This is a genomic window from uncultured Flavobacterium sp. (assembly GCF_963925185.1).
Classification (GTDB): Bacteria; Bacteroidota; Bacteroidia; order Flavobacteriales; family Flavobacteriaceae; genus Flavobacterium.
Genome location: NZ_CAWURC010000006.1, coordinates 1 through 57,671 on the forward strand (window position 1 = coordinate 1; position 57,671 = coordinate 57,671).

The following is a 57,671-nucleotide window of genomic DNA, read 5'->3' on the forward strand; positions in this document are numbered from 1 at the left end:
ATAAAAGTGAACGAAAAATTATAAGTTTTGTAAATAACCATAACCTTCCAATATCTTCTTTAAAACGAGAACGTTTGTGGAAGAAAATCGAGAATGACTTTGAAGTAATCCATCAAGATGTTTATGAACAACAAACCATAAAACATTTCAATTTTTTGGCCTGGATTGAAAGTAAAATCACTAGAAATCATTTATCAAAAATTTTGATAAACTATGATAAACTATTATAAAAAGAGAGCAAGTTTAAAATACCTTGTAGTTTTTTGGATGATACTTTTGATTTTTAATAGCCGCAATTAATTAAATTCATAAAAAGCTCCTGCATTTTTTACTCCGTAATCTTTAAAAACTGCAAGGTCTAACTGTAAATCGCCAACAAAAATTGTACTGATATACATTCAAATGTAAAAGAAATTTACGGCATTTTTTCAACAAAACTTTCTAAAAATTCTAATACTTGATTCGAGAATAAGTCTATAGGGTTCACAAGTAGTACCCATGACCTTAAATTCATTTTTAAGGTCATTTTTTTGACTTATATCGAACCTATAACCATCATAAAATCAATTGATTGATTCGATTTTAAATCTATATCGCCCATAAAAAAAACTCCTCATTTATTTGAAGAGTTTTTTTTATGTCAATTTAGTTTCGATATTATTTTTTAATGATATCATCCAAAACTGCTTTTTCAGGATAATTGATCACTTTGAGTATGATTTCTTGGTTTTTCAAAGTTTTCCCTTCGATAACATATATTTTACCAGCTCCAACGTTTATATTACTATTGTCAAAATCTACATCTCCAAATTGCAGGGTATTTTTTATGTCGGAGGTATCTATCCATTTTTCATTCAAAATTTGTGAGGCTTTATCGGAATAATGAAAAGGTTTATTTCTTAAATCGTTCAAAACCCTGGCGTTTGGAAAATAATTACAACGGGTGTCTTTTCCGCTAAAAACAGCAGCAACAAAGAACGAACCCATTATTAATCCTATTAGGTAATAGGCAAAACGGTGTGCAAATTTCATATATTAAATTTTTTGCAAAGGTAAAATAAAGTTTATTTAAAACACGATTAAATTAATATCGTTATTAGGCAGGTCAAACCAGTCTCCAATGGCTCTATTGGTAAGGATTCCGTGGTATACATACACACCATTTCTTAGTCCATTATCCCGACGAATGGCACTTTCAATTCCTCCATCTTCGGCTATTTGTAATAAAAAAGGGGTTATTATATTACTTAATGACAGGGATGCCGTTTTTGAATATCTTGAAGGAATATTTGGAACACAATAATGCAAAACACCGTTCTTAACAAATGTTGGCTTTTCGTGTGTTGTAAGTTCTGAAGTTTCAAAACAGCCACCAGTATCAATGCTTACATCAACAATTACGGCTGCTTTTTTCATGTGTTCGACCATAGTTTCTGTAACAATAACAGGACAGCGTTCTTTGCCACGCATGGCACCAATGGCTACATCGCATCTTCTTAATGCCTTCAATAAAGATTTGGGTTGAATAGTTGACGTAAAAATTCGTTGGTTCAAATTGTTTTGTAATCGACGTAATTTTCTAATTGAATTATCGAAAACTTTTACGTTAGCCCCTAAACCAATAGCGGTTTTTGCGGCAAATTCGCCAACAGTTCCAGCTCCAAGAATTACGACTTCAGTAGGCGGTACTCCGGTTATGTTACCCAATAATAGTCCCTTTCCATACTCGTTTGTGGTCATTAATTCCGCAGCAATCAATATTGAAGCAATTCCTGCTATTTCGCTCAAAGCTTTTACAGCGGGATAAGAGCCATCTTCATCTTTTATATATTCGAAAGCTAATGCGGTAATTTTCTTTTTGGATAAAGCCGAGAAATAGGCTTTTTTTCTAGTTTTTAATTGAATAGCCGATATAACAATGGCTTCGGGATTAATCATTTCGATCTCTAACAAACTAGGTGGTTCCACTTTTAAAATCATAGGACAACTAAAAACTTTTTTGGTATCCTTGGTAATTTCGGCACCAGCATTAGTATATTCTTTATCTGAATAGTTAGAATTTTCTCCTGCCCCGGCCTCTATCATTACACGATTCCCCTGATAAATCAACGAATTTACGGCGTCGGGAGTGAGGCAAATTCGGCGCTCTTGGCAACTATTTTCTTTTGGGATACCTATGAAAAGTTCGCTTTTATACCTAGCTATTTCAAGTTTTTCTTCTTGAGGTAATAGTTGTTGTTTTGTGAATGGAGTTATTGCCATTGGTTCGATAAAATTAGTGGTACAATTTACTGAATAAAATTAGAATTTTTTATACAAAGAATAATTAATTTAGTTTTCACTTGCATTTAAATGCTGAGAAATTTAACTAAATAATTCGTTCCATTTTAATGTCTGCTCTTTCGTAAACGCCATCTTCTAGAGGAACTTCTACAAAGTCAAATTTCTTATACAAATAAATAGCAGGCAGCAATCTTCTGTTCGAGTACAAAAGAAGTTTTTTTATTCCTTTTTGTTTGGCAATTTCTATACAATGTAACATAAGTTTGTTGCCTATTCCTAGGCCTTGCACGTTGTTAGTTACTGCCATTTTGCTTAGTTCAAAAGTGGTTTCATCTATTTTTAATAAGGATACAGTACCTACAATTTTAGTATTGTATTTAGCAAAGAATATCATTCCACCTTTGTTGATGATTTCGCCTTGTGGATCTGAAAGTATCCTATCGTCTTTAGCTTCGACTTTGAAATATTTTTTCAACCATTCAAGATTCAGATTTTTAATTTCTTCCTTCAAATCTGTCGAAAAGGGGATGATTATTACCGTTTTATCTATATTCATAAGGCTTTAAATTAATTTTAAAGAGCGTTTGCCATCAGGTAATATAGCAATTGAAATTTCTGAATGCAATTCAGGAATGAGGTTTTTAATTTTTTCGGCCCATTCTATAAAACACCAATTGTCAGAATATAAATATTCATCGGCTCCCATATCAAGAGCTTCCAGTTCATTTTTTATTCTATAATAATCAAAATGATAAACTATTTGATTATTAGTGGTTTGATACTCATTAACTAAAGAATAAGTAGGACTACTTGTTGTCTCTTTTACCCCAAGTTGTTTCGCCAAAGCTTTTATCAAAGTAGTTTTTCCAACACCCATTTCTCCGTGAAAAAGGATGACTTTATTTGGGTTTTGTTCCAAAATTTTCTTGGCAACAGTATTAATTTCGTCTAGTGAAAAAGTAATTTCCATACTTTGTATTTTGTTTTTCTAAACGCATAGAAACATAGTTTTTTATTAATTAAAATAAAGACGTTTCACTTTTTCATAGTTACTCATAGCTTTGCGCAACCAAGAATTGGTCTATCCCATTCTTTTTCCTATGATTCTATGCGTTTAATTTTTTTTAATATTATTAATTTATGCTAATTAGTTTTTTTAAAACCGACAACCAACAACCAACAACTATTTCGGATTAAATATCAAAAACGGAATAATCATTTCTTCCAATGAAATTCCGCCGTGTTGATAGGTATTTTTATAATAACTCACATAATGATTGTAGTTATTTACGTATGCCAAAAATAAATCGTTTTTTGCAAAAATATATGAACTGCTCATATTAATTGTTGGTAACCCCACATTTTTAGGATCTTTCACAGCGTAAACATCTTTATTTTCATAAGATAAACTTCGTCCTGTTTTATAACGTAAATTAAGGCTCGTGTTTTTATCACCAATAACTTTAGAAGGATTTTTTACGTTTATGGTTCCGTGATCTGTTGTCAAAATTAATTTGAAACCCAATTTTTGTGCCTGTTGGATGATTTCTAAAAGCGGTGAATTTTTAAACCAACTCAAAGTCAACGATCGATAAGCCTTATCATCAGAAGCCAATTCTTTCACCACATCCATTTCTGTTTTGGCGTGTGAAAGCATATCTACAAAATTATAAACAACTGTAACTAAATCATTATTTTTCAGTGTTTTAAAATTATCAACTAGTCTTTTTCCGGCAGCCAAATTGGTGATTTTAAAATAATCCTGTTTGATATTCAGTCCCAATCGTTTTAATTGAGCAGTCAAAAACTCGGCTTCATATAAGTTTTTTCCACCTTCTTCAGGATCATTTTTCCAGTATTGTGGAAACTGCTTTTCCATTTCAAGTGGTGTCAAACCAGAGAAAATTGCGTTTCTTGCATATTGCGTAGCCGTCGGGAGAATGGCGTAATACGGTACTTCTTTTTCTAATTTATAATGATTGTTCACCACATTTTCAAAAACTTTCCATTGGTCGTAACGCAAATTATCAATGACCACAAATAAAATCGGTTTGTCTTTTTTAGTGATTTCAGGAACTACTAATTCTCTAAAAAGCGTGTGCGATTGAATCGGTTTATCCGCTTTTGGCGTGAACCAATCTTCATAATTGCGCTCTATAAATTTTCCGAATTGCGAATTTGCCTCCGCTTTTTGAGATTCTAAGATCTGAATCATCCCGTGATCGCTTATATCCTCTAATTCTAATTCCCAAAAGATTAGTTTTTTATACAGTTCAATCCAATCTTCATAGGAGTTGACTATTGCCATTTCCATCGAAATTTTTCGAAATTCTTTCTGGTAATCCAAAGTCGTTTTTTGCGAAATCAATCTCGAATGATCTAAATTTTTCTTTAAACTTAATAAAATCTGGTTTGGATTAACTGGTTTTATCAAATAATCGGCTATTTTTGAGCCAATTGCTTCTTCCATAATATATTCTTCCTCACTTTTGGTAATCATAATCATTGGGATAGAAGATTTTTTTTCCTTCATTTCTGACAAGGTTTCTAATCCACTCATTCCGGGCATATTTTCATCTAGAAAAACGACATCAAAATTATTTTCTTCAAAAATGTCTATTGCATCACGCCCGTTATTACAAGTGGTAACGCTATAGTTTTTCTTTTCCAGAAATAAAATATGAGGTTTTAAATAGTCAATTTCGTCATCGACCCAAAGTATTTTTATCTTATCCATAATGTTGTAAAAAGTATTCAAAAGTAATAAATCAATACGGCAATTTACTTTTAATATAAACGGAAGATGCTAATATTATTATAATTTAATTATTTTTTTTAATTTTCTTATATTTGTTCCTCAAAACAAATCAACATAGTGAGCGAAATCAACAAGCTAAAAATATTTAATGATCCCATTTACGGTTTTATTATTATCCCAAACGCCTTAATTTACGATTTAATACAGCATCCTTATTTTCAGAGATTGCGACGTATTTCCCAAATGGGATTGTCGTATTTAGTTTATCCAGGTGCGAATCACACTCGTTTTCATCACGCTCTGGGCTGTATGCACATTATGCAAAAAGCAGTCGAAACATTACGTTTTAAAGGGGTTTCTATTTCTAAAGAGGAAGAAAACGCTTTGTATATTGCCATTTTGTTACACGATATTGGTCACGGTCCGTTCTCACACGCTATGGAAAAAAGCATTGTAGAAGATGTGCATCACGAAGCCATTTCGTTGTTGTTTATGAACCAATTGAATATGGAATTTAATGGGCAATTGAGTTTGGCAATTCAGATTTTCAAAGGTGATTATCACCGGAAATTTATGATGCAATTGATTTCGAGCCAACTTGATATGGATCGAATGGATTACCTGAAACGCGACAGTTTTTATTCGGGTGTGGCAGAAGGAAATGTTAATTCGGAACGGTTAATTCAAATGATGAACGTCGTAGATGATATCTTAGTTATTGAAGAAAAAGGAATCTATTCGGTTGAGAAATTCTTGATGTCGAGACGATTGATGTATTGGCAGGCTTATTTGCACAAAACAAGTTTGGTCGCTGAATTAATTCTAACAAAAGTCTTGAAACGAGCCAAAGAACTGACACAAAAAGGATTTATTTTACCTTGTAGTGAGCCATTAATGTTCTTTATGCAAAACAAAATTACCTTTGAAAATTTCGACGGAGAAAACCTAGATTTATTTTCTCAATTAGATGATTTTGATATCATTAGTGCCTTAAAATCTTGGCAAAAGCAGGACGATTTTATACTTTCATCCTTAAGTAAAATGATAATTAACAGGGATTTATTAAAAATAAAAATTAGTGAAGAAAAAGTTCCAACGGCAGAATTACAAGTCCTCAAAGAGCTTTTTGCTTTGGAAAGCAATATAACTTTAGCGGAAACTGATTATTTCATTTTTAAGGGAAAAATTAAAAATCAAGCCTATAGCAAAGAAGCAGAACCCATACGAATTTTGAAAAAAGACCGTTCCATTGAAGACGTTGTTGAAGCATCTGATCAGTTAAATTTAAGATCTTTGTCAAAATTGGTGACAAAATATTATATGTGTTTCCCAAAACAACTTGTATAAAAACATCATTTAAACTCTATTTTTTATATTTTTGTCGGGATGAAATTTACAGCAGAGCAAATAGCGGGAATTTTGGAAGGCGAAGTTTTTGGTAATCCTAAAGCCGAAGTACATAAATTGTCCAAGATTGAAGAAGGTTCTGAGGGATCACTTACATTTTTGGCAAACCCCAAATACTTGCCTTATATTTACACTACTCAGGCTACTATAACTATTGTGAATAATACTTTTATACCCGATAGTGATTTAACTACTACCCTAATAAAAGTGAAGGATGCCTATTTGTCTTTCTCTAAATTACTTGAATTTTACGATCAGGCTAAAGGAAATAAAATTGGAATTGAACAACCTTCATTTGTTCATGAAAATGTAAATTATGGCTCCAATTTATATTTGGGAAGTTTTAGTTATATTTCAGAAAATGTGGTTTTAGGCAACAATGTTAAGATTTATCCAAATTCTTTTATTGGAGATAATGTTGTCATTGGAAATAATGTTTCAATTTTTGCTGGAACAAAAATCCATTCAGAAACGGTAATTGGAGATAATTGCAACATATATTCTGGTGCTGTTATTGGAGCTGATGGTTTTGGTTTTGCACCAAATCTTGATGGAACATTCTCCAAAATCCCTCAAATAGGGAATGTTATTATTGAAGATAACGTAGATATTGGGGCGAATACCACGATTGATAAAGCCACTATGGGTTCCACTATTATAAGGAAAGGAGTAAAGCTTGATAATCAAATCCAGATAGGTCATAATGTAGAGATTGGGGAGAATACCGTAATTGCTGCCCAAACAGGAATTGCAGGTTCCACAAAAATTGGTAAAAACGGAATGATTGGAGGTCAAGTAGGAATTGCGGGGCATTTATCGATAGGGAATAATGTTAGGATTCAGGCACAATCAGGAGTGGGTAGAGACATTAAAGACAATGAAATTTTACAAGGAAGCCCAACATTTGGATACAATGATTTTAGTAAATCGTATGTTCATTTCAAAAATTTACCAAGAATTGTTCTTGAATTGGAAGAATTAAAAAAACAAATTTTAAATCAAAAAAATCAAAAAAATGGTTAAACAGAAAACCATCAAAACGGAAATTTCACTCACAGGAGTTGGATTACACACAGGTAAAATTGTAAAAATAACTTTCAAACCTGCTCCAATAAATAACGGTTATACCTTTGTTCGAAAAGATCTAGAAGGACAACCGGTTATTGAAGCTGATGCAAATTACGTAGTAAACACACAAAGAGGTACCAATTTAGAAAAATTAGGAGTCAAAATTCAAACACCAGAGCACGTTTTGGCAGCCATGGTTGGTTGTGATTTAGACAATATAATTATCGAATTAGATGCTTCGGAACTTCCAATAATGGATGGTTCTTCAAAATATTTTGTAAAAGCAATCGAAGAAGCCGGAATTAAAGAACAGGAAGCTGAAAGAAAGGTTTATGTTGTAAAGGAAGTTATTTCGTATATGGATGACGAAACTGGTAGCGAAATATTAGTCATGCCTTGTGATGATTATCAAGTGACTACGATGGTAGATTTTGGGACGAAAGTACTGGGTACTCAAAACGCTACTTTAAAAAATATTTCCGATTTTAAAACTGAAATTGCCGATTCGAGAACCTTTAGTTTTTTGCATGAACTCGAATCACTTTTAGACGAAGGTTTAATTAAAGGAGGCGATTTGAATAATGCGATTGTTTATGTTGACAAGGAAATTTCCGAGAAAACTATGAATAATCTGAAAGTTGCTTTTGGTAAAGAAAAAATATCTGTTAAACCAAACGGTATTTTAGACAACTTAACATTGCATTACCCAAACGAGGCTGCAAGGCATAAACTTCTTGATGTAGTAGGAGATTTAGCTTTAATTGGAATTAGGATTCAAGGGAAAGTAATTGCGAATAAACCAGGCCATTTTGTAAACACTCAGTTTGCTAAAAAACTGGCGAAAATCATAAAAATTGAACAACGAAATCATGTTCCCGTTTATGATTTGAACCAAGAACCCTTAATGGATATTCATAAAATAATGGCAGTACTTCCGCACAGACCCCCTTTTTTATTTATTGATAGGATTTTAGAAATGTCTGAAAGTTATATTGTGGGAATGAAAAATGTTACTATGAATGAAAGTTTTTTTGTAGGTCATTTTCCAGGAGCTCCTGTAATGCCAGGTGTTATTATTGTTGAAGCAATGGCGCAAACTGGCGGAATATTAGTATTGAGCACTGTTCCTGATCCAGAAAATTATCTGACTTATTTCATGAAAATTGACAATGTAAAATTCAAACATAAAGTACTTCCAGGGGATACTCTGACTTTTAAATGTGAATTAATCACTCCTATTAGAAGAGGAATATGCCACATGCAAGCAAATGCTTACGCCAATGGCAAACTCGTAGCTGAAGCTGAATTGATGGCTCAAATAGCACGAAAACAATAAATTTTTTGTTGAGATTAGGTTAATCGTCTATTCGATTAATCGAATAAACATTTAAACGATTAAACAAAAGAATATGAATCAACCTTTAGCATATGTTCATCCGGGTGCAAAAATCGCTAAAAATGTGGTTATTGAACCTTTTACTACTATTCATAATAATGTTATTATCGGTGATGGAACATGGATAGGTTCAAATGTAACCATAATGGAAGGTGCAAGAATCGGAAAAAATTGTAATATTTTCCCTGGTGCAGTTATCTCGGCAATTCCTCAAGATTTAAAATTTGGGGGCGAAGATTCATTGGCAATAATTGGAGACAACTGTACTATTAGAGAATGTGTAACCATCAACCGAGGAACAATTGCTTCTGGACAAACAACACTTGGAAAAAATTGTTTGGTTATGGCAACAGCTCATATTGCTCATGATTGCCACATTGGAGATAATGCTATTATAGTTAATGGAGTAGCTCTTGCAGGCCACGTTACCGTTGGTAAATATGCAATTATTGGGGGTTTGGCAGCAATACATCAATTTATACATGTTGGGGATCATGCAATGGTTTCCGGTGGTTCATTGGTTCGAAAAGATGTGCCTCCGTTTACAAAAGCCGCAAAAGAACCCTTGTCATATGTTGGGATTAATTCTGTTGGGTTAAGAAGACGAGGATTTACCACAGAAAAAATAAGAGAAATTCAAGAAATATATAGAATTCTTTACCAAAAAAATTATAATGTCTCCCAAGCTATAGGAATTATCGAAGCAGAAATGGAAGCAACTCCAGAACGCGACGAGATTCTAGATTTTATCAGAAATTCATCAAGAGGAGTCATGAAGGGGTATACTGGAAATTATTAATTTCAACACATTTTTAAAAATAAACTTTAAATAAAATTAGAATGGCATCAACATCAGATATTAAAAACGGATTGTGCATAAAATATAACAATGACATTTATAAAATCATTGAATTTCTTCACGTTAAACCTGGAAAAGGCCCTGCTTTTGTTCGTACAAAATTAAGAAGTTTGACCAATGGAAAAGTATTAGACAATACCTTTTCGGCAGGACATAAAATTGAAGAAGTGAGAGTTGAAAATCACAAATTCCAATACTTATATCCAGAAGGCGATGATTTTCATTTTATGAACGTGGAAACTTTTGAACAAATTTCCTTAAATAAAAACATTTTAGATTCACCAGATTTATTAAAAGAAGGCGAAAGCGTAATGGTGAGCATCAACACAGAAACTGATTTACCTCTTTCGGTTGATATGCCAGCATCAGTAGTTCTTGAAGTCACTTATGCGGAGCCTGGAATTAAAGGAAATACCGCTACTAACGCTACAAAATCTGCTACAGTCGAAACTGGTGCAACAGTAAATGTACCTTTGTTTATTAACGAAGGGGACAAAATAAAGATTGATACCGCTTCTGGAAATTATATGGAAAGAGTTAAGGAATAAGACCCTAGTCCCAAGGGGATATATATTATGAAATTCAACAAAAATCATACATTACAAGAAATTGCAACCATTATCAACTGTGAATTTGTTGGTAATCCCAATTTTTTGGTTTCTGGAATGAACGAAATCCACGTTGTAGAATCTGGTGATATTGTTTTTGTAGATCATCCAAAATATTATGACAAAGCATTAAATTCGACGGCAACTACTATTTTAATTAATAAAAATGTGGATTGTCCAGAAGGAAAAGCATTGTTGATTTCTGATGATCCGTTTCGTGATTTTAATAAATTGACAAATCATTTTAAACCGTTTCAATTTTCTAATGTAGCAATTTCGGCTTCTGCCAAAGTAGGAGATGGAACACTAATTCAACCCAATTCCTTCATTGGAAATCACGTTGTAATTGGAAAAAATTGCTTAATTCATTCTAATGTTTCTATTTATGACCATACTATAATTGGTGATAATGTAATCATTCATGCTGGAACAATTCTTGGAGGAGATGCTTTTTACTATAAAAAACGAGAAGAAGGCTACGACCAATTGATTTCTGGAGGAAGAGTTGTTATTGAAAATAATGTTGGAATAGGAGCACTTTGTACTATTGATAAAGGAGTTACAGGCGACACGACCATTGGAGAAGGAACAAAAATTGACAATCAAGTTCATGTAGGGCACGACACAGTTATTGGAAAAAAATGCTTGATTGCTTCCCAAACAGGAATTGCAGGATGTGTAATAATTAAGGATGAAGTAACGATTTGGGGACAAGTGGGAACCACAAGCGGAATAACAATAGGAGAGAAGGCAGTAATTTTGGGACAAACCGGAGTTACAAAATCGGTTGAAGGTGGCAAAACTTATTTTGGCACACCAATCGAAGAATCTAGGGAAAAATTGAAGCAACTAGCTAACATCAAAAAATTACCAGAAATACTCCACAAATTAAAAGAGCTATGATGAAACCAAAAGATATTGTTCTCGAATTATATAAATCGGATGTTCTCCTAGATACGAATTCTGTTCGCGAGATAATTCATCCCGAAGTTCTCATTGATTGGAATAGTAGCAAAGGTTTTATTCAAATGAATTATGATGATCTTTTATCACTTACAAATGAATTAGCCAAAGCTTATATTCGCTCTAAAATTAGGATTAGTCATATTATTCAGGAAGGTAATCTGGTTTCTTTACGTTATTCCCATTTTGTAAAAACGATTGAAAATCCTCGTGAAGAAATGCTAATAGGTAATTTTTTCGTGATCTGGGAAGTAAAAAATGGGAAATTATTCAGAGGCTATCAAATGAGTAATTTTTCTTAATTATATTTTTCGAATATCACCTACAAAACCTTACTTTTGCAACATAATTAAAAAAACTACAAAAATAAATATAATATGAGTGTCTTAGTTAATAAAGATTCCAAAATAATTGTTCAAGGATTTACAGGAAGTGAAGGAACGTTTCACGCTTCTCAAATGATTGAATACGGGACAAATGTTGTAGGTGGAGTTACTCCTGGAAAAGGGGGAACTACTCATTTAGACCGCCCAGTTTTCAACACCGTTAAAGATGCCGTAGATCAAGTAGGGGCTGATACTACTATTATATTTGTTCCACCAGCTTTTGCTGCCGATGCAATTATGGAAGCTGCTGATGCAGGTATAAAAGTGATTATCGCGATTACTGAGGGAATCCCAGTGGCTGATATGATCAAGGCCAATAATTACATAAAAAGCAGAGATTGTAGATTAGTAGGTCCTAACTGCCCTGGTGTAATTACTCCAGGTGAAGCAAAAGTAGGTATTATGCCAGGTTTTGTATTCAAAAAAGGAACCGTTGGGATCGTTTCTAAATCAGGAACTTTAACCTATGAAGCTGCTGACCAAGTGGTAAAACAAGGTTTAGGAATTACAACAGCTATTGGTATTGGTGGCGATCCAATTATTGGGACTACTACAAAAGAAGCTATCGAATTATTTATGAATGATCCAGAAACGGAATGTATCGTTATGATTGGTGAAATTGGCGGTCAACTAGAAGCTGATGCAGCAAAATGGATTAAAGCCGATGGGAACCGTAAACCAGTAATTGGATTTATTGCTGGCGAAACTGCTCCAAAAGGAAGAACAATGGGTCACGCAGGTGCCATTGTTGGTGGTGATGATGATACCGCCGAAGCCAAAAAACGCATTATGAGAGAGTGTGGAATCCACGTTGTAGATTCTCCTGCCGAAATTGGAAAAAAAGTAAAAGAAGTTTTAGGATAATATAGAACACAAGATAAAATATAATACCTCACGGTTTTCGTGGGGTATTTTATTTAAATAATTATAGAAAGTAAAATGTATAAAGAATTAAAAAAGTTCAAAGTCAAAAATCAGTTTAGTTATACAACTGATGATAGTTTAGAAGTAGTTTGTAACGCAACCGAAACCGGAAGCGGAATTTTCCTCGTCTATGCTGTGGATGGAGAAGAAAAAGAATTGATTATGGTAGGTTCTACCGGAACGATTCAAAATGACGGTACACTAAAAAGCAAAAATGGTGGCTTACATGACAAAATTGTAAACGGACATCAATTTGCCAAAACAGGAAGGAAATATTCTTGGCCAGCCCAAATGAAACTAGAAAATATTTCAAGATTGGAAGTGTATTGGTATGAAACCTTCAACGAGAAAAATAAAGTAATTCCAACGTTCTTAGAAGGACAAATTTTACAAAATTGCTTCGATGAGAATGGAAAATTGCCAAGATGGAATGTGGCATTTTAAGACAGCTCATTCTAAATAAAATTTTAAGCTCCACAATCTGTGGAGCTTTTTTTTGTTTAAAAAGGACTAGACCACTTTAGATCAACATAAACATTAGTTCCTGATAATGTGTTTATAAATGCAATTAGAGCATTTACTTCGGGAGCAGTTAGATTCAATTGTTGTCCAAAACCATTTGGAGTTAGTCTTGCATCAAGATTTGTATTTCCAGGTGCAAGATTAATTTTGCCATAATGTCCAATTACAGTTTGAAGCGTTGTAAGGTTTCCGGTGTGCATCATTGGTCCATTTGTTGTCCCATCCTTCTTTACTAAATTTCTTAGAGATGGAGCTCTTGTATTTGTAATATCAATTCCTGGCCCATTCAAAACCCCTATGATTCCGTTGTTTTTTGTGTTGGGGTCAATATCAAATTCGGGAGCGGCGTGACAAGCTGCGCAACCAACCCCGCCAGCAGTTCTATTTCCGGTAGCATCAAAAACGGGAGGTGTAAGAAATAGATTTTTACCTTGATTTTCTTGGGCTGTAAAATTAGCAAAGGATTGATTTTCATTTGTAACCAAAGCTCTTCCTGCATCGTATTTTGAATCGAATGATTGAATGCTTCTTACAAATTGAGCCAAAGCTAATTGTATTTTATTTTCAGTGATTCCCTCAGAACCAAAAGCATATTTGAATAGTTCTTTGTAATAGCTGGTATTTTGCAGTTTGGTAATTAAGGCTAAAATGTTTTGATCACCACTTGTTCCGCTAAAACCCATTTCGATATGATTTTGAATGGGTTGTGTGGTTTGAAATTCTAAAGTGGCGGCTCTTTCGTCCCAAAAGAATTTGTTTTCTATCGAAAATCTTGAATTTGCCAAACGCATAGAATGTCTTGTAGTTTTCCCATTTACACCATCACTTGCAATTTCAGTATCTCCAAAAGCATTGGCTTGAATATGACAAGAAGAACAAGAAATGGTATTGTTCGAAGATAAATTAGTATCATAAAATAAAACTCTACCTAGTGTAGCTGCTTTATCCGTAATTGGATTTCCAGTCGTATTGTCTTTAGTGATATAGGCTGGTTTTATTTGGTTTGCATAATTGCTTGGATTATTCAAATCTATTTTTCCTGCAAATTTTGACGTTACATTTGGATATAAATCCTTTGCAGTGGAATCATTGTTATTACTGCAAGAGGACATAATTAAAAATAAAAACAGTAAAAAAATGGAAGACATGTTTTTCATATAAAAATTACATTTTAAAAAATAGTGTTTTTTTATTATTTGTTATTTGTGAAAAGATAACGAATAGTAAGATTAATTATTTCATATTAGGTTTAATTGAATATGGAATCTTTTTTCAAACCCGTAATTATTGTTATATTTGGCGAGTGTTAACTAGCCCAGATTACTTCACTTAACTTTTATTTAAATAGGAGTTCAGTGAATTTGATTTGCAGTGGAAATTCCACACTTTTTAGCGTGGGTTGAAACGGATAGCAGTATTAGCTACAAATAAAAATCAAATTAATTATAGAATATGAAATTACTCGAAGGAAAAGTGGCCATTATCACTGGCGCAAGTCGCGGAATTGGAAGAGGAATAGCAGAGGTTTTTGCTAAAAACGGTGCAAATGTTGCGTTCACCTATAGCTCATCTGTTGAATCTGCTTTGGCATTGGAAAACGAATTGAACGAAATGGGCATAAAAGCCAGGGGATACCAATCGAATGCCGCCGATTTTAACGAAGCACAAGCCTTAGTTGACGCTGTTTTAGCTGAATTTGGAACTGTTGATATTTTGATAAACAACGCCGGAATTACCAAGGATAATCTATTAATGAGAATGTCTGAAGAAGATTTTGACAAAGTTATTGATGTTAACTTGAAATCAGTTTTTAATATGACCAAGGCGATTCAAAGAACTTTCTTGAAACAACGCGCGGGTTCTATTATCAATATGAGCAGCGTGGTAGGAGTGAAGGGGAATGCGGGTCAAACTAATTACGCAGCTTCGAAAGCAGGAGTTATTGGTTTCACAAAATCAGTTGCATTGGAATTGGGTTCTCGAAATATTCGTTGCAACGCAATTGCACCTGGATTTATTGAAACCGAAATGACAGCAAAATTAAGCGATGAAGTGGTTCAAGAATGGAGAGACGGAATCCCGTTGAAACGTGGCGGAACTACCGAAGATGTTGCTAATGCCTGTCTTTTCCTGGCTTCGGATATGAGTGCTTATGTAACCGGACAAGTGTTAAATGTTTGCGGAGGTATGCTTACCTAAGAAAGTTGCAGTTTTTAGTTTGCAGTCAGCAGCTGAATACTTAACTCCGATTAATGAACACTAAATTAATATGACAACAAACACGATTCTATTTCTTCTACTTTCTCTAGTTATAGCAAGTGGTTTGTCATTTTTTCAATATTATTACAAGGCCAAAACCAAGTCGAAAGTGAATTTGGTTTTGGGTTTTTTACGTTTTATATCCATTTTTGGGATTTTGTTGTTGTTGATAAATCCAATAATTTCCAGAAGTACTTTCGAAGTCGTGAAAACACCTTTGCCGATAATTGTCGATAATTCGAGTTCCATTGTTGATTTGAAAGTCAATGAAATGGTTTTGGAATTATATAAAAAACTGTCTCAAAATAAAGAGCTTCAAGAGAAGTTTGATGTGCAATCTTTTCGATTTGACAGTGAGTTTCAATCCTCTTCAAGCTTTGATTTCAAGGGAAGTCAGACCAACATCGACGAAGCTGCCAAAAACCTGAAAAGCATTTACAAAAACATGGTTTTCCCCGCTGTTTTTATTACTGACGGTAATCAAACTTCGGGCAATGATTACGTATATTCTTTTGATGCAAATAACACCGTTTTTCCTTTGGTGGTAGGGGATACAACTACATTTTTGGATTTAAAGATCAATCAATTGAACGTCAATAAATATGCATTCCTCAAAAATAAATTTCCAGTCGAAGTATTTTTACAGTATTCAGGAAACAAAAATGTGACTGCTGATTTTAGTATTTCGCAAGGAAATTCGGTTTTGAGTAAGCAAAGCGTTTCTTTTTCTCCATCTAAAAAATCATTGATAATAAATGTGTTGCTTCCAGTTGATAAAGTCGGATTACAAGTCTTTAAAGCAACAATTTTTTCCAAAGAAAAAGAAAAAAACACCTATAATAACATCAAGAATTTTGCGGTTGAAATTATGGATCAAAAGACGAATGTGGGGATTATTTCGGCAATAAATCATCCTGATATTGGAGCATTGAAGCGCGCCATTGAGTCTAATGTACAACGAAAAGTAACTATATTTAAGCCAAACAAAATCAAATCATTACAAGATTTTAATATTCTATTGTTATACCAACCAACGGCTGAATTTAAATCAGTTTTTGAAAACAAAAAATTGATAGGAATTAATACATTGATAATCACGGGAACGAACACTGATTTCAATTTTTTAAACCAACAACAAACGAATTTGGTTTTTAAAATGAGTGGTCAAAAAGAAGATTATTTAGCCGAATTTAATTCGCAGTTTAATCTTTTTGCGATTGATAATTTGGGTTTCGAAAATTTTCCACCCTTGCAAAATGCTTTTGGAATGGTAACGATAAATGGTAACGTTTCAACTTTGCTCTCGTCGAAAATCAGAAACATTGAAACCAATTCGCCCTTGTTGGCTTTCACCGAAAATCAAGGCAAACGTTCTGCTTTTCTTTTGGGCGAAAATAGTTGGAAATGGAGATTACAAAGCCATATAGACAATCAATCGTTCGAAAAATTTGATGTTTTACTTGATAAAATTATCCAATATTTGGCTTCCAATAATTCTAAAAAATCATTGGTGGTCAACCACGAAAATTTTTATAATTCAGGAGAATCGATAGAGATATCGGCTCAATATTTCAATAAAAATTACGAATTCGACGAAAAATCGCGTTTGACAATTTCGGTGACCAATGCTAAAACAAAAAAAGTCAAAAACTACGATTTGCTAAAGAGAAATAATTATTTTAAAGTGAATCTTGACGGACTTTTGGCAGGAACTTATAATTTTTCTGTTAAGGAATTGAATTCTAATACTGCTTATAACAGTCATTTTGGAATTTTAGATTTTGATATTGAAAAGCAATTTTTAAGTCCGGATGTTGTAAAATTAAACCAATTGGCATCACAAACCCAAGGAAAGGTTTATTATCCCAACCAGGTAGATGGGTTGATAAAATCCCTTTTGGAAAATGACAATTACAAAGCCGTCCAGAAAGCAATTATCACCAAAACTCCTTTGATAGACTGGGTTTGGTTACTAGTTATCATTGCAATTTCTCTTTCTTCAGAATGGTTTATCAGGAAATATAATGGAATGTTATAATACCTCCATTTGAAATATAAAATATTTAAATAATAACAATAAAATAATGGGTAATACCTCTTTTACTATTTTTTTAAAAAAAAACAGCACTTTTCAAAAAGTTGTATTTGTATTATTGTTGCTTGTATGTGCTTTTAATTCTATTTCACCCCCTACAGCTTTGTTATTGGGATTAGTGGTTGCAAATCTTTCAGGACACCCCTTTTTACCATTTAATCATATTGCTATTCGGTATCTACTTCAAATATCGGTGGTTGGATTGGGTTTTGGTATGAATGTTAATAATGCTTTGTCCATTGGTTCTACTAGTTTTTTTTTAACAATTATTTCCATAGTTACGACCATATTTTTGGGGATTTTATTAGATAAGTAGTTAGCAATAGAAAGAAAAACATCCCACCTTATTGCCTGTGGTACGGCAATTTGCGGAGGTAGCGCGATTGCAGCAATTGCCCCTATTATCAAATCTGACGAAAATCAAACTTCGGTAGCCTTAGGAGTAATTCTCATATTAAACTCAATAGCGCTATTTTTATTTCCGGCAATTGGGCATTGGCTCCATTTAACGCAGCAAGAGTTTGGTTTATGGTGTGCCATAGCCATTCACGACACGAGCTCGGTAGTGGGAGCGGCTAATAAATATGGAACAGAAGCATTACAAATTGCCACAACTGTAAAATTAGCAAGAGCATTATGGATAATACCTGTAGCGCTGATAACAACCTTTGTATTTAAAACCAAATCGAGTAAAATCAAAATTCCTTATTTTATTGGATTATTTATTTTAGCGATGCTTTTGAATACCTATATTCCACAAGTCTCGATGATTTCTACAAGCATTGTATTTTTTGCCAAAGTAGGACTTACTGTTACTTTATTTTTAATAGGTTCAGGACTTAATTTCAACACTTTACAATCAGTTGGTCTTAAGCCTTTATTTCATGGATTTTTGCTTTGGATTTTTATTGGAGTAGCATCGTTAACCGCCATTATATTTTTTAATTAACTGTTTTGAAGATCAATGCCGAAGTGCTTTTCTTTTAATAACGTGGAATTTAAGCCACAAATAATCATACCATTGCGCAATCAAAAGGAAAAAAGCCGCAACAAAAAGTGTTTTTATTTTGAGATAATGGTACATAAAACCCCCTGAAAAACAACCTATAAAAAAGAAGGTTATTATAGATAATCGCAAATAAATACGGGTTTTCAGTTTTTTTTGTTTCTTCGGGTTTTTTGTGAAAACATTCCTGTGGGAACCTATTATTGCAACTATTGTGATGATTGGGGAATAACTTCGCACATCGCAAGTATCAAATTACTCTTAAAATTAGCTAAAATATTCACTGTTTATCTAATGTATTGTTACTATATTCAAACGGCCTCCAACTATTTTGCTCCTTACGAAAAACATCTTTCAACAGAACAATATTATACGCCTGATTATGATTTTTCGGCTTTTAGTGCCAATCAATATGGGTTTGGATTTAATCATTATCAAAGGACTGACGGCTTGAGTGCCAATATTGGAACCTTGGGAGTTATTTTACTTCCGATTAAATAAATTTCTAAAAAACAAAACCTACATTTTATTATAAAAAAGCAGCGACTTAATTCCGTTGCAGTTTTTTTTTTGAAATATTTTCTGTTTTATATGGATTATCTTAATTTATTATTAGATTTACCCATTAGATAATAAATATCTAAATATAATTTAAAGTTTGATCATTATGAATATTAAGAATCGTTTGATATTAATGAGTTTTCTTCAATTTTTTGTTTGGGGAGCTTGGTTAATTACTATTGCAAATTTCTGGTTTGGAACTAAAAGCTGGGACGGAACACAATTTGGCTTAGTTTTCGGTACAATGGGAGTTGCCTCTTTATTTATGCCAACTTTATCGGGAATCATTGCCGACAGATGGATAAATGCTGAAAAACTATATGGAATTCTACATATTTTATATGCCGTTGTCTTGTTTTGTTTGCCGCAAGTTGCAACTCCAACAAATTTTATTTATGTAATGCTATTGGCAATGTGTTTTTATATGCCAACAATTGCTTTGAGTAATTCTATTTCGTTTACAGCGCTAAAATTAAATAATAAAAATATTATTAAAGATTATCCACCCATTCGAGTATGGGGCACTGTAGGTTTTATTGTTGCTATGTGGATTACAAATTTAACAGGCAATAAAGCTACTGCTTATCAATTTTATATTGCTGGAATAGCGGCACTAATTTTGGGTATTTATGCTTTTACCTTACCAAAATGTAAGCCGCAACAATTAACAAAAGAAAATGCCTCGTTAGTAGAAACGCTAGGTTTAGAATCCTTCAAACTCTTTGCTAATTATAAAATGGCGTTATTCTTTATTTTCTCTATGTTTTTAGGAGGTGCTTTGCAACTTACGAATGCATATGGTGATGTTTTTTTAGATGAATTTAAAAACGTTCCAGAATATGCAAATTCATTTGTTGTAAAATATTCTACAATTATAATGTCTATTTCTCAAATTTCTGAAACCCTTTTTATCTTGGCTATTCCTTTTTTCTTGAAACGATTTGGAATCAAGCAAGTGATGTTGATTTCAATGTTTGCATGGGTTTTACGCTTTGGTTTGTTTGCTTTTGGTAATCCAACTGATGGTTTATGGATGATAATCATGTCGTGTATTGTTTACGGAATGGCATTTGATTTCTTTAATATTTCAGGTTCTTTATTTGTAGAAACTAATACAGATTCTAAAAATCGTTCTTCGGCACAAGGCTTATTTATGATGATGACAAATGGAGTAGGAGCTATATTAGGAAGTTTTACTTCTGGTTGGGCAATAGATAAATTCTTTACTCACGAAGGTGTTAGAGATTGGCATAATATATGGCTTTCTTTTGCAGCTTATGCTTTTGTAATAGCGATTGCTTTTGCTCTAATGTTTAAACACAAACACAATCCTAATGATGTTGAAAATATAGGTCATTAGAAAATCTTTTTATATTTCAAACCCGACAGTTTTTTTAAAATTGTCGGGTTTTTTTGTGGCTTATATTAGCGGGGCTGGAGTTAGGAGACTTTGCACAGTGGGTTTTTACTTGTAATTAGGGACGCGGATTATAAATCTGAGTTATCGGGATAATTTGTAAAAATTATCTTTGCTAAAGTATCGAACTTTTGCAAAGGTATTTCAAAAACTTAAAACATTCTAACTAGCCCTGATTGCAGAGGAAATCTCACGCTTTTGGGCTTAGATTGCAACGAAAAACGGGACCAAAACTTATTAAAACACAAAAATGTTCTGCTCCTAAAAATCAATTGATTATCTGTTTGAAAATATTTTGCAGATAAATAAAAAAGAATTACTTTTGCACACCTTTTGGTGAATAAGAGTTTCCTTTAGGTATTAAATAATTATACAAACAACTTCTGTTGTTTTCTATCACGTTATGAAACTCGAGAAAATGCAGAATACAAATTTTTAATCAGCATGTCTGAACAATTAAAATCACAAGAAGAGTTTTTAGCAAATTTTAACTGGCACAATTTCGAAGAAGGTATTGATGCTGTTGATGAAAAAAACTTATTAGAATTCGAAGAACTAGTTTCAAAAACTTTCATCGCTACAGATCAAGAAGAAGTAGTTGAGGGTACTGTTGTTAGAATTACAGATAGAGACGTTATCGTTGATATCAACGCAAAATCGGAAGGTGTTATTTCTTTAAACGAATTCCGTTACAATCCAGCATTAAAAGTAGGCGACAAAGTAGAAGTATTAATTGATATCCGTGAGGATAAAACAGGTCAATTAGTATTGTCTCACCGTAAAGCACGTACTATTAAATCTTGGGATAGAGTTATTTCGGCTAACGAAACAGGAGAAATCGTTAATGGTTTTGTAAAATGCAGAACTAAAGGTGGTATGATCGTTGACGTTTTCGGAATTGAAGCTTTCCTTCCAGGATCTCAAATTGATGTTAAACCAATTAGAGATTACGATGTATATGTAAATAAAATGATGGAATTCAAGGTTGTGAAAATTAACCACGAATTCAAAAACGTTGTTGTATCTCACAAAGCGCTTATTGAAGCGGATATTGAAGTACAGAAAAAAGAAATCATTGGAAAATTACAAAAAGGACAAGTATTAGAAGGTGTTGTTAAAAACATTACTTCTTATGGTGTCTTTATTGATCTTGGTGGTGTTGATGGATTAATCCACATTACTGACCTTTCTTGGTCTAGAATTAATCACCCATCTGAAGTTCTTGAATTAGACCAAGTTCTTAACGTGGTAATCCTTGATTTTGATGACGAGAAAACAAGAATTCAATTAGGATTGAAACAATTGAACGCTCACCCTTGGGATGCTTTAAAAGCCGACTTGAAAATTGGTGATACTGTAAAAGGTAAAGTAGTTGTAATCGCTGATTACGGTGCTTTTATCGAAGTTGCTGAAGGTGTTGAAGGTTTGATCCACGTTTCTGAAATGTCTTGGTCAACACATTTACGTTCTGCTCAAGATTTCGTGAAAGTTGGCGATATTGTTGAGGCTCAAGTCTTAACATTGGACAGAGATGACCGCAAAATGTCAATGGGTATCAAACAATTGACACAAGATCCTTGGACTGATATCACAGCTAAATATCCTGTAGGTTCTAAACATTCAGGTATCGTTAGAAACTTTACAAACTTTGGAATTTTCGTAGAATTGGAAGAAGGTATTGACGGATTGATTTATATCTCAGACCTTTCTTGGACTAAGAAAATCAAACACCCATCTGAATTTGTAAATGTTGGTGAAAAACTGGATGTAGTTGTATTAGAATTAGATGTTGAAGGACGTAAATTATCTTTAGGTCATAAACAAACTACTGCTAATCCTTGGGATCAATACGAAGCTTCTTTCGCTGTGGGAACTATCCACACAGGTGAAATAGCCGAGATTGTTGATAAAGGAGCTACTGTAGAATTTGGCGAAGACATCGTAGCTTTCATTCCTACACGTCATCTTGAAAAAGAAGACGGAAAGAAATTGAAAAAAGGCGAATCTGCTGATTTCAAAGTAATCGAATTCAACAAAGAATTCAAAAGAGTAGTTGCCTCTCACACTGCTATCTTCCGTGAAGAAGAAGAAAAAGCGCTTAAAGCGGTTGCTGAAGCAGCTTCTACAAGTGCACCAGCTGCAACTTTAGGAGATGCCAATGATATTCTTGCTGGTTTGAAAGCCAAAATGGAAAAAAACGAGAAAAAGAAATAATCTAATTTCTTGATTTTGAATATAGAAAGCTCCACAGAAATGTGGAGTTTTTTTTGTTCATTGTGAGCTAACAGAAGTTGAGTATGACAATCGAAATTTATTTCAACTCAATTCTGCATTTATAGCTATTAAAAAAAAGATTGATTCGTCTTTTCTCTTCGAAATGATATATTAAAAAAAGTCCCAATTCTATGATCAATAATTAGGACTTTACATTTAAAAAATAATAATTAAGTACGGATTAAATGCCTTTTAAGTTTTGTATGGTTTAATAAGTTACCTCAAAATTGCACCCAATTCCGTTTCAAAATTCTTTTGCAATTTGCCCATAATTTTGTCGATTTGAACATCGGTCAAGGTTTTAGTATTGTCCTGAATGGTGAAACTCACGGCGTATGATTTCTTGCCTTCCGGAAGATTCTTGCCTTGGTAAACATCAAATAAATTAATGTCTTTTAAGAGCGATTTTTCCGTTTGTCTAGCGATATTATAGATTGCGTCGAAAGAAACGCTGTCATCCAATAACAAGGACAAATCTCTGCGAACTTCTGGGTATTTAGGGATTTCGGTGAATTTGATTTTATTGTAAAGTAGTTTCAAAATCAAAGCCCAATTAAAATCGGCGAACATAACTTCTTGCTTAATGTCAAAATGTTTCAAAATGGATTTTTTAACTACACCATATTCTACCAATATATCATTTCCAAAACCTATTGCGATTCCTTCTGAATAAATATCAGATGTCATTGGAAGATTTTGTGTTTTTTGAATACCTAATCTCTCAAGAACTCCATTTACATATCCTTTGAATAAAAAGAAATCTGAAGGTTTTTGAGCATTGGTCCAGCTTTCCTGATTCCGGTTTCCAGTTGCTAATAATGTTAAATGCTTGTGTTCTTCGTAACCAGAAGGAAGTTTATGGTAGGTTTTTCCAAATTCAAAAAACTTTAAATCTAAATTTCTACGATTAATATTATACGAAATGGCTTCTAATCCAGAGAATAACAAGGATTGTCGCATTGCTGCCAAATCATTACTCAACGGATTTAGCATTATCACATTGTGCTCTTCTTTTAGCTTTTCCGATAATAGAATATAGGAAGGGGTCGTCAAGGAATTCGCCATCATTTCATGAAACCCTTGCGAATTCAATTGGGCTGCAATGACGTTTTGAACTTTATAATCTTCGGTTCTTGGAGAATTGGAAACCGTTGCATTCAATTTATTCGAAAACTTGATATTGTTATAGCCATACACCCGAAGAATTTCTTCGACAACATCAATTTCTCTTTGAACATCAACGCGATACGATGGGATTATCAAACCTAATCCAGCATCAGAAACGCTATTTATCTTGATTTCTAATGAAGCCAAAATATTTTTAATGATTTCTTTTGGGAGTTCCTGACCAATAATTTTATTTACATTGTTGAAATTCAGAAATACCGGAAAATCTTCAATTTTCTTTGGATAAATATCAACAATGTCTGATGTTATTTCGCCACCAGCAACTTCTTGAATCAATAATGCTGCACGTTTCAAGGCATATTCGGTGATAGCTGGGTCAATTCCTCTTTCAAATCGAAAGGAAGCATCGGTGTTTAACTGATGTCTTTTGGCACTTTTTCGAATGCTCACCGGATTAAAATAAGCGCTTTCCAGAAAAATTGAACCTGTATTTTCGGTAACACCTGAATCTTTACCGCCAAAAACTCCTGCTATACATAAAGGTCCTTCTTCGTCACAAATCATTAAATCTTCTTCGTGTAAAGTTCTTTTCACATCATCGAGGGTTGTAAATTTAGTTTCCGAAGGAAGTGTTTTTACAATTATTTTACCATTTATTTTGGCAGCATCAAAGGCATGAAGTGGTTGTCCTAATTCGTGTAAAACATAATTTGTTACATCGACGATATTATTTTTTGGATTGATACCAATAGCTTTCAAACGGTTTTGCAGCCAGCTTGGAGATGGTTGTACTGTAATTCCAGAAATGGTAACGCCACAATATCTTGGCGCAAGAACTGAATCATCGACTTCCACATCAATTTTCATAGTTCTCATGTCGACTCTGAAATTACTCACTGACGGAGTAATAAATTCGACATTTACACCGCTTTGTATCAAACCTGCTCTTAAATCACGAGCCGTTCCAAGATGACTCATCGCATCGGCACGATTAGGAGTGAGCCCAATTTCGAAAACTTCGTCATTTTCAATTTCAAAAACACTTGCAGCAGTCGTCCCGGCTTTTATAGATTCGTCAAGTATCATTATTCCATCGTGGCTTTCTCCAAGACCTAATTCGTCTTCGGCACAAATCATTCCGTGGCTTTCTTGTCCGCGAATTTTTCCTTTTTTAATTTGAAATGCAACTCCGGCTGCATCATACAATGTACTACCGATGGTGGCAACGGCTACTTTTTGACCAGCAGCAACATTGGTTGCACCACAAACAATTTGAACGGGAATTCCATCGCCTAAATCTACAGTGGTGATTTTTAAGCGGTCGGCATCGGGATGTTGAATACAAGTAAGAACTTGGCCTACAACAATTCCTTCCAGTCCTCCTTTTACTGATTGATATTTTTCGACAACTTCTACTTCAAGACCTAAATCAGTCAATAAAGCTGCCGTTTCGTCGGATTTCCAGTCTATTTTGATGAATTGTTTTAACCAGTTATAAGATATTTTCATTGTATTTTATATGAATTTTCAAAGTGGCAAATATAATCAATGTTTTTTGAGGTTCAAGGTTGAAAAGGCACAAAAATAAAAGTCTTTTTGCGAATTATTTATTCTATATTACTTAAAATTAATATTTCAAAACGTCAAATTTCCCGCCAATTCTTTTAATAATATCTCTGTTAATTTCGCTTTAAATTGTGCATTACTATAATTTACTCTGGCATTGATATAATTCAATTGTGCAGTTCTAAATTCTAATGTTGTTATAGTTCCAATTTGGAATTTATCTACCGTAATCTCTAAGTTTTGCTTGGCAATAGCTTCATTTTCAAATTCTAAATTTATCAAATCTAAATTGGTTAAATACGTTTGATAGTAAGCTGTCAGTTGTGAATTGAGTTTTTGAGTTTGCTGTTCTATTGCCAATTTAGCATTATCAATTTTAATTTCAGCAATTTTTTCATTTCGGTTTTGTTCAAATCCATCAAACAAATTTAAGGATGCTCGAAATCCATAATTAAGTCCCTGTGCTGACGATTGGGTTGTAAAACCAAGTCCTGATTGACTTTCCGAGAAAACATAACCAGAAGTTAAGTTTACGGTTGGATATCGCTCTCCTTTAATTTGCTTCAATTGTAGTTCCGAAATTCTTTGGTTGATAATTTGGGTTTCTAATTCTGGATTTTGTTTTTCGGCCAAATCGAATAATTCTTTAAGCATCAAACTTTTATCCACTTCAATTACATCAACCACTTTAAAATTAATTTTTGAATCCCGAGCCATCAATTGATTCAATACAATTTTTGTGTTGGCATATAATTCTTTCTGTCTTAATAAATTTGATTTATCAGTATTGAGGTCAACTTGGGCATTCAAAACTTCTAATTTAGATGCTTTTCCAATCGTAAAACGGTTTTTAGCCAATGTCAAACGTTGATTTGAAATTTCAATGGTTGTGTCCAATGCTATCAATTGTTGTTGCAGGCTTACCAATTCAAAATAAACGCTATTTAGGTTGCTTATTTTTGTAACAATAGTCAGTTTTAATTGTGTTTCGCCCAATTTTTGCAATTCTTTTAATTGATCCAATTTTGCAAACATTTTAAAACCGTTAAAAATGGTCCAATCTAATCCAACACCATAATTCAAATTACTGCTTTTGGCGTTATTAAGTGAATTTACTGTTCCGTCAGCACGTGTTTGCGAAAGATTTTGAATTCCGTTATTGTCCACTACACTTGCAGTGACCTTGGGCAACATTCCAGCGTTTCCAGTAGTTACATTTGTTTTGTCTCTATTTAAATTGTTAGAAGCAATTTTTATTTCATAATTATTTTCCAATGCAATTTTCGTTGCAGCTTCAATAGTTAAAAGTTCTTGAGCATTCATTTTTACAATGCAGAAGAAAAATAAAACTAGGCTTTTTATTATGATTTTTGATTGTAACATATTATTTAATTTATTTTTCATATTCTTCAATGTGATCAAATTCTAGATTATGTTTTCTGGTTTTCGACCACATTAAATACAAAGCCGGAATCACAAATAAAGATAAAACTAAGGAGAATATTGTTCCTCCAACGATGACAACTCCCATTCCAATTCTGCTTTTCGATGCCGCTCCAATAGATAAGGCAATAGGTAAAGCTCCCAATGCAATCGCTAGACTAGTCATTAAAATGGGTCTAAGTCTTGCTTCTGAAGCTTCAAGAATAGCGTCTATTTTAGATTTCCCTTGATTACGCAATTGATTGGCAAATTCCACAATTAGGATTCCGTTTTTTGTCACTAAACCAATAAGCATAATGGTTCCAATTTGGCTAAAAATATTCCAAGTTTGGTCAAACAGCCAAAGCGAAAATAAAGCACCAGCTACGGCCATTGGCACTGTTAAAATAATGATAAAAGGGTCGATAAAACTTTCGAATTGTGCCGCTAGTATTAAAAATATCAACAGCAAAGCTAGTCCAAAAGCAAAAGAAGTATTGGAACTACTTTCGACAAAATCACGTGATTCTCCACCCAAATCAGTTGTGAACGTATCATCTAGAACTTTTGCTTTTATCTCGTTCATTGCATCAATTCCGTCGTTAATACTTTTTCCTGGAGCAAGTCCGGCAGAAACCGTTGCCGACATATATCGGTTGTTGTGGTACAATTGTGGTGGATTACTTTTTTCCTCAATATTCACGACATTGTCCATTTGAATTAATTCTCCCTTTTTATTTTTTACGTACATCGAAGTTAGATCCAATGGTTTCGATCTGTCTTTTTGGTCGAATTGTCCAATGACTTGGTATTGTCTACCGTTTTTTACAAAGTAACCAAAACGCTGACCACTTAACGAAAGCTGTAAAGTTTGAGCAATATCGATTACCGATATTCCTAAACTTTCGGCTTTTTCACGATTAATGGTTACATTAATTTCGGGTTTGTTGAATTTTAGATTTACATCGGTAGTAGAAAAAGTCTCGTTTTTTGAAGCTTTATCCATAAACAAAGGAATTTTCTCTTGTAATTTTTCAAAATTCGGAGCTTGTATAATGTACTGAATTGGTAAACCACCACGACGGCTTACCGCAATTGTCGGCTGTTGATTTATAGATGTTTTTGCATCGGGATATTTTTTCGACAACCTAGTTAACTGATCCGCAATTTCCATTTGGGATCTTTTTCTATCACTTGGATCTTTTAAAGATATTCGAATAAATCCACTATTCACAGCACCTGAACCACTAAATCCGGGTGAAGTAATAACTAAGCTAACTTTTTTTTCTGGAATGGAATCATCTACCAATTTAGAAATTTCTTGCATAAATCGATCGGTATAGGCATACGAAGAACCTTCTGGAGTTGCCATTCGCATAACAAATCCACTTCGGTCATCTAATGGTGCCGTTTCTTTTTGAAGTAAGTTGAAAAATAAATAGATCAATCCGAAGCACGCAATTATAATGGGAAAACTCATCCATTTTCTTTTCATAAAACGCTCTAAAGCATTGGCATAAGTGGCATTTAACTTTTGGAAAAAGGGTTCTGTTTTTATATAAAAATTTGATTTTTTTTGTTGGCCACCTTTCATTAAATAAGCATTCAACATTGGTGTTAAGGTCAAGGAAACAAAGGCAGAAACTAATACAGCAGCACCAATGACAACACCGAACTCTCGAAATAATCGCCCGACAAATCCTTCCAGAAATATTACAGGTAGAAACACTGCAGCTAATGTGACGGAAATGGAAATCACTGCAAAAAATATTTCATTCGACCCTTTTATCGCAGCTTCAATGGGTGTCATTCCTTGTTCTACTTTCTTAAATATATTTTCGGTGACGACAATTCCATCATCGACAACTAATCCTGTTGCCAATACAATTGCCAATAAAGTCAATACATTTATCGAAAACCCAAAAAGCCACATTATAAAAAATGTTGCGATCAACGAAACCGGAATATCGATTAAAGGTCGGAAAGCGATTGCCCAATCCCTGAAAAATAAATAGATGATTAATATTACCAGAAGTAATGAAATTCCTAATGTTTCTGCCACTTCAATAACTGATTTTTTTACAAAAACAGTATTGTCAATAGCAATATTGAGTTTAATATCCTTGGGTAAATCTTTTTGTAATCTATCAAATTCTTTATAAAAAGCATTGGAAATGTCAATATAATTGGCTCCAGGTAAAGGTACTATGGCAATTCCAATGAGCGGTCTTCCAGATTGTGTTAATTGGGTTTCAATATTTTCGGCTTCAAGATTTGCACGGCCAATATCGCTTAATCTTACTGTTTTTTCACCATTAGAACGAATAATTATATTATTAAATTCTTCAGCAGAAGTCAAATTCCCAACTGTTTTGACAGTTAATTCAGTGTTGTCTCCCGTTATTTTTCCGGAAGGTAATTCTACGTTTTGTTTGTTTAGTGCCACCCTAACTTCCGAAACTGTAATGCCATATGAAGCTAATTTTTCGGGATCAATCCACAAACGCATAGCATATCTTTTTTGTCCCCAAATTTGAATTCCACTCACTCCGGGAATCGTTTCTAAATTTTGGCTAATTACATTTTCGGCATAATCGCTTAATTCTAAAGCGTTTCTTGAATCGCTTTGAACAGTCATCGAAATAATGGCTTCACTATTGGCGTCGGCCTTTGAAACAATTGGCTGCGAATCGATATCTTGGGGCAAATTTCTAACTGCTTGTGAAACTTTATCCCGAACATCATTTGCCGCAGTTTCTAAATCTTTATCCAAATTAAATTCGATAGTAATGGAACTGCTTCCTTGATTACTGGAGGAAGTAATATTCTTGATTCCATCGATAGCATTAATTGCTTTTTCTAGAGGTTCTGTAATTTGAGATTCAATAATATCTGCATTTGCTCCAGTATAATTAGTTCGAACTGATATTTGTGCTGGATCTATCGAAGGAAATTCTCGTACGCCTAAAAAAGTGTAACCAATAATTCCGAACAAGATGATGGTCAAGTTCATTACGATGGTTAAGACGGGTCTTCTGATGCTTAATGTGGATAAACTCATTGAGATTATAGATTTTAGATTGCGGATCTTTGATTTAAAAAATTTCTACCGACTGAAGTCTGCTATTTATTTGACTTTCACTTTTACTGGAACATCATTTTTCAAACTCATCACTCCGCTCGTTATAAGGGTGTCACCTGCTTTTAATCCTGATAAAACCAAAACCGAAGCATCTGTTCTTGTGGTGGTTTCAATCATAACTTCTTTTGCTTTTCCATCATAAGAAATAAAAACTTTTTTTCCGTTTTGAACAGAAATTATGGCTTCCGAGGGAACCATGACGGCATCTTTTATAATGTCCAAAGGAAATTCTACATTGGCAAAAGTGCCAGGTAATAATTTGCCAGATTTATTCTCTGCAATAGCACGAACCTGTAAAGTTCTTGTAGAGATTTGAACTTCCGGCTCAATTGCATATACTTTGGCTTCATATTTTTCGGATGAACCTGCTACCGTGAAACTTAAGTTGGAGTTTGGTTTAACTTGATTGATGTATTTTTCAGGAATTGAAAAAGTGATTTTCAATTTGCCAATATTGACTAATTTGGCTACTAAAATACTTGGAGTGATATAAGTTCCGGGCGAAATGGAACGCAATCCTATTTTCCCTGAAAAAGGGGCTCGAACGGAAGTTTTAGCAATTTGAGCCTGAATTAATTGAATTTGGGCTTGTGCCAATTTATAATCTGCTTTGGCAATATCTAATTCTTCCAAGCTTATAGCTTCTTTATCAAGTAAAAGCTGGGCTCTTCTCTCGGTTTCCGATGCTAAGTCTTCTTTAGTTTTGGCTTGAGCCAATTGTGCTTTTAGTTCAATATCATTTACTTTAAAGAGCAATTGTCCTTTGCTAACATAGCTTCCTTCATTGAAATAAATGCCTTCGACAATTCCTGAAACCTCTGACCGAATTTCCACCTGCTCGTTAGCCTCAATAGAACCAGAAAGCGAAAGCATATTGTCGAAAGTTTGATATTGAAGGACAATTCCGATTACGTTTGTCGTTTTGTTTTTTCCACCTTTGTCTTTAAAATCGTTATTTTTGCTTTTGTTGGAAGCTATTCGATAAACAATAAAAGCACCAAAACCGACTATTAGTATGGTGTAAACGATGTTTTTTAGTTTCATAACTATATTGAGAGAATAAGATTAAACTTCACTTTTTTAGGTGAAAACAAATTTAGCTTTTAGAATTGGAATATTAGCTTATATAATTCCAAATATTTTTCTTTTTTGTCAATTCAATATAAGTTAATTGAAGAATAGCATTTTCTGGCTTTTGCATTGGAGCATCATCCTTCAAAATTTTTATTGCGTAATTTCGTGCCAATACTAAAATATCACGATCCCTAACAATATCAGCGATTTGAAGATTAAGTACTCCACTTTGTTGCGTCCCCATCAAATCACCTGGTCCACGGAGCTTGAGGTCAACTTCGGCAATCTCAAAACCGTCATTTGTTTGCACCATCGTTTCCATTCTAGTTTTACTGTCGGTACTCAATTTATGACTCGTCATCAGGATGCAATAACTTTGTTCGGCACCACGACCAACACGACCCCTAAGCTGATGGAGTTGTGACAATCCAAAACGTTCCGCACTTTCTATTATCATAACACTGGCATTCGGAATATTCACGCCCACTTCAATCACGGTTGTTGCGACCATAATATTGGTTTTTCCTTCAGAAAAGCGTTTCATTTCGGCATCTTTATCTACCGGTTTCATCTTGCCGTGAAGAATAGAAATGGAATAGTGTGGCAATGGAAAATCACGAGAAATACTTTCATAACCGTCCATTAAATCTTTGAAATCCATAGTTTTTGATTCTTCAATTAGCGGATAGACAATATAAATTTGGCGACCTAAAGCAATTTCATCCCGAATAAATTTCCATACTTTCAACCGATTACTGTCAAATCGATGCACAGTTTGAATGGGTTTTCGTCCCGGTGGCAATTCGTCAATCACCGAAATATCTAAATCGCCATACAAACTCATTGCCAAAGTTCTGGGAATAGGCGTGGCGGTCATTACCAAAACGTGTGGCGGAATTTCGTTTTTCTTCCATAGTTTCGAACGTTGTTCCACCCCAAAACGGTGTTGCTCGTCTATCACGGCCAAGCCCAAATTTTGAAACTTCACCTTGTCTTCCAATAAAGCGTGTGTGCCAATCAAGATGTGCAAACTGCCATTTTCGAGTTCTTCGTGAATGATTCTTCGGGCAGCAATTTTAGTAGAACCCGTGAGTAATTTGATGTTGATATTTAAATCAGAGGCCAATTCCTTTAAGCCATTAAAATGCTGGTTTGCCAAAATTTCTGTTGGTGCCATCAAGCAAGATTGAAAACCATTATCCAAGGCAATGAGCATACTCATCAGTGCCACGATTGTTTTTCCGGAACCCACGTCGCCTTGAAGCAATCGGTTCATTTGGGCGTTGCTTCCCATATCGATTCGGATTTCCTTAATCACTCTTTTTTGAGCATTGGTCAATTTAAAAGGAAGGTGATTTTGGTAAAAATCATTGAAATAATCTCCCACTTTCGTAAAAGGATGTCCTTTTATTTTGTGCTTCCGAACCAGGTTTTTCGTGATTAATTGCAATTGGATATAGAACAACTCCTCAAATTTTAATCTAAATTGGGATTTCGCCAAGGCCTCGGCACTTTTTGGAAAATGGATGTTGAATAAAGCACCATTTTTTGGAATCAGTTTTAATTCGGCAGTTAAATAATCAGGCAGGGTTTCCGAAAATTGGGCTTGTGTCTCTTGAAACAATTGCTGCATCATTTTATTAATTACCCGATTTGAAATTCCACGATTAGCCAAGGTTTCCGTCGATGGATAAACGGGCTGCATCGCAGATCGTAGGCTTTGTTCGTGTTCTGCCATCAACTCGATTTCGGGATGCGCCATATTGAAAGTGTTTCCAAACGAAGTGCATTTTCCGAAAATCACGCACATTTCGTTAAGCTTCAAACTTTCGCGAATCCATTTGTGACCCTGAAACCAAACGAGTTCCATTTGTCCCGTGTCATCCAAAAAAGTGGCAACCAATCGTTTCTGGTTTTTGCCAAATTCAACGGTCTTAATATTGATGATTTTGCCGATGATTTGGACTTCTGCAACATTGTTCTGTAATTCGTTGATCTTGTAATAACGCGTCCTGTCTATATACCGATTCGGGAAAAAATTAAGCAAATGGCCATATTTGTGAATTCCCAATTCCTTGCGAAGCAAAGTGCCACGGTTGGGACCGACGCCTTTGAGGTATTCGATGGGAGTTTCTAGGAGGTTAGCCATTTCAGATTTTAGATTTTAGATTTTAGATTTGTTGAAATGCAAAATCTTTAAATCATTATTTTTTATCTTTTAATTATTGAAAGCGAAGATAGCTTTTTGTTTGGAAATTAGGAAATACAATTGTTTGGTAATGGAAGGAGGAAAAAGTATATTTGAATTCTTAAACTTTAAAAAATGACAACCCATCTCGCACTGCTTCGTGGCATCAATGTTTCCGGACATAATATGATAAAAATGGAAGCTCTGAAAACAACTTTAGAAGCTATTGGTTTCGAAAATGTGCAAACTTATATTCAATCAGGAAATGTTTTTGTGGATACCGAGGAAGAAAATGCTGCAGCTGTTGGCTTCAAAATCAAACATGAAATCTTCAAGATTTTTGGATATGAAGTTCCAATTGTAGTTATTGGAAAAGCCGATTTAGAAGCCTGTTTCAAGAACAATCTTTTTTTGAAAGAAAAAGAAATCTATTCTAAAAAACTATACGTTGCTTTTGTTTCTAAGGAACTACCAAGTGACAGCATCAACGATTTGAGAATTAGCCAATTTAAACCCGATGAAGCGAGTATTGACGGGAATAGGATTTATATTAAATACGCCGTTGTAGCTGGAAAAACAAGATTTGATCAAAAATATATTGAAAAAAAATTGAACGTGACGGCGACAATTCGGAATTGGAATACGGTAATACAATTGTTGAAAATGTATCCGGAAAATAGATCTAATTTACCATAATTGACTTACTTCATTTTTGATAAATGCCAGAGCTGCACTACTTGGTGATGGTTTATCAAATAAATCTTTTAAAATATTTCCCCGTAATTGATTGGCATCACTAATTTTTTCGTTTTGAGTTGCCAATAATATCGTTTGGATTGTTGCATTTTTGGCAGTCATAATAATGGACCAGCATTCATCTGAAATGTAGATTTGCTGAGTTAAATTATGTTCGAATTCCTGTTCGATTTGTGCAATTACAAAGTTTTGATAATCATTTTTATTATCAGAAATAGGAGCAATCCTTACTAATAATTGTGAAGGATTGATGCGTTCTAAAAACAAAGTCATGCGCTCGTATGCTTGCAAACGCAGAGATAAAGTATCTGGCTTTGTGTCTTTTTGCAACAAATAGTTTCTTTTTTCAGTTTCGTTCTTTGTGTATAATTCAAAGAAACTGTAGGCGACAAATGCCATTATAAGAGTTGGCAAAGAATAACTTACTAATTCTATTATTTGTGTTATATCCATAGTTGTTTTAAAAAAAAATATTAACCAAAGACAAATTAACGAATAAACCAATAAACTTATAGATTACATTTGGTAAAATTTTATTAAAAATGGAAACCTATATTATAATTATACTTTGTTTGGCCGCTTTTGCCGCAGGATTTATAGACGCAATAGTGGGTGGTGGTGGATTGATTCAAACTCCAGTTGGATTAATTATGTTGCCCAATTTCCCTGTTTCTACGGTCATTGGAACATTAAAAATCCCTGCGTTTAGCGGAACTTCATTTGCCGCTTTTCAATACCTTAAAAAGGTAGAAATGAACTGGAAATTATTGCTAATAATGATGGTTTTGGCATTTCCTTCGGCATTTTTGGGCTCGACTTTGTTAACTTATGTGAGCAATGATTTTATGAAACCTTTATTGCTGGTAGTTCTTTCGCTACTGGTAATTTATACCTATGCTCAGAAAAATTTCGGCCAACACATTGTGAAAACTCATTCTGCCAGAACCCAAGTTTTTTATGCTGTTCTAATTAGTTTTGTAGTGGGTTTTTATGACGGATTTATTGGTCCTGGTACAGGAAGTTTTTTAGTTTTAGCGTTTATCGCCTTGATGGGATTTGATTTCTTGCACGCTTCCGCAAATGCTAAAATGGTTAATCTAGCTACTAATTTTGGTTCGATATGTTTGTTTATGTTGAAAGGAAAAATTATATGGGCAATTGCAATTCCAATGGCTTTTTGCAATGCTTTTGGTGGTTGGTTTGGTGCAAAATTAGCTATTAATAAAGGAAATAAATTTATCCGAATTTTCTTTTTGGTGGTCGTTATAGGCACCTTGATTCGGTTTGCCTATGACGTGTTTTATAAATAGAGAACCATCCTTTTTTTAATTCTTAAATCCTTATTTTTGCATTCAACAGAAAATTTTATGCGCAAATACATCGACCAACTTAACGAAGCCCAACGGGAACCCGTCCTCCAAAAAGACGGACCAATGATTATTATTGCCGGTGCCGGTTCGGGAAAAACGCGTGTATTAACGATTCGCATTGCTTATTTGATGAGTTTGGGTGTGGATGCTTTTAGTATTTTGGCCTTGACTTTTACGAATAAAGCAGCACGAGAAATGAAAAAGCGTATCTCCGATATTGTGGGTTCCAATGAAGCCAAAAATCTTTGGATGGGAACTTTTCACTCTGTATTTGCAAGAATCCTGCGTTCTGAAGCTGATAAATTGGGATATCCTTCGAATTTCACTATTTATGATAGCCAAGATTCGGTTCGGTTGATTTCATCCGTCATCAAAGAGATGCAATTGGATAGAGACGTTTATAAACCCAAACAGGTTTTGAGCCGGATTTCCTCTTATAAAAACAGTTTGATAACCGTAAAAGCCTATTTCAATAATCCCGAATTGCAAGAGCAAGACGCAATGAGCAAAAAACCTCGTTTGGGCGAAATTTACCAAAATTATGTGGACCGGTGTTTCAAGGCTGGAGCTATGGATTTTGATGATTTATTGTTGAAAACTAATGAATTACTGACTCGTTTTCCGGAAGTTCTGGCCAAATACCAGAACCGTTTTAGATATATTTTGGTCGATGAGTACCAAGATACCAACCATTCACAATACTTGATTGTTCGTGCTTTATCGGATAAATTTCAAAATATCTGCGTCGTGGGCGATGATGCGCAAAGTATTTATGCGTTTCGTGGTGCTAATATCAACAACATCCTGAATTTCCAGAAAGATTATGAAGGTGTGAAAACCTTTCGATTGGAACAAAATTACCGTTCGACAAAAAATATTGTGGAAGCGGCAAATTCGATTATAGACAAAAACAAAACCAAACTCGACAAAATTGTTTGGACTGCCAACAGTGATGGATCCAAGATAAAAGTGCATCGCAGTATGACTGATGCGGAAGAAGGGCGTTTTGTGGCCAGTACCATTTTCGAACAAAAGATGCAAAACCAGATGTTAAATGGTCAATTTGCTATTTTGTATCGTACCAATGCCCAATCCAGAGCGATGGAAGATGCACTTAGAAAACGGGATATTCCGTATCGAATTTACGGTGGTTTGTCATTTTATCAAAGGAAAGAAATCAAGGATGTTTTGTGTTATTTGCGATTGGTCATCAATCCGAAAGATGAAGAAGCCCTGATTCGGGTTATCAATTATCCGGCACGTGGAATAGGGGATACGACAGTCGAAAAACTGACTGTTGCCGCCAATCATTACAAGCGTTCCATCTTTGAAGTAATGCAGAATATTGATAAAATCGATTTGAAACTGAACTCCGGAACAAAGCAAAAATTAAATGATTTCGTGACAATGATTCAGAGTTTTCAGGTAATTAACGAAAATCAAGATGCTTTTTATATCACGGATCACGTGGCCAAGAAAACGGGATTGGTGCAAGAATTAAAGAAAGATGCGACTCCGGAAGGAATGGCAAAAATCCAGAATATTGAGGAATTATTAAACGGTATAAAAGATTTTACCGAAGGCCAAAAAGAAATTGACGGTGCTCGTGGCGCTTTATCTGAATTTATGGAAGATGTAGCCTTGGCGACTGATTTGGACAAAGATACCAGCGATGAAGATCGTGTGGCATTGATGACGATACATTTAGCTAAAGGATTAGAATTTCCATACGTTTTTGTGGTGGGAATGGAAGAAGATTTGTTTCCGAGCGCAATGAGTATGAGTACCCGTAGCGATCTAGAAGAAGAACGTCGTTTGTTTTATGTAGCGCTAACAAGGGCAGAACATCAGGCGTATTTGACGTATGCACAATCGCGATATCGTTGGGGAAAATTGACGGATAGCGAACCTTCCCGTTTTATCGAAGAAATCGACGGGCAATATTTAGAATATCTCACCGCTGAAGAAAATAATTATCGATACAAACCAATGATTGATAGCGATATTTTTGGGGACATTGACAAGTCTAAATTGCGTTTGGCAAAACCAGCCAATGGAACACCACCAAAGAAATATGGTGAAGAACCTACATCAATGATTCGGAAATTAAAGCCGCTTTCAAATACTAATGCTTCGGGAGCAGCCAATTTATTTGATAACAAACTGATTGCAGGAAATATTGTGATGCACGAGCGTTTTGGCAAAGGTGAAGTGTTAAACATTGAAGGCACAGGTGCTGATAAGAAAGCGGAAATCAAATTTGAAGTAGGAGGCATCAAGAAATTGTTGCTGCGATTTGCGAAATTGGATGTTATTGGGTAAATTTTTAAAATTTGTTTATTCTTTTACGTCTGTTCGAGTGTTTTTTGTGGAGAGTAACGGAACAAAAAATGTATCGATAATTTTTTGTTTTTTAATGCTTCTCGATACAACTTTTAATAGTAAAACTGACGCATTACTATTCAAAATCACTCGAAGAGACCAATAATAATTATACAAAAAAATGAGTCAATTTATAAAAATATACGAAGACAAACCTAACGAAGCGGCTATTGCCAAAGTTGTAAAGGTTTTAAAAGATGGTGGTTTGGTTATTTATCCAACGGATACTGTTTACGGTTTGGGTTGTGATATTACTAACAGTAAGGCTTTGGAACGTATTGCCAAGATTAAAGGTGTGAAGTTGGAAAAAGCTAATTTTTCCTTTATTTGTTACGACCTGAGCAATCTTTCTGATTATGTAAAACAAATAAACACGGCAACTTTTAAACTATTAAAAAGAGCTTTGCCAGGGCCATACACTTTCATTTTACCTGGAAATAATAATCTTCCAAAGGAATTCAAGAAGAAAACCACTGTCGGAATTCGTATTCCGGACAATTCGATAGCCTTGGAAATTGTCCGCCAATTGGGCAATCCTATAGTTTCCACTTCCATTCATGATGAAGATGATGTTATTGAATACACTACCGACCCGGAACTCATTTTCGAGAAATGGCAAAACTTGGTCGATATTGTTATTGATGGTGGTTATGGCGATAATATGGGTTCAACTATTATCGATTTGTCAAGCGATGAGCCTATTGTTTTGAGAGAAGGTAAGGGGAGTTTGGATATCCTTTAATAAAGAGTTCAGTCTCAAATTCAAAGTTAGCATTCAATAACTATAAAAAAACGTCCCGATTTCTCGAGACGTTTTTTTTATTTAACAATCGGATCATTGAACAATGTTCTATTGCTGTTGTTTTTTCATTTCATTTTCGATCATTTCATAAAATTCATCGATTTTTGGTAAAACCACGATACGAGTTCTTCTGTTTCTTGCTCTATTTTCAGCTGAATTATTTTCTACTAATGGAATGTAAGAACTTCTTCCTGCAGCAATTAATTGTGCTGGATTTACTTTTAATTCATTGGTCAAAACACGAATAATAGACGTAGAACGTTTTACGCTCAAATCCCAATTGTCAAGTAATAAACCGCTTCCAGAATAAGGAACGTTATCAGTATGACCTTCGACCATACATTCAAAGGTAGGTTTATCATTGACTACTTTAGCCACTTTAGCCAGAATTCCTTTTGCCCTGTCGGTTACATCATAACTTCCGCTTTTGAATAACATTTTATCAGCAATAGATATAAAAACAACTCCTTTTTCAACATTGATTTCAATATCTGGATCAGAGATTCCTACTGCGCTTTTCAAACTTGTTACTAAAGCAAGAGTTACACTGTCTTTTTTGGTTAGAGCATCTTGCATTCTAGAAATTTTCAAATCTTTCTCTTTAATAGATTCTAAAGCTTTTTCAATATTTTGAGCTCCTTTTGTAGATAAAATCGTCATATCTTTTGAAGTACTTATCAAATCTTGATTGGTCAATTTTAAGTTTTGGATTTGATCTCTCAAAGCCGCTAAAGTTGCACTAAGTCCTGATTTGTCTTCAAGACAAGAGTTCAATTTTACGGTGCAAGTATTCAATAAATCTTGAGTTTCTTTATTTCTGTCTTCTAAATCTGTATATTTCTTTTTTGAAACACAAGATGTCAAAAGCATAAAGAAGGATAAGGCAATTACAATTTTTCTCATAGAAATTAAGTTTAATTAAACGTGAGTTACAAAGTTAGTTTTTAATATTTATTTAGAGTCAAAGTTATTATTAAATATATAGATTCCTTTAATAAAGTAAAGATAAACGATACTTTTAGTATTATAGTATTTTTTAGATTGAAAAACACCTCTTTTCTTGTAATGTTTATAAAAATGGGCATAAAAAGCAAAATGGGCTTTTAAAATTGCCAATACATACTTGAATTCTCCTTGAAATAGAAATTTTATTCCTGCAATTCCATCTAAAATTAAACGAGTGAAAATTATGGGAATCAATTGTTTTTTTGGAAGGTTTTTAACTAACATCAACAATGAATTTCTAAAATTTAAAAAGGTTTTCTTTGGATTTCCAAGTTGCAAAGTTGCTCCGCCAACGTGATAAACTATTGATTGTGAATTGAATTTTATTTCATGTCCCTTATTGAATGCTCGCCAACATAAATCAATTTCTTCTTGATGTGCAAAAAAATCGGCATCGAAACCTTTTAATTCATCGAAAATTGAACTCCGAATAAAAAAACAAGCGCCCGAAGCCCAGAATATCTTGCAATTGTCGTCATATTGTCCGTTATCTTTTTCCAAAGTTTCAAAGATGCGTCCCCGACAAAACATATAACCGTATTTATCCATAAATCCACCGGCAGCACCAGCATATTCGAAGAATTCCTTGCGTTTATAATCCAATATTTTAGGTTGGATTATGGCAGTATTGGGTTCGTTTTCGAAAGTTACGATGATGGATTGTAACCAGTTTTCGGTCACTTCAACATCCGAGTTGACCAAGGCAAATATCTCGGCATCAACACTTTTTAAAGCGTCATTATAGCCTTGGGCAAAACCAAGATTACTTTCGTTCCTGATAATACGAACCGTTGGAAAATTAGTTTTCACAAAAGCTATAGAATCATCGGTCGAAGCATTGTCGGCAAGATAAATATTGGCTTCGGGAGTATATTTTACAATGGACGGTAAAAACTGTTCTAACAATTTCGTACCATTCCAATTGAGTATGACTACTGCTATTTTCATTTATATTATTTTTTATTTCCGTAATCTGGTAATTCATTTAAAAACTCATATTTCTCATTCTCCAAATCCATTTGGCAAAAGTAATGATTAAGACCATTAGTTACCATCAAATATTCAGCTTTCAAAGTCATATTGTAGCGGGCAATTTGGTCAAAAGTGGCTTGAGCCGTTTTTATTTCGGGAGCTTTACATTCGATTAATAGAAATATGGAACCATCTGAATTGAAGACAACAACATCATATCTTTTTTGCAATCCGTTGACATTTAAGACTTTTTCGACATTTATCAACGATTTTGGGTATTTTTTTTCTTCCAATAAAAAACGAACAACGTGCTGACGAACCCATTCTTCGGGAGTGAGAATGATAAATTTTTTCCTGATTTCATCGAAAATAGATACTTTATTTTCGCTATTTTTGAAACGGAAAGAATAAGAAGGGAAATTCAGTTGCTGCATTGGACAAAAGTATAAAATAAGTTTAAAGTTTAAGGTTTAAAAGTTTCACACGATTCTTCAAACCTCAAACCTTAAACTTTAAACAAAAAATAATGGACGAAGTTTTAAAAATAATCAATGACATAAAAGCAGGCAATATTAAACCGATCTATTTTTTAATGGGAGAGGAATCCTATTATATTGATAAATTATCCGATTATATTGAAGATAACGTGTTGACTGATGAGGAAAAAGGCTTTAACCAGACCGTTTTGTACGGACGCGATGTTTCGATAGAAGATATTGTTTCGACCGCCAAACGCTACCCGATGATGGCTGAGCGCCAAGTCGTTATTGTAAAGGAAGCACAAGATTTGTCACGAACCATTGACAAACTCGAGAGTTATGTCGAAAACCCAATGATATCAACGGTTTTGGTGTTTTGTTATAAGTACAAAACGTTGGACAAGCGCAAGAAAATGGCTAAAATGTTGGACAAAATTGGCGTGGTTTACGAAAGCAAAAAACTTTATGAAAATCAAGTTGGTCAATGGATTACGAGAGTTTTATCTGGAAAAGGATATTCAATCGAGGCCAAAGCCAATGCAATGTTGGTGGAATTTCTTGGAACTAATCTAAGTAAAATCAACAATGAATTAGATAAATTACAAATCATTTTACCCAAAGGCAGTACGATTACCCCCAAACACATCGAGGAAAACATTGGCTTCAGCAAAGACTTTAATGTGTTCGAATTGCGAAAAGCTATTGGAGAACGCAACCAATTAAAAGCTTATACCATCGCTGATAATTTTGCCCAAAACCCAAAAGAGAATCCAATTGTGATGACTACAAGTTTAGTTTTTGGATTTTTCGTACAGTTATTAAAATACCACGGATTAAAAGACAGAAACCCTAATAATGTTGCATCAGTATTGGGAGTAAATCCGTTTTTTATGAAAGAATACGACGTTGCTTTACGCAATTATCCAATGCGAAAAGTGAGTCAGATTGTCGCAGCATTAAGAGATATTGACGTGAAAAGTAAAGGAGTTGGGGCTAATGCCTTACCACAATCAGATTTGTTAAGAGAAATGCTTTATAAAATTTTTAATTAGCCACAAAAATTCACGACATTTACGGCTTCAAAAAATTAAATTATGGGAACAAATAAAAACACCATTTTAGGATGGGCAACATTATTAATGTTGATTATGGGATTATTATTGATAGGATTAGGAGCTTTCAGATACGATGATGTAGCAGGTTGGGGATTTGCAGCCGTTGGTGTTGGGTTCTTAGCAAATGCTTGGGTATTTAGCTCTTTAAAAGGAAGATTATAAAAAAAAGACAATGCCATAGCAATGTCAATAACAATTTAAAATAATAAAAATGGCTGACGATAAAAAAGTGATTTTCTCAATGCAAAAATTGAGTAAAACCTATACAGGAGCAGATAAACCCGTTCTTAAAAATATCTATTTGAGTTTTTTTTATGGAGCAAAAATTGGTATTTTAGGACTTAATGGTTCCGGAAAATCATCATTATTGAAAATTATTTCCGGAGTTGATAAAAATTATCAAGGTGATGTGGTTTTTCAGCCCGGATATACCGTTGGGTATTTGGAACAAGATCCACAATTGGATGAAACTAAAACAGTTCTCGAAATTGTACAAGAAGGAGTTGCTGAAACAATGGCAGTTCTAAAAGAATATAATGATATAAACGATTTATTTGGTCTTCCGGAAAACTATGACGATGCTGATAAAATGGACAAGTTAATGGATCTTCAGGCTGCCTTGCAGGATAAAATTGATGCTCTTGGCGCTTGGGAAATCGATACTAAGTTAGAAATTGCGATGGATGCTTTGCGTACTCCGGAAGGCGATACCCCAATCAAGAATTTATCAGGTGGAGAACGTCGTCGTGTGGCTTTATGTCGTTTGTTATTGCAACAACCTGATGTTTTGCTTTTGGATGAACCAACGAATCACTTGGATGCCGAAAGTGTACTTTGGTTAGAACAACATTTAGCACAATATGCAGGAACTGTAATTGCAGTAACACACGACAGATACTTTTTGGATAATGTTGCCGGTTGGATTTTGGAACTCGATAGAGGAGAGGGTATTCCTTGGAAAGGAAATTATTCTTCTTGGTTGGAACAAAAATCAGGTCGGATGGCTTTGGAAGAAAAAGTAGCTTCAAAACGCAGAAAAACTTTGGAACGGGAGTTGGATTGGGTTCGTCAAGGAGCGAAAGGACGCCAAACCAAACAAAAAGCGCGTTTACAGAACTATGATAAACTCTTGAATGAAGACCAAAAACAATTAGACGAAAAACTGGAAATTTATATTCCAAATGGTCCAAGATTAGGAACTAACGTGATTGAAGCGAAAGGCGTAGCTAAAGCTTTTGGCGACAAATTATTGTATGATAATTTAAATTTTAATTTGCCACAGGCTGGAATTGTTGGAATTATTGGCCCCAATGGCGCTGGAAAATCCACCATTTTCAAAATGATAATGGGTGAAGAAAAACCAGATGCTGGAGAGTTTCTAATTGGTGATACCGTAAAAATCGCTTATGTCGATCAAGCACATTCGAATATTGATCCAAATAAATCAATTTGGGAAAACTTTGCCGATGGCCAGGAACTCGTTATGATGGGTGGACGCCAAGTAAATTCTCGTGCTTATTTGAGCCGATTCAATTTTGGCGGAAGTGATCAAAACAAGAAAGTTTCAGCACTTTCTGGAGGCGAAAGAAACCGTTTGCATCTTGCAATGACATTAAAAGAAGAAGGAAATGTACTATTATTAGATGAGCCAACGAATGATTTAGACATCAACACGCTTCGTGCTTTGGAAGAAGGTTTAGAAAATTTTGCAGGTTGTGCCGTGGTGATTTCGCATGATAGATGGTTTTTAGATAGAATTTGCACTCACATTCTGGCTTTCGAAGGAAACTCTGATGTGTATTATTTTGAAGGCGGATTCTCTGATTATGAAGAAAACAAAAAGAAACGACTTGGCGGTGATTTGACTCCAAAACGATTGAAATACAGAAAGTTGATTAGAGGTTAAAATTGTTTAAGGTCTTAAAAATTTCAATTTCAAACCTCACAGGTTTTTAAATCTGTGAGGTTTTTTGTTATAAAAATTTTGCTTCCAATTGCTTTGTTGGAATCATGCAACTTTCTTTTTTGCCATACCATTTGTAACGATTTTTGGCAATATAATCATAGAGATGGTTGCTGATTCCCGCTGGAATAATCCTTAAAAGTGTTCCAAAGTGGAAGAAACCGCCGAGACTTTTTGCAATTTCCAATACAGCCGCTGATTTATAATAATAGGCGATTCCGGGCTCATAGAGAATAACGCTGTCTATGTTTAATGGGTTGATTCCTATGTGTTTTAAAATTTGCTGTCCCAAGTCCGATTGCAAGGCTACAAATCGAAAGACATCGTTTTTATCGTGTTGAATCACAAACTGAACAGCCGAATCACATAAATTGCAAACGCCGTCAAAGAGGATTATTTTTTTGTTGTGAGGAAGGTTTAGCATATTTTTTTATTTTTTTTGTCATTGCGAGCGCAGCGCGGCAATCCCACTAAGTTGCTCAACTTGTGTACTCATGTTAGTGGGATTGCTTCATACCTCGCAACGACAAACTAATTAATTCTTCACCGCTTCCACAAGTTCCAAAACATCCAAACTTACTTTCGAGGTGAATATTCCATAATTTACGGTTGCCTTGTTTTTTTCAATTTTATCAATGCTTCCCACGGCTTTTCCGTCAATCATCCGCACTCGGTCACCTACTTTTAAAATAGCCTTTGGTTTTTCGATAATGGGTTTTAGTTTTTTTTCCTTTTTAATAACTCTAATTTCTTCGACTTTAACTTCCACTTCTTTTAGAATTTCATTTTTCTTTTCGACATTTTTTTTGGCTTCTTTAGGTGCAATTTTTATGCGTTTGGAGTTTTCAATTTCGATGATTTTCAAAAAATCACCAATGAGGTCTTTCTTGCTTTTATTGTTGAAATAGTTCTCGGCGATAGTTTCTATTTTTTGACCAATGTAAATCGTTTTCTGGTTGCTGTCGTACAATTCCTGATAGCTTTCCAGTTTTTGCTTGATTTTCACGTTGATAGTTTCCATTTTTTTACCTTCTTCACGCGCTTTTGTTTCTTCTTCTTTCAGCGTTTGCGAAGTTTTTTCCATCTTGGAACGCTCTTTTTGAAGTGTGGCAATGGTTTTGTCAAAACGCACTTTTCCAACTTCGATTTTCTTTTTCGCCCGATTGATTAAACTAAATGGAATTCCATTTTTTAAGGCGACTTCAAATGTAAAAGAACTTCCAGCTTGACCTAAAACCAATTTGTATAAGGGTTCTAATGTTTTTTCATCGAACAACATATTGGCATTTATGGCAAAAGGTAATTCGTTAGCCAGAATTTTTAGGTTTGAATAATGCGTTGTAATTATCCCAAAAGCTTCCCGATGGTAAAACTCTTCCAAGAAAATTTCTGCCAAAGCTCCTCCTAATTCAGGATCAGAACCAGTACCAAATTCATCAATCAGGAACATTGTTTTCTTGTTACATTTTTTCAAAAAATAGTTCATATTCTTTAATCTGTAACTGTATGTACTCAAATGATTTTCAATAGATTGATTGTCGCCAATATCTGTTAATATTCTGTCGAATAAAAAAGTTTCGCTGCGTTCGTGAACAGGAATTAACATTCCGGATTGCAACATCAATTGGAGTAATCCAACGGTTTTTAGGGATATCGTTTTTCCTCCTGCATTCGGGCCAGAAATCACGATGATTCTCTTTTCCTGATTTAATTCAAAAGTTTGAGGATGCGTAACTGCGTTGTTCTGTTTGTTATTCAAATACAAAATAGGGTGGAAGGCATCTCTAAAATATAACCTTCTATCTTCGGTAATCGTTGGTAAAATTCCATTAATTCTGTTGGCGTATTTTGCTTTTGCTGCAATCACATCAATATCACTCAAGAAATCCTGATATTGAATAAGCAGAGGCAAAAACGGACGAATTTGATTGGATAATTGTTTTAGAATTCGTGTGATTTCTTCTTTTTCTTCGTATTCTAGATTACTTAATTCACGCGAATATTTTAAGGTAGTTTCGGGTTCAATATAAGCGATGCTACCCGTTTTTGAACTTCCAAGAATAGAACCTTTTACTTTACGGCGATACATTGCCAGAACCGCCAAAACTCTACGGTTTTGAACAAAACTTTCTTTAATATCATCTAAATAACCAAGGGAATTGTATTGGGTTAAAGCCACGCCAAAGCTTTGGTTTACTTTACCACGAACGAGATTCATTTCCCGACGAATTTCTTGTAATTGTGAAGAAGCATTGTCTTTTATCTCTCCATATTTATCGACCACAACATCAACAAGACTACTTATTTCCTTGGTCAATTGTACTCCGGAAGCTTTTAAATTTAAATTTGGATAATAATCGTCGAATTTCTTGAAATAATTCAACAGGAAATTTGTAGTTTCGGATATGGTCGCAATTTTTCTAAAACTCCCAACTTCCAGAAAACTGTCTTCTATTGCCAAAAACTTGATTTCATAAGTAATCGCATCAAATCCGTGATTAGGAATCGCATTGTTATTCTGGAAAGAAGAAACATATTCTGTCGTTTGCATCAAAGCTTTCATTAAAGTTTCCTTGTCTTTGAAAGGTGCAATTTCGAGTGCTTTTTGTTTGCCAATATCGGTATTACAAATCGCCGAAATGGTTTCTAGAACGGTTGGAAATTGTAAGTCTTGAAGTGTTTTTTCGGTAATGGATATCATTTTTTATGTCGAAAGTCTAATGTCAAAAGTCCAAAGTTACAAAGTTATAAAGTCAAAAACCATTTTCTTCGCTCACTTTGCGAAAACTTTACGAACTTTGCGGTAAAATATATTTATGCAACCCAAACTCAATCCTTCTTGGCAATCCGTTTTATCAGACGAAATTCAAAAACCCTATTTTCAGGATTTGATGCAAGCTGTGGATGAAGAATACCAAAATCATATTTGTTTTCCTCCAAAAGAATTGCTATTTGCTGCTTTTGATCATTGTTCGTTCGAGGATTTGAAAGTGGTTATTATTGGTCAAGATCCGTATCACGGCATTAATGAAGCGAATGGTTTGAGCTTCTCCGTAAATGATGGCGTTAGAATTCCGCCTTCGTTGCGCAATATTTTTCGGGAATTGAATGATGATTTGGGAACTGTTTTTTTGCCTACGTCCGGTAATTTAGAGTCTTGGGCAAAGCAAGGCGTTTTACTTTTGAATGCTTCACTTTCTGTCAGAATGGATAATCCAAATAGTCATAAACACTTGAAATGGGATACTTTTACTGATGCTGTTATCCAAAAAATTTCGAATGAAAAAGACAATGTTGTTTTCTTGCTTTGGGGAAGTTTTGCCAAAAAGAAAGGTTCCAAAATTGGTAGAACAAAACATCTCGTTTTAGAATCGGGACATCCGTCACCAATGAGCGCGAATCAGGGAAAATGGTTTGGGAACAAGTATTTTAGCCAGACAAATGAGTATTTAAAATTGAAAGGTAAAAGGGGAATTGATTGGTGATATTAAAATATATAACCCATTGGGTGTAATTAGTTTTTGATAATAATTTTTCGTCATTTCGAGTAATTTTCGATAGAAAATCTTATCGAGAACAAGAAAAATTTTATTAAAAACGGTTCTCGATACATTTTTTGTTCCGTTTTACTACACAAAAAACACTTGAACTGACGGTTGCGATAATTACACCCAACGGGTTAAAATATATATTGAATAATCAGAATAAATAAAAAAAATAAAATGACACCAATCATTCGGTTATTAAATGGATGTCCCATTTCAGCGTAATAATCAGCATAGTTTTTAGGACCATTAAGGTATTCATTAAAGATAAATTTATGGTTTACTTAAAAATGTTCCAAAAGTTTATCGTACGGATGCACCAATAAAATTGAAAAATACTCTTCCTAAATAATTCATTTTGTCTAAAATTAAAAAAAAAATTACTCTGCTAATTTCCCCAAAGCATATGCTATCAATTCATCAACAGCTTTGTACGGATCTTCACTAAAAGTGCCGTTGGCACGATTAGCAATAATAGCATTTAATGATAAACAATGATGTCCTAAGAGTTTTCCCAAACCATAAATAGCACTCGTTTCCATTTCGAGATTTGTCATTCGTGTTCCATTATAATCGAAATTATCCATTTTAGAATTTAATTTTTCATCCTGAGTGTTTAATCGCAATACACGACCTTGTGGACCATAAAAACCACCAGCAGTTCCTGTAATTCCTTTATGAATTTTATCGCTTTCAATTAATTTTTCTAATTTTTCTGAACACGGAATGCTGTAAGGTCGGCCTTTTTTTAAATCCCAATTGGTGTGTGAGATGAAAGCGTCTTCCATTTCAATATTCGAAATTTCATCGATTAAATAGGAGCGAAGCATATTGTCTAAGCCCAATCCAAATTTAGACATAACGAAACTATCTACAGGAATATCAGCTTGTAATGAACCCGAAGTACCAATTCTGATAATATTTAAAGAAGTAAGATTTTCTTTTGGTTTTCTAGTTTTTAAATCAATGTTTACCAAAGCATCTAGTTCGTTCATCACGATGTCAATATTATCAGGACCAATTCCTGTAGACATTACCGTAATTCGTTTGCCTTTGAAAGTTCCTGTTTGGGTTTTGAATTCTCTTTTTTGGGTCGAAAACTCAATGTTATCAAAGAATTGTGTTATTTTTTCGACACGGTTTTGATCACCCACAAAGATGATATCGAGTGCTATATGTTCTGGTAGTAAGTTCAAATGATACACACTCCCATCCGGATTTAGTATCAATTCTGATGATTTTATCATAATTTTATTTTTTTTCCACAAAGACACGAAGGCACTAGGTGTTTTGAAGGTTTTTTGTTATTGAACTCAATTATAATTCTAAAAAAAGAAGACAGAATATTGCTAACTAATTTAGCCTCCAACTCGTTTTACTTTGAATCCTTTTTCTTTGAGTATTTGCATAATTTTATCCCGATAATCTCCTTGAATAATTATTGAATTATCTTTAAAAGTACCGCCAACACTAAGTTTTGTTTTTAATTCTTTTGCCAAAATTTTAAAATCCTCATCAGTTTCAGTATAACCTTCTATTATTGTTATTGGATATCCTTTTCGCTTTTCGAATTTACAAATCATTGGTTCTGATTGAATCCAAAGTTTTTTTTCTTTGATTATTTTGGGTTCCTCTTTTGCTATTTGATGGTCAGGAAATAAATTTTTGAGTTGGTCTTGTAAGTCCATTTTTTACAATTAAATTGTTTTTATAAAACATTAAAAAATTAAGTTTCATTAAGTATTTATAATTCTTAACGAAGCTTAATTTCTTATTGGTAAAAGTACAAAAAGAGCCAGTACACTATCTTTTTTATCTAAATTATTTCTTGATTAGTCCTAATTCAACTAAGCGTTCGTGTAAATAATCTCCAGCGGTGATGTCTTCGAATTTTTTTGGATTTTCAGCATCAATGCAATTGTCCAAAGAATTCAATTTCATTTCACTAACCGGATGCATAAAAAATGGAATGGAAAACCGAGAAGTTCCCCATAATTCCCTTGGTGGATTCACCACTTGGTGAATAGTAGATTTTAATTTATTGTTAGTGTGTCTTGACAACATATCACCCACATTTATAACTACTTCATCTGGTTGAGCAATTGCATCAATCCATTCTCCTTCGTGATTTTGAACCTGTAAACCTCGTCCTTGAGCACCCATCAAAAGCGTGATTAGGTTAATGTCGCCGTGAGCCGCAGCACGAATGGCATTTTCGGGTTCAGAAGTGATGGGTGGATAATGAATAGGTCTCAAAATAGAATTTCCTTCTTTGGCATATTCATCAAAATAGAATTCGTTTAAACCAAGATGTAAAGCTAAGGCTCTCAACACGTAAATACCTGTTTTTTCAAGCATTTGGTAAGCTTCTTTCCCAACAATATTAAAACGAGGTAATTCACTTACTGCTACATTATCTGGATATTCGGCCGCGCGTTTAGAGTCTTTTTCCACATATTGTCCAAAGTGCCAAAACTCTTTCAAATCACCTTCTTTTCTGCCTTTTGCGTGTTCTTTTCCAAAAGAAACATAACCTCTTTGACATCCAATTTCTGGAAATTCATAGCTGTGTTTTATTTCTAATGGCAATGTGAAAAACTTTCTAATTTCGTCATATAATTCATCAACCAACTGTTCGTCTAAAAAATGACCTTTTAGAGCAACAAAGCCAATTTCTTCAAAAGCACTACCGATTTCATTTACAAATTTTTGTTTGCGTTTCGGTTCACCCGAAAGGAAATCACGCAAGTCAACACTAGGAATTTTTTGCATACTTTAATTTTAATAACTTTTTGTTCTTAAATATCGAACCAACAAATATAAAGATTAATTTTAATTCATAATTATAAAAGTTATAAAATGAATTAATAAATATAACAAAATTAAACGAAACTGTTATTTTTTCATACTTTTGAGCCGCTATAAAAATATAAAACTAATGAATTTCGACAGAAAAAAACTTACTGACAATCAATTATTAGATTTGTATAAAAGATTGGTAAAACCGCGATTAATCGAAGAAAAAATGTTGATTCTTATCCGACAAGGAAAAGTCTCTAAATGGTTTTCTGGCATTGGTCAAGAAGCTATTTCTGTTGGGGTTACGGCAGTTTTAGATACAGATGAATATATTTTGCCAATGCACCGAAATTTAGGAGTTTTCACTGGGAGAAACATTCCGTTATATAGACTTTTTTCGCAATGGCAAGGCAAATCTAATGGTTTTACCAAAGGTCGCGATCGTAGTTTTCACTTTGGAACGCAACAATACAAGATTATTGGAATGATTTCGCATTTGGGTCCACAATTGGGCGTCGCTGACGGAATCGCTTTGGCAAACAAATTGAAGAAAAACGGAAAAATAACAGCCGTTTTTACTGGTGAAGGAGCTACAAGCGAAGGCGATTTTCACGAAGCTTTAAATATTGCTTCGGTTTGGGAATTACCTGTAATGTTCATTATCGAAAATAATGGTTACGGACTTTCGACCCCAACAAATGAACAATTTCGATGCAAAAACCTTGCTGACAAAGGCATTGGTTACGGAATGGAAAGTTATATTATTGACGGAAACAACATTCTGGAGGTTTTCAATAAATTATCAGAATTAAAAACTTCGATGATCGAAAAACCTAGACCTGTTTTATTGGAGTTCAAAACCTTTAGAATGCGAGGACATGAAGAGGCAAGTGGTACTAAATATGTTCCGCAAGAGTTAATGGATACTTGGGCTATTAAAGACCCCGTAGAAAATTATAGGAAATTTTTATTAGAAAACGGAATTCTTTCAGATGCTTTTGATAAAGCTTTTCGCATTGAAATTAAAAAGGATATTGATGAAAGTTTGGTTATTGCCAATGCCGAACCTATGATTGAAGCCTCTTACGATGAAGAATTGAATGATGTTTACAAAAAATTCGATTACCAAGAAGTTAAATTTTCTGAGGAAATAAAAAATATTCGATTTATAGATGCTATATCTAGCAGTTTGAAACAATCGATGGAGCGTTACGATAACTTGATTATTATGGGTCAGGATATTGCAGAATACGGAGGAGCTTTCAAAATTACAGATGGATTTGTAAAACAATTTGGAAAAGAGAGAGTCATAAATACTCCTATTTGCGAAAGTGCAGTAGTTTCGGCAGGAATGGGCTTGTCTATTAACGGATATAAGGCGATTGTCGAAATGCAGTTTGCTGACTTTGTTTCGACTGGATTTAATCCGATAGTAAATTTATTAGCAAAATCACACTACCGTTGGCAAGAAAAAGCCGATGTTGTGGTTCGAATGCCTTGTGGTGGCGGATCGCAAGCGGGACCTTTTCATTCGCAAACGAACGAAGCTTGGTTTACTAAAACACCTGGCTTAAAAGTAGTTTATCCCGCATTTCCGTATGATGCAAAAGGGTTGTTGAATGAATCTATCAATGATCCAAATCCTGTTTTGTTCTTTGAACACAAACAATTATACCGAAGTATTTACCAAGATGTTCCAAATGATTATTACACAATTCCGTTGGGAAAAGCGGCTTTGTTGAAAGAAGGAACTCAGGTTACAATTATTGCTTTTGGTGCCGCGGTTCACTGGGCTTTAGAAACTTTGGATAAAAACCCAGATATTTCTGCGGATGTTTTGGATTTAAGAACCTTGCAACCATTGGACACAGATGCTATTTACGCATCTGCCAAGAAAACAGGAAGAGTTATTATTTACCAAGAAGATTCGTTGTTTGGCGGAATTGCAAGCGATATTTCGGCATTACTCATGGAAAATTGTTTTGAATACTTAGATGCTCCGGTAAAAAGAGCAGCTAGTTTAGACTCGCCAATTCCGTTTACAAAAGCATTGGAAGATCAATATTTACCAAAAGGAAGGTTTGAAAAAAAATTGTTAGAATTAATTAAGTATTAATTATTTTAGCTAGTTAAAAACAACACTTATTAGGTGTTAAGTCGTTAATTATATGTAAATTAGTATTTATTTTCAACTTAATATTTACTATGAAAAATAAGTATATTATTTTTGCTATTGGCCTGCATTGGACTCGGAAGTTGCAATAGATTCCAAAAACAAAAAATTCAGGAAGAAAATCCGGTAATTTCACAGTGTTATGAAGCTGTTTATGAAAAAGACACTGTTGAATTAAAAGTCAACACTTTGAAAAGTGGTAAATTAACTGGAGATATGGTTATGAAAATTGTTGATATACCAAAAAAATGGTTGGGAAAATTGCTGGGAAATTCCATAGAGACACCTTATTTGTTTCTTTTACTTTTATTCATGGAGCAAATAAAAAATTGACATTCAAAAATCCAATGGCATTTTTAAAACTCGGAAACGAACTCATTTTGGGTAATGGAAAAATAGAAACTATCATGGGAACTTCTTATTTTGTTAAAGAGGAGTCTATAAATTTTGATAGTGTAAAATATAAATTTTCAAAAGTGGACTGTATTCATAAATAACAGATAAAAACCCAACAGGATTTTATCTGTTATATAATTTGGCTTTTTCCTTTATGATATCGCTGATTTTTCTATTTTCGATTTTGCTTTCTAGCCAAGATATGATGTCGAGATAGAGAAAAGCCCTTTTTTCGTAGGTGTTTTTTTCTAATTCGATAAATCGTTCCTTCATTCCCATAAATTCCTTTTTAATATCGCTAGGATAAATGGTGTTCAATCTTTTCAAAAAACGAATAATTTCCTTTTGTACTTCGTGCAAATCATTCATTTTTATTAAAAATTTATAAGTGCTTTTTAATTGATTTTCCAAGTTGAAATCCTTCCCAGATTCATAATGTGCGATCAAACATAATAAACGTGCAAAACAAGCCAAATCTTCCCGAACATAAAGGTTTTTATTGTTGATGATTTTCTCTAGATACGAGATACATTCGGTATATTTTTCGTTACCAAAATAGATACAGGCTATTTTATAGTAAAATAACATTTCATGATGCTCGTCGAGATGATCGCTATGCAATTTTATTTTGTCTAAAACAACTGGAATTAAGTATTCACTTTCGATGAAAGTGCCTTCCAGAATGTGATAATTGAGTTTGTTATTATATAAATAAAGGAAAGATAAAGAGTTTATATTGTCATTTATTGGAAACTGGGGATCACTGATTGTTTCTTCTAATAATTTAAGATGTTTTTTAAAATTCGACATGTATTTCAACATAAATAATGACTCTAATAAATAGTGATTTCCTTTCAAGAAAAATACCGGATTTAGATAAATCATGTTCTTGTTGTCATAAAAAAGAGTCACCCATTTATGCGAATATTTATAGCAAGAAAGGAAGTCTTGCACGAGAAAACTTCTCCATAAACACGCATTGTAATACCAGTATTTCTCACGAAATCCAAACTTTTCAATGTCTAATTTTGAAATATGCTTCTTGAAATAATCATCAATATATTTGTATTCGGCATCGCTTTTTACATATCCAGTTTTCAGCATAATGCCGTATAATTGCAATGATAGATTAGATAATTTGCTTGAAATGATATTTTGGTAATTCAATTCTTTGGCCTGAACGACCAATTCATCAGCGCGACCTTGAATACTTCGGGTAATGTATTGTGATTCTATGAGTTTTTCGAATTCGACAATTTCATAAGCCATATATTTTTCGTCATTTTCTAATGCTATCTGCTTCGTTTTATCCAAAATTTTTAAACTCTGCTTATACAAACCTTTATTATATAAAATGGTTGCGAAATCGATTTGTTCGCGTAACTGGTAACGAATATTTTGGCTAGGAATATTCAACCGAATACTCACCAAAATTTGTTTGTACAAATAGGATTTAAGATTGGATAATTGTACTTTCTTGATAATGCCACTTCTCAAAATAATTTTCTCGTCATAGCCTTCGGATTTGTCTAAAATGTTAAACAATTCGATAAACTTAGTATTAGAACTCGTTTCTAATCGACTGGCAAAAATCTTGAATTGTCTTTTTTCTGACTTTGAAAGCGATTTTACTAATACAAATAAAGAATCTTTTTGATGGTTAGCCATTGTAAAATATACTATTGTAACTTGTTGATTTTAAATTATTTACAAAGCTATTACTTGCCTTATAAATAGTATAATTTTTAAAAACAGATTTTATATTAATGTTATGAAATCTATTTTTGTTCAAAGTTGTGAAATTACACTAAATATTTTAAAATGAATAGAGAGAAAGTCCAAATTTTTGATACCACTTTAAGAGACGGGGAACAGGTCCCAGGATGTAAATTAGACACAAATCAAAAACTTATAATTGCGGCTCGACTTGATGAAATGGGAGTTGATATTATTGAAGCTGGATTTCCTGTTTCAAGCCCTGGAGATTTTTTATCCGTATCTGAAATAAGCAAAATTGTAAAAAATGCTACTGTTTGCGGTCTTACAAGGGCCGTAAAAAATGATATTGACGTAGCCGCTGCCGCTTTAAAACATGCTAAAAAACCTCGTATTCATACCGGAATTGGAACTTCAAATTCGCATATTATTTACAAACTTAATACAACTAGGGAAGATATTATTACTAGAGCCAAATATGCTGTTTCTTATGCTAAATCCTATGTTGAAGATGTAGAATTTTATGCTGAAGATGCCGGTAGAACTGATAATGATTTCCTAGCACGGGTCTGTGAAGAAGTAATTAAATCAGGTGCTACGGTATTAAATATTCCAGATACTACAGGATATTGCCTTCCGGATGAATATGGTGCGAAAATAAAATACCTCAAAGAAAATGTAAAAGGAATTGAAAATGTTATCATTTCGTGTCACTGTCATAATGATTTAGGAATGGCTACTGCAAATTCGATTGCTGGTGCTGTAAATGGAGCCAGACAAATCGAATGTACTATAAACGGTATAGGCGAAAGAGCCGGAAATACTGCATTAGAAGAAGTAGTGATGATTTTTAAACAACATCCTTATTTGAATTTATATACTGATATTAATACTAAGCAATTGAATGAAATGAGTCGATTGGTTTCTGATAGTATGGGAATGATGGTACAACCTAACAAAGCGATTGTTGGTGCCAATGCTTTTTCACACAGCTCAGGAATTCATCAAGATGGCGTCATAAAAAACAGAGAAACATATGAAATTATGGATCCATTAGAAGTTGGTGTCAATGAGTCTTCAATCATTCTTACAGCAAGAAGCGGTAGAGCAGCATTAGCCTACAGAGCAAAAAAAGTGGGTTATGAATTGACTAAAGTGCAATTAGACATTGTATATGTCGAATTCTTAAAATTTGCCGACATCAAGAAAGAAGTTTTGGATCATGACATTCACCAAATTATTGAAGCTTGCAAAATCGAAGGAGATTTAATTAGAAGTTAACCCATATTTTAGCATTCTAATTATAGATTAACTTTACAAAAAAATAAATAAAATGGACTTAAAAATAGCAGTGCTTTCGGGAGACGGAATAGGTCCTGAAGTTATCTTACAAGCAAAAAAAGCGTTAAATGCAATAGGTGTGGTTTATAACCACGAATTTGTGTTTGAAGATGCTCTTGTAGGTGCTGTTGCCATTGATCAAACTGGAAATCCACTTCCTAATCAAACCCTAAATCTTTGTTTAAACACTGATGCCGTTTTGTTTGGGGCCATTGGGCATCCAAAATATGACAATAATCCTGATGCCAAAATACGTCCAGAACAAGGATTACTGAAATTAAGAAATGAACTAGGTCTTTATGCCAATATTAGGCCTATAAAACCCTACAAAGCTTTATTAGATTCTTCACCATTAAAAAGAGAAGTTATCGAGGGTGTTGATTTTGTAGTTTATAGAGAACTATCTGGAGGTGTTTATATTGGCGAAAAAAAATTAAGCGATGATGGGACCTTAGCTTCTGACTCCTATGTATATTCAGAAGAGCAAATCATTAGAATTACACATTTAGCTTTTAAAGCAGCCCAAAAACGCAGAAAAAAAGTAACAATGGTCGATAAAGCCAATGTTCTTGAAACCTCAAGATTATGGAGACGACTAGTTCTAGAAATAGGAGAATATTACCCAGATGTTGCGTTGAATTTTCTTTTTGTTGATAATGCAGCAAAACAAATTATACTGAATCCAAAACAATTTGATGTTGTCCTGACTGAAAACATGTTTGGAGACATACTTTCTGATGAAGCAAGCGTAATTGTAAGTTCCATTGGATTGTTAGCGTCGGTTTCTATAGGAAATGACAAAGTGCTTTTTGAATCCATTCACGGTTCTTATGTAGAAGCAACAGGGAAAAATATTGCAAATCCAATTGCTTCCATATTATCAGCAGCGATGCTTTTGGAACATTTTGGCCTTGATAAAGAGGCAAAAAAAGTTTATGAAGCTGTAGAAAAAGCTTTCGAATATAAAATAGTAACTGCTGATTTGAGTTCATTTTCAAAATTTGGCACCAATGAAGTAGGAGATTTTGTTTCAAATTTTATTTTAAGTAAAGAGGATTTGTTATATTTTAATAATGATAATGTTCATATAGGTCAATCGACAATATTTTAACTAAAATTAATTGAATAAAAGATGTAATAATTGAATTTAAATGCAATTTTGTAGTTGATTTTTTGTTTGTTTCATTTGTTTTTATACATTTGAATACTCAAAAAATTAAAATGAAATTATTCATTATTATCTATTCAATTATTAATGTCATTGTGATTATCACATATACAAAGGGATTGGTATAGATATAATTAAAAAGATATTTAAAACCTCCCAATTATTTGGGAGGTTTTTTTTGCAATAAATTTAAAAATACAAAATAATAATAAATGGAATTAAATAAATATAGTAAAACCATAACACAAGACGTAACTCAACCTGCAGCACAAGCAATGTTATATGGAATTGGTTTAACTGAAGAAGATTTAAAAAAAGCGCAAGTTGGAATTGTGAGTATGGGTTACGAGGGAAACACCTGTAACATGCACTTGAACGATTTG

At 33.9% G+C, this 57,671-nt stretch carries 50 protein-coding genes and 1 pseudogene (1 of these 51 running past the window's edge); 29 read left to right on the top strand and 22 right to left on the bottom strand.

The window, feature by feature from the left end; all coding sequences use genetic code 11:
- Nucleotides 1-230: hypothetical protein (locus tag AABM59_RS01550; RefSeq protein ID WP_338407228.1), on the top strand; the 230-nt coding region annotated here is incomplete at its 5' end.
- Between the two features lie 427 nt (nucleotides 231-657).
- Here the strand turns inward: AABM59_RS01550 and AABM59_RS01555 are convergent.
- The 5 genes from AABM59_RS01555 to AABM59_RS01575 form a co-directional block, all read right to left on the bottom strand.
- Entirely contained in the window at nucleotides 658-1,032 is a 375-nt protein-coding gene (locus AABM59_RS01555; RefSeq protein ID WP_338407229.1) for a DUF4258 domain-containing protein, read from the bottom strand.
- Nucleotides 1,033-1,068: 36 nt separating this feature from the next.
- A complete protein-coding gene (locus AABM59_RS01560) occupies nucleotides 1,069-2,262 on the bottom strand; it encodes an alanine dehydrogenase (RefSeq protein WP_338407230.1) in 1,194 nt (397 codons plus the stop codon).
- 106 nt (nucleotides 2,263-2,368) lie between these two features.
- On the bottom strand, nucleotides 2,369-2,839 hold the full coding sequence (locus AABM59_RS01565) for a GNAT family N-acetyltransferase (RefSeq protein ID WP_338407231.1): 471 nt from the start codon (nucleotides 2,837-2,839) through the stop codon (nucleotides 2,369-2,371).
- 6 nt (nucleotides 2,840-2,845) lie between these two features.
- Nucleotides 2,846-3,253: a tRNA (adenosine(37)-N6)-threonylcarbamoyltransferase complex ATPase subunit type 1 TsaE gene (gene tsaE / locus AABM59_RS01570; RefSeq protein WP_338407232.1), complete on the bottom strand. Its 408-nt coding sequence runs from the start codon at nucleotides 3,251-3,253 to the stop codon at nucleotides 2,846-2,848.
- A gap of 213 nt (nucleotides 3,254-3,466) precedes the next feature.
- Nucleotides 3,467-5,020 carry a bifunctional response regulator/alkaline phosphatase family protein gene (locus tag AABM59_RS01575; protein WP_338407233.1) on the bottom strand — a complete coding sequence of 518 codons (1,554 nt, stop codon included), beginning with the start codon at nucleotides 5,018-5,020 and terminating at the stop codon, nucleotides 3,467-3,469.
- 138 nt (nucleotides 5,021-5,158) lie between these two features.
- Between AABM59_RS01575 and AABM59_RS01580 the strand changes: the two genes are divergently transcribed.
- The 9 genes from AABM59_RS01580 to AABM59_RS01620 all read left to right on the top strand — a co-directional run bounded on the left by AABM59_RS01580 (nucleotide 5,159) and on the right by AABM59_RS01620 (nucleotide 13,096).
- Nucleotides 5,159-6,388, top strand: a complete 1,230-nt coding sequence (locus AABM59_RS01580; protein ID WP_338407234.1) for an HD domain-containing protein — start codon at nucleotides 5,159-5,161, stop codon at nucleotides 6,386-6,388.
- A gap of 39 nt (nucleotides 6,389-6,427) precedes the next feature.
- Nucleotides 6,428-7,471 carry a UDP-3-O-(3-hydroxymyristoyl)glucosamine N-acyltransferase gene (gene lpxD / locus AABM59_RS01585; protein ID WP_338407235.1) on the top strand — a complete coding sequence of 348 codons (1,044 nt, stop codon included), beginning with the start codon at nucleotides 6,428-6,430 and terminating at the stop codon, nucleotides 7,469-7,471.
- Entirely contained in the window at nucleotides 7,464-8,852 is a 1,389-nt protein-coding gene (locus tag AABM59_RS01590; protein ID WP_338407236.1) for a bifunctional UDP-3-O-[3-hydroxymyristoyl] N-acetylglucosamine deacetylase/3-hydroxyacyl-ACP dehydratase, read from the top strand. The genes lpxD and AABM59_RS01590 overlap by 8 nt, the downstream gene beginning before the upstream one ends.
- A gap of 73 nt (nucleotides 8,853-8,925) precedes the next feature.
- Complete coding sequence (gene lpxA / locus AABM59_RS01595) at nucleotides 8,926-9,711, top strand: acyl-ACP--UDP-N-acetylglucosamine O-acyltransferase (RefSeq protein ID WP_338407237.1); 786 nt, start codon at nucleotides 8,926-8,928, stop codon at nucleotides 9,709-9,711.
- 41 nt (nucleotides 9,712-9,752) lie between these two features.
- Nucleotides 9,753-10,319 (top strand): elongation factor P, encoded by a 567-nt coding sequence (efp, locus tag AABM59_RS01600; protein WP_338407238.1) that lies wholly within the window; start codon nucleotides 9,753-9,755, stop codon nucleotides 10,317-10,319.
- Nucleotides 10,320-10,346: 27 nt separating this feature from the next.
- A complete protein-coding gene (locus AABM59_RS01605) occupies nucleotides 10,347-11,282 on the top strand; it encodes a UDP-3-O-(3-hydroxymyristoyl)glucosamine N-acyltransferase (RefSeq protein ID WP_338407239.1) in 936 nt (311 codons plus the stop codon).
- On the top strand, nucleotides 11,279-11,644 hold the full coding sequence (locus AABM59_RS01610) for a nuclear transport factor 2 family protein (protein WP_338407240.1): 366 nt from the start codon (nucleotides 11,279-11,281) through the stop codon (nucleotides 11,642-11,644). Before AABM59_RS01605 ends, AABM59_RS01610 begins: the two co-directional genes overlap by 4 nt.
- A gap of 75 nt (nucleotides 11,645-11,719) precedes the next feature.
- Nucleotides 11,720-12,592 (top strand): succinate--CoA ligase subunit alpha, encoded by an 873-nt coding sequence (gene sucD / locus AABM59_RS01615; protein ID WP_338407241.1) that lies wholly within the window; start codon nucleotides 11,720-11,722, stop codon nucleotides 12,590-12,592.
- Nucleotides 12,593-12,667: 75 nt separating this feature from the next.
- On the top strand, nucleotides 12,668-13,096 hold the full coding sequence (locus AABM59_RS01620) for a hypothetical protein (RefSeq protein ID WP_338407242.1): 429 nt from the start codon (nucleotides 12,668-12,670) through the stop codon (nucleotides 13,094-13,096).
- 56 nt (nucleotides 13,097-13,152) lie between these two features.
- Here AABM59_RS01620 and AABM59_RS01625 read toward each other — a convergent pair whose 3' ends face one another.
- Nucleotides 13,153-14,322 carry a cytochrome c peroxidase gene (locus AABM59_RS01625; protein ID WP_338407243.1) on the bottom strand — a complete coding sequence of 390 codons (1,170 nt, stop codon included), beginning with the start codon at nucleotides 14,320-14,322 and terminating at the stop codon, nucleotides 13,153-13,155.
- 304 nt (nucleotides 14,323-14,626) lie between these two features.
- Here AABM59_RS01625 and fabG point away from each other — a divergent pair, with 304 nt between their 5' ends.
- The 3 genes and pseudogenes from fabG (at nucleotide 14,627) to AABM59_RS01640 (ending at nucleotide 18,477) form a co-directional block, all read left to right on the top strand.
- Nucleotides 14,627-15,373 carry a 3-oxoacyl-[acyl-carrier-protein] reductase gene (gene fabG, locus AABM59_RS01630; protein ID WP_338407244.1) on the top strand — a complete coding sequence of 249 codons (747 nt, stop codon included), beginning with the start codon at nucleotides 14,627-14,629 and terminating at the stop codon, nucleotides 15,371-15,373.
- A 70-nt stretch (nucleotides 15,374-15,443) separates the two neighbouring features.
- Nucleotides 15,444-17,471 (top strand): hypothetical protein, encoded by a 2,028-nt coding sequence (locus AABM59_RS01635; protein ID WP_338407245.1) that lies wholly within the window; start codon nucleotides 15,444-15,446, stop codon nucleotides 17,469-17,471.
- 46 nt (nucleotides 17,472-17,517) lie between these two features.
- Nucleotides 17,518-18,477 (top strand): annotated as a pseudogene (locus AABM59_RS01640) (putative sulfate exporter family transporter).
- Nucleotides 18,478-18,489: 12 nt separating this feature from the next.
- Here AABM59_RS01640 and AABM59_RS01645 read toward each other — a convergent pair.
- Nucleotides 18,490-18,774 carry a DUF1275 family protein gene (locus tag AABM59_RS01645; protein WP_338407246.1) on the bottom strand — a complete coding sequence of 95 codons (285 nt, stop codon included), beginning with the start codon at nucleotides 18,772-18,774 and terminating at the stop codon, nucleotides 18,490-18,492.
- Here AABM59_RS01645 and AABM59_RS01650 point away from each other — a divergent pair.
- From AABM59_RS01650 to rpsA, 3 genes are all read left to right on the top strand, one after another.
- Complete coding sequence (locus tag AABM59_RS01650) at nucleotides 18,724-19,035, top strand: DUF3570 domain-containing protein (protein WP_338407247.1); 312 nt, start codon at nucleotides 18,724-18,726, stop codon at nucleotides 19,033-19,035. The genes AABM59_RS01645 and AABM59_RS01650 overlap by 51 nt on opposite strands.
- Nucleotides 19,036-19,201: 166 nt before the next feature.
- Nucleotides 19,202-20,455: a nucleoside permease gene (locus AABM59_RS01655; protein ID WP_338407248.1), complete on the top strand. Its 1,254-nt coding sequence runs from the start codon at nucleotides 19,202-19,204 to the stop codon at nucleotides 20,453-20,455.
- 501 nt (nucleotides 20,456-20,956) lie between these two features.
- Nucleotides 20,957-22,726: a 30S ribosomal protein S1 gene (gene rpsA / locus AABM59_RS01660; protein WP_338407249.1), complete on the top strand. Its 1,770-nt coding sequence runs from the start codon at nucleotides 20,957-20,959 to the stop codon at nucleotides 22,724-22,726.
- A 276-nt stretch (nucleotides 22,727-23,002) separates the two neighbouring features.
- Here rpsA and pheT read toward each other — a convergent pair whose 3' ends face one another.
- The 5 genes from pheT to recG form a co-directional block, all read right to left on the bottom strand.
- Nucleotides 23,003-25,423, bottom strand: a complete 2,421-nt coding sequence (pheT, locus tag AABM59_RS01665; RefSeq protein ID WP_338407250.1) for a phenylalanine--tRNA ligase subunit beta — start codon at nucleotides 25,421-25,423, stop codon at nucleotides 23,003-23,005.
- A gap of 126 nt (nucleotides 25,424-25,549) precedes the next feature.
- Nucleotides 25,550-26,803: a TolC family protein gene (locus tag AABM59_RS01670; protein ID WP_338407251.1), complete on the bottom strand. Its 1,254-nt coding sequence runs from the start codon at nucleotides 26,801-26,803 to the stop codon at nucleotides 25,550-25,552.
- Between the two features lie 70 nt (nucleotides 26,804-26,873).
- Nucleotides 26,874-29,963, bottom strand: coding sequence for an efflux RND transporter permease subunit (locus AABM59_RS01675; RefSeq protein WP_338407252.1), 3,090 nt, complete (start codon nucleotides 29,961-29,963; stop codon nucleotides 26,874-26,876).
- Between the two features lie 66 nt (nucleotides 29,964-30,029).
- Nucleotides 30,030-31,088 carry an efflux RND transporter periplasmic adaptor subunit gene (locus AABM59_RS01680; RefSeq protein ID WP_338407253.1) on the bottom strand — a complete coding sequence of 353 codons (1,059 nt, stop codon included), beginning with the start codon at nucleotides 31,086-31,088 and terminating at the stop codon, nucleotides 30,030-30,032.
- A gap of 73 nt (nucleotides 31,089-31,161) precedes the next feature.
- Nucleotides 31,162-33,267: an ATP-dependent DNA helicase RecG gene (gene recG / locus AABM59_RS01685; RefSeq protein ID WP_338407254.1), complete on the bottom strand. Its 2,106-nt coding sequence runs from the start codon at nucleotides 33,265-33,267 to the stop codon at nucleotides 31,162-31,164.
- Between the two features lie 174 nt (nucleotides 33,268-33,441).
- Between recG and AABM59_RS01690 the strand changes: the two genes are divergently transcribed.
- On the top strand, nucleotides 33,442-34,002 hold the full coding sequence (locus tag AABM59_RS01690) for a DUF1697 domain-containing protein (protein ID WP_338407255.1): 561 nt from the start codon (nucleotides 33,442-33,444) through the stop codon (nucleotides 34,000-34,002).
- On the opposite strand, the gene AABM59_RS01695 is transcribed toward AABM59_RS01690, so the two are convergent.
- Nucleotides 33,994-34,515, bottom strand: a complete 522-nt coding sequence (locus AABM59_RS01695; RefSeq protein ID WP_338407256.1) for a hypothetical protein — start codon at nucleotides 34,513-34,515, stop codon at nucleotides 33,994-33,996. The genes AABM59_RS01690 and AABM59_RS01695 overlap by 9 nt on opposite strands.
- A gap of 89 nt (nucleotides 34,516-34,604) precedes the next feature.
- Between AABM59_RS01695 and AABM59_RS01700 the strand changes: the two genes are divergently transcribed.
- The 3 genes from AABM59_RS01700 (at nucleotide 34,605) to AABM59_RS01710 (ending at nucleotide 38,556) form a co-directional block, all read left to right on the top strand.
- Entirely contained in the window at nucleotides 34,605-35,372 is a 768-nt protein-coding gene (locus AABM59_RS01700; RefSeq protein WP_338407257.1) for a TSUP family transporter, read from the top strand.
- Nucleotides 35,373-35,429: 57 nt separating this feature from the next.
- On the top strand, nucleotides 35,430-37,754 hold the full coding sequence (locus AABM59_RS01705) for a UvrD-helicase domain-containing protein (RefSeq protein ID WP_338407258.1): 2,325 nt from the start codon (nucleotides 35,430-35,432) through the stop codon (nucleotides 37,752-37,754).
- A 181-nt stretch (nucleotides 37,755-37,935) separates the two neighbouring features.
- Nucleotides 37,936-38,556: an L-threonylcarbamoyladenylate synthase gene (locus AABM59_RS01710; RefSeq protein WP_338407259.1), complete on the top strand. Its 621-nt coding sequence runs from the start codon at nucleotides 37,936-37,938 to the stop codon at nucleotides 38,554-38,556.
- A 108-nt stretch (nucleotides 38,557-38,664) separates the two neighbouring features.
- On the opposite strand, the gene AABM59_RS01715 is transcribed toward AABM59_RS01710, so the two are convergent.
- From AABM59_RS01715 to AABM59_RS01725, 3 genes are read right to left on the bottom strand one after another with little or no spacing between them, the layout of a single operon-like run.
- On the bottom strand, nucleotides 38,665-39,519 hold the full coding sequence (locus tag AABM59_RS01715) for an OmpA family protein (protein ID WP_338407260.1): 855 nt from the start codon (nucleotides 39,517-39,519) through the stop codon (nucleotides 38,665-38,667).
- Between the two features lie 48 nt (nucleotides 39,520-39,567).
- A complete protein-coding gene (locus AABM59_RS01720) occupies nucleotides 39,568-40,569 on the bottom strand; it encodes a glycosyltransferase family 2 protein (RefSeq protein WP_338407261.1) in 1,002 nt (333 codons plus the stop codon).
- Between the two features lie 5 nt (nucleotides 40,570-40,574).
- Nucleotides 40,575-41,027, bottom strand: coding sequence for a type I restriction enzyme HsdR N-terminal domain-containing protein (locus AABM59_RS01725; RefSeq protein ID WP_338407262.1), 453 nt, complete (start codon nucleotides 41,025-41,027; stop codon nucleotides 40,575-40,577).
- 92 nt (nucleotides 41,028-41,119) lie between these two features.
- On the opposite strand from AABM59_RS01725, the gene holA reads away from it, so the two are divergent.
- Genes holA through ettA form a run of 3 tightly spaced genes read left to right on the top strand, consistent with a single transcriptional unit; the run spans nucleotide 41,120 to nucleotide 44,093 of the window.
- A complete protein-coding gene (holA, locus tag AABM59_RS01730; RefSeq protein ID WP_338407263.1) occupies nucleotides 41,120-42,124 on the top strand; it encodes a DNA polymerase III subunit delta in 1,005 nt (334 codons plus the stop codon).
- A 42-nt stretch (nucleotides 42,125-42,166) separates the two neighbouring features.
- A complete protein-coding gene (locus tag AABM59_RS01735) occupies nucleotides 42,167-42,349 on the top strand; it encodes a CAL67264 family membrane protein (RefSeq protein WP_338407264.1) in 183 nt (60 codons plus the stop codon).
- A 49-nt stretch (nucleotides 42,350-42,398) separates the two neighbouring features.
- Complete coding sequence (gene ettA / locus AABM59_RS01740; RefSeq protein ID WP_338407265.1) at nucleotides 42,399-44,093, top strand: energy-dependent translational throttle protein EttA; 1,695 nt, start codon at nucleotides 42,399-42,401, stop codon at nucleotides 44,091-44,093.
- Between the two features lie 67 nt (nucleotides 44,094-44,160).
- Here the strand turns inward: ettA and AABM59_RS01745 are convergent, their stop codons facing one another.
- Complete coding sequence (locus AABM59_RS01745) at nucleotides 44,161-44,574, bottom strand: thiol-disulfide oxidoreductase DCC family protein (protein WP_338407266.1); 414 nt, start codon at nucleotides 44,572-44,574, stop codon at nucleotides 44,161-44,163.
- A gap of 111 nt (nucleotides 44,575-44,685) precedes the next feature.
- Nucleotides 44,686-46,851: a DNA mismatch repair protein MutS gene (locus AABM59_RS01750; protein WP_338407267.1), complete on the bottom strand. Its 2,166-nt coding sequence runs from the start codon at nucleotides 46,849-46,851 to the stop codon at nucleotides 44,686-44,688.
- A gap of 115 nt (nucleotides 46,852-46,966) precedes the next feature.
- On the opposite strand from AABM59_RS01750, the gene AABM59_RS01755 reads away from it, so the two are divergent.
- Nucleotides 46,967-47,635 carry a uracil-DNA glycosylase gene (locus tag AABM59_RS01755; RefSeq protein WP_338407268.1) on the top strand — a complete coding sequence of 223 codons (669 nt, stop codon included), beginning with the start codon at nucleotides 46,967-46,969 and terminating at the stop codon, nucleotides 47,633-47,635.
- 440 nt (nucleotides 47,636-48,075) lie between these two features.
- Here AABM59_RS01755 and AABM59_RS01760 read toward each other — a convergent pair whose 3' ends face one another.
- The 3 genes from AABM59_RS01760 to AABM59_RS01770 form a co-directional block, all read right to left on the bottom strand.
- Nucleotides 48,076-48,942, bottom strand: a complete 867-nt coding sequence (locus tag AABM59_RS01760; RefSeq protein WP_338407269.1) for a nucleoside phosphorylase — start codon at nucleotides 48,940-48,942, stop codon at nucleotides 48,076-48,078.
- Nucleotides 48,943-49,053: 111 nt separating this feature from the next.
- Nucleotides 49,054-49,383: a translation initiation factor gene (locus AABM59_RS01765; RefSeq protein WP_338407270.1), complete on the bottom strand. Its 330-nt coding sequence runs from the start codon at nucleotides 49,381-49,383 to the stop codon at nucleotides 49,054-49,056.
- A 133-nt stretch (nucleotides 49,384-49,516) separates the two neighbouring features.
- Nucleotides 49,517-50,467: a 2-oxoglutarate and iron-dependent oxygenase domain-containing protein gene (locus tag AABM59_RS01770; protein ID WP_338407271.1), complete on the bottom strand. Its 951-nt coding sequence runs from the start codon at nucleotides 50,465-50,467 to the stop codon at nucleotides 49,517-49,519.
- A 166-nt stretch (nucleotides 50,468-50,633) separates the two neighbouring features.
- Between AABM59_RS01770 and AABM59_RS01775 the strand changes: the two genes are divergently transcribed.
- Nucleotides 50,634-52,610 (top strand): dehydrogenase E1 component subunit alpha/beta, encoded by a 1,977-nt coding sequence (locus tag AABM59_RS01775; RefSeq protein WP_338407272.1) that lies wholly within the window; start codon nucleotides 50,634-50,636, stop codon nucleotides 52,608-52,610.
- 305 nt (nucleotides 52,611-52,915) lie between these two features.
- Nucleotides 52,916-53,164, top strand: a complete 249-nt coding sequence (locus AABM59_RS01780) for a hypothetical protein (protein WP_338407273.1) — start codon at nucleotides 52,916-52,918, stop codon at nucleotides 53,162-53,164.
- Between the two features lie 22 nt (nucleotides 53,165-53,186).
- Here the strand turns inward: AABM59_RS01780 and AABM59_RS01785 are convergent, their stop codons facing one another.
- On the bottom strand, nucleotides 53,187-54,731 hold the full coding sequence (locus tag AABM59_RS01785) for a hypothetical protein (RefSeq protein ID WP_338407274.1): 1,545 nt from the start codon (nucleotides 54,729-54,731) through the stop codon (nucleotides 53,187-53,189).
- Between the two features lie 153 nt (nucleotides 54,732-54,884).
- On the opposite strand from AABM59_RS01785, the gene AABM59_RS01790 reads away from it, so the two are divergent.
- The 3 genes from AABM59_RS01790 to ilvD form a co-directional block, all read left to right on the top strand.
- A complete protein-coding gene (locus AABM59_RS01790; protein ID WP_338407275.1) occupies nucleotides 54,885-56,060 on the top strand; it encodes a 2-isopropylmalate synthase in 1,176 nt (391 codons plus the stop codon).
- Nucleotides 56,061-56,112: 52 nt separating this feature from the next.
- Nucleotides 56,113-57,231 carry a 3-isopropylmalate dehydrogenase gene (gene leuB, locus AABM59_RS01795; protein WP_338407276.1) on the top strand — a complete coding sequence of 373 codons (1,119 nt, stop codon included), beginning with the start codon at nucleotides 56,113-56,115 and terminating at the stop codon, nucleotides 57,229-57,231.
- Between the two features lie 269 nt (nucleotides 57,232-57,500).
- Nucleotides 57,501-57,671, top strand: partial view of a dihydroxy-acid dehydratase gene (gene ilvD, locus AABM59_RS01800; protein WP_338407277.1) — the start only. 1,503 nt of this gene lie beyond the right edge of the window; 171 of the gene's 1,674 nt are visible here — the first part of the coding sequence; it begins with the start codon at nucleotides 57,501-57,503; its stop codon lies beyond the right edge, outside the window.

Bases quoted from the DNA above. Each gene is read 5' to 3' on its own strand.
- lpxA (WP_338407237.1), top strand. From the start codon at position 8,926: ATGAATCAACCTTTAGCATATGTTCATCCGGGTGCAAAAATCGCTAAA.
- AABM59_RS01635 (WP_338407245.1), top strand. From the start codon at position 15,444: ATGACAACAAACACGATTCTATTTCTTCTACTTTCTCTAGTTATAGCA.
- AABM59_RS01725 (WP_338407262.1), bottom strand. From the start codon at position 41,027: ATGCAGCAACTGAATTTCCCTTCTTATTCTTTCCGTTTCAAAAATAGC.
- sucD (WP_338407241.1), top strand. From the start codon at position 11,720: ATGAGTGTCTTAGTTAATAAAGATTCCAAAATAATTGTTCAAGGATTT.
- AABM59_RS01735 (WP_338407264.1), top strand. From the start codon at position 42,167: ATGGGAACAAATAAAAACACCATTTTAGGATGGGCAACATTATTAATG.
- AABM59_RS01750 (WP_338407267.1), bottom strand. From the start codon at position 46,851: ATGATATCCATTACCGAAAAAACACTTCAAGACTTACAATTTCCAACC.
- AABM59_RS01690 (WP_338407255.1), top strand. From the start codon at position 33,442: ATGACAACCCATCTCGCACTGCTTCGTGGCATCAATGTTTCCGGACAT.
- AABM59_RS01565 (WP_338407231.1), bottom strand. From the start codon at position 2,839: ATGAATATAGATAAAACGGTAATAATCATCCCCTTTTCGACAGATTTG.
- AABM59_RS01560 (WP_338407230.1), bottom strand. From the start codon at position 2,262: ATGGCAATAACTCCATTCACAAAACAACAACTATTACCTCAAGAAGAA.
- AABM59_RS01680 (WP_338407253.1), bottom strand. From the start codon at position 31,088: ATGAAACTAAAAAACATCGTTTACACCATACTAATAGTCGGTTTTGGT.
- lpxD (WP_338407235.1), top strand. From the start codon at position 6,428: ATGAAATTTACAGCAGAGCAAATAGCGGGAATTTTGGAAGGCGAAGTT.
- AABM59_RS01720 (WP_338407261.1), bottom strand. From the start codon at position 40,569: ATGAAAATAGCAGTAGTCATACTCAATTGGAATGGTACGAAATTGTTA.
- AABM59_RS01775 (WP_338407272.1), top strand. From the start codon at position 50,634: ATGAATTTCGACAGAAAAAAACTTACTGACAATCAATTATTAGATTTG.
- AABM59_RS01620 (WP_338407242.1), top strand. From the start codon at position 12,668: ATGTATAAAGAATTAAAAAAGTTCAAAGTCAAAAATCAGTTTAGTTAT.
- AABM59_RS01555 (WP_338407229.1), bottom strand. From the start codon at position 1,032: ATGAAATTTGCACACCGTTTTGCCTATTACCTAATAGGATTAATAATG.
- AABM59_RS01605 (WP_338407239.1), top strand. From the start codon at position 10,347: ATGAAATTCAACAAAAATCATACATTACAAGAAATTGCAACCATTATC.
- AABM59_RS01710 (WP_338407259.1), top strand. From the start codon at position 37,936: ATGAGTCAATTTATAAAAATATACGAAGACAAACCTAACGAAGCGGCT.
- fabG (WP_338407244.1), top strand. From the start codon at position 14,627: ATGAAATTACTCGAAGGAAAAGTGGCCATTATCACTGGCGCAAGTCGC.
- AABM59_RS01625 (WP_338407243.1), bottom strand. From the start codon at position 14,322: ATGTCTTCCATTTTTTTACTGTTTTTATTTTTAATTATGTCCTCTTGC.
- AABM59_RS01785 (WP_338407274.1), bottom strand. From the start codon at position 54,731: ATGGCTAACCATCAAAAAGATTCTTTATTTGTATTAGTAAAATCGCTT.
- AABM59_RS01745 (WP_338407266.1), bottom strand. From the start codon at position 44,574: ATGCTAAACCTTCCTCACAACAAAAAAATAATCCTCTTTGACGGCGTT.
- AABM59_RS01770 (WP_338407271.1), bottom strand. From the start codon at position 50,467: ATGCAAAAAATTCCTAGTGTTGACTTGCGTGATTTCCTTTCGGGTGAA.
- AABM59_RS01790 (WP_338407275.1), top strand. From the start codon at position 54,885: ATGAATAGAGAGAAAGTCCAAATTTTTGATACCACTTTAAGAGACGGG.
- AABM59_RS01780 (WP_338407273.1), top strand. From the start codon at position 52,916: ATGGTTGGGAAAATTGCTGGGAAATTCCATAGAGACACCTTATTTGTT.
- ettA (WP_338407265.1), top strand. From the start codon at position 42,399: ATGGCTGACGATAAAAAAGTGATTTTCTCAATGCAAAAATTGAGTAAA.
- AABM59_RS01695 (WP_338407256.1), bottom strand. From the start codon at position 34,515: ATGGATATAACACAAATAATAGAATTAGTAAGTTATTCTTTGCCAACT.
- AABM59_RS01765 (WP_338407270.1), bottom strand. From the start codon at position 49,383: ATGGACTTACAAGACCAACTCAAAAATTTATTTCCTGACCATCAAATA.
- AABM59_RS01655 (WP_338407248.1), top strand. From the start codon at position 19,202: ATGAATATTAAGAATCGTTTGATATTAATGAGTTTTCTTCAATTTTTT.
- AABM59_RS01575 (WP_338407233.1), bottom strand. From the start codon at position 5,020: ATGGATAAGATAAAAATACTTTGGGTCGATGACGAAATTGACTATTTA.
- AABM59_RS01610 (WP_338407240.1), top strand. From the start codon at position 11,279: ATGATGAAACCAAAAGATATTGTTCTCGAATTATATAAATCGGATGTT.
- AABM59_RS01590 (WP_338407236.1), top strand. From the start codon at position 7,464: ATGGTTAAACAGAAAACCATCAAAACGGAAATTTCACTCACAGGAGTT.
- AABM59_RS01705 (WP_338407258.1), top strand. From the start codon at position 35,430: ATGCGCAAATACATCGACCAACTTAACGAAGCCCAACGGGAACCCGTC.
- AABM59_RS01715 (WP_338407260.1), bottom strand. From the start codon at position 39,519: ATGAGAAAAATTGTAATTGCCTTATCCTTCTTTATGCTTTTGACATCT.
- pheT (WP_338407250.1), bottom strand. From the start codon at position 25,423: ATGAAAATATCTTATAACTGGTTAAAACAATTCATCAAAATAGACTGG.
- AABM59_RS01760 (WP_338407269.1), bottom strand. From the start codon at position 48,942: ATGATAAAATCATCAGAATTGATACTAAATCCGGATGGGAGTGTGTAT.
- AABM59_RS01700 (WP_338407257.1), top strand. From the start codon at position 34,605: ATGGAAACCTATATTATAATTATACTTTGTTTGGCCGCTTTTGCCGCA.
- leuB (WP_338407276.1), top strand. From the start codon at position 56,113: ATGGACTTAAAAATAGCAGTGCTTTCGGGAGACGGAATAGGTCCTGAA.
- AABM59_RS01670 (WP_338407251.1), bottom strand. From the start codon at position 26,803: ATGAATGCTCAAGAACTTTTAACTATTGAAGCTGCAACGAAAATTGCA.
- tsaE (WP_338407232.1), bottom strand. From the start codon at position 3,253: ATGGAAATTACTTTTTCACTAGACGAAATTAATACTGTTGCCAAGAAA.
- rpsA (WP_338407249.1), top strand. From the start codon at position 20,957: ATGTCTGAACAATTAAAATCACAAGAAGAGTTTTTAGCAAATTTTAAC.
- AABM59_RS01675 (WP_338407252.1), bottom strand. From the start codon at position 29,963: ATGAGTTTATCCACATTAAGCATCAGAAGACCCGTCTTAACCATCGTA.
- holA (WP_338407263.1), top strand. From the start codon at position 41,120: ATGGACGAAGTTTTAAAAATAATCAATGACATAAAAGCAGGCAATATT.
- AABM59_RS01755 (WP_338407268.1), top strand. From the start codon at position 46,967: ATGCAACCCAAACTCAATCCTTCTTGGCAATCCGTTTTATCAGACGAA.
- recG (WP_338407254.1), bottom strand. From the start codon at position 33,267: ATGGCTAACCTCCTAGAAACTCCCATCGAATACCTCAAAGGCGTCGGT.
- efp (WP_338407238.1), top strand. From the start codon at position 9,753: ATGGCATCAACATCAGATATTAAAAACGGATTGTGCATAAAATATAAC.